The organism is Variovorax sp. 10L426 (assembly GCF_056395305.1).
The window spans coordinates 1-54,495 of record NZ_JBFTJF010000027.1 but is presented as its reverse complement, the minus strand read 5'-3'; the positions used below and the strand labels follow the sequence as shown (position 1 = coordinate 54,495).

General features: G+C 63.6%; 48 protein-coding genes and 2 tRNA genes. 28 read left to right on the top strand and 22 right to left on the bottom strand.

From position 1 onward, the window contains the following. From AC1DHL_RS27470 to AC1DHL_RS27375, 20 genes are all read left to right on the top strand, one after another. Positions 1 to 279 (top strand): EF-Tu C-terminal domain-related protein (locus tag AC1DHL_RS27470; protein ID WP_478163363.1); only part of this gene is annotated, 279 nt, incomplete at its 5' end. Between the two features lie 14 nt (positions 280 to 293). Continuing rightward, positions 294 to 369, top strand: a tRNA-Trp gene (locus AC1DHL_RS27465). 103 nt (positions 370 to 472) lie between these two features. Next, on the top strand, positions 473 to 856 hold the full coding sequence (gene secE, locus AC1DHL_RS27460; RefSeq protein WP_478105087.1) for a preprotein translocase subunit SecE: 384 nt from the start codon (positions 473 to 475) through the stop codon (positions 854 to 856). Then, complete coding sequence (gene nusG, locus AC1DHL_RS27455) at positions 857 to 1,453, top strand: transcription termination/antitermination protein NusG (RefSeq protein ID WP_478105085.1); 597 nt, start codon at positions 857 to 859, stop codon at positions 1,451 to 1,453. It begins immediately after the preceding gene. 147 nt (positions 1,454 to 1,600) lie between these two features. Continuing rightward, positions 1,601 to 2,032: a 50S ribosomal protein L11 gene (rplK, locus tag AC1DHL_RS27450; RefSeq protein WP_028252759.1), complete on the top strand. Its 432-nt coding sequence runs from the start codon at positions 1,601 to 1,603 to the stop codon at positions 2,030 to 2,032. Next, entirely contained in the window at positions 2,033 to 2,731 is a 699-nt protein-coding gene (rplA, locus tag AC1DHL_RS27445; protein ID WP_478105084.1) for a 50S ribosomal protein L1, read from the top strand. It abuts the gene before it with no gap. 249 nt (positions 2,732 to 2,980) lie between these two features. Next, the gene (gene rplJ / locus AC1DHL_RS27440; protein ID WP_478105082.1) at positions 2,981 to 3,511 is read left to right on the top strand and encodes a 50S ribosomal protein L10; all 531 of its coding nucleotides are present in this window, start codon (positions 2,981 to 2,983) and stop codon (positions 3,509 to 3,511) included. Positions 3,512 to 3,554: 43 nt separating this feature from the next. Beyond that, a complete protein-coding gene (gene rplL, locus AC1DHL_RS27435; protein WP_262076740.1) occupies positions 3,555 to 3,929 on the top strand; it encodes a 50S ribosomal protein L7/L12 in 375 nt (124 codons plus the stop codon). Between the two features lie 249 nt (positions 3,930 to 4,178). Further along, on the top strand, positions 4,179 to 8,303 hold the full coding sequence (gene rpoB / locus AC1DHL_RS27430; protein ID WP_478105081.1) for a DNA-directed RNA polymerase subunit beta: 4,125 nt from the start codon (positions 4,179 to 4,181) through the stop codon (positions 8,301 to 8,303). Between the two features lie 21 nt (positions 8,304 to 8,324). Then, positions 8,325 to 12,563, top strand: a complete 4,239-nt coding sequence (gene rpoC, locus AC1DHL_RS27425; RefSeq protein WP_478105079.1) for a DNA-directed RNA polymerase subunit beta' — start codon at positions 8,325 to 8,327, stop codon at positions 12,561 to 12,563. A 105-nt stretch (positions 12,564 to 12,668) separates the two neighbouring features. Then, positions 12,669 to 13,250 carry a LemA family protein gene (locus tag AC1DHL_RS27420; RefSeq protein ID WP_478105077.1) on the top strand — a complete coding sequence of 194 codons (582 nt, stop codon included), beginning with the start codon at positions 12,669 to 12,671 and terminating at the stop codon, positions 13,248 to 13,250. A gap of 48 nt (positions 13,251 to 13,298) precedes the next feature. Then, complete coding sequence (gene rsmB, locus AC1DHL_RS27415; RefSeq protein WP_478164047.1) at positions 13,299 to 14,648, top strand: 16S rRNA (cytosine(967)-C(5))-methyltransferase RsmB; 1,350 nt, start codon at positions 13,299 to 13,301, stop codon at positions 14,646 to 14,648. Positions 14,649 to 14,676: 28 nt separating this feature from the next. Then, entirely contained in the window at positions 14,677 to 15,258 is a 582-nt protein-coding gene (locus AC1DHL_RS27410; protein ID WP_478164046.1) for a DUF4390 domain-containing protein, read from the top strand. Next, a complete protein-coding gene (locus tag AC1DHL_RS27405; protein ID WP_478164045.1) occupies positions 15,255 to 17,579 on the top strand; it encodes a sensor histidine kinase in 2,325 nt (774 codons plus the stop codon). Before AC1DHL_RS27410 ends, AC1DHL_RS27405 begins: the two co-directional genes overlap by 4 nt. 79 nt (positions 17,580 to 17,658) lie before the next feature. After that, positions 17,659 to 18,354, top strand: coding sequence for a response regulator (locus tag AC1DHL_RS27400; protein ID WP_478164044.1), 696 nt, complete (start codon positions 17,659 to 17,661; stop codon positions 18,352 to 18,354). Positions 18,355 to 18,372: 18 nt separating this feature from the next. After that, positions 18,373 to 18,448: transfer RNA gene (locus AC1DHL_RS27395), tRNA-Phe, on the top strand. 198 nt (positions 18,449 to 18,646) lie between these two features. Continuing rightward, positions 18,647 to 19,720, top strand: a complete 1,074-nt coding sequence (locus tag AC1DHL_RS27390; RefSeq protein WP_478105069.1) for a glycosyltransferase — start codon at positions 18,647 to 18,649, stop codon at positions 19,718 to 19,720. 176 nt (positions 19,721 to 19,896) lie between these two features. Continuing rightward, complete coding sequence (locus AC1DHL_RS27385; protein WP_478105067.1) at positions 19,897 to 21,099, top strand: ammonium transporter; 1,203 nt, start codon at positions 19,897 to 19,899, stop codon at positions 21,097 to 21,099. Positions 21,100 to 21,167: 68 nt separating this feature from the next. Then, positions 21,168 to 21,638 (top strand): MarR family winged helix-turn-helix transcriptional regulator, encoded by a 471-nt coding sequence (locus tag AC1DHL_RS27380; RefSeq protein ID WP_478105065.1) that lies wholly within the window; start codon positions 21,168 to 21,170, stop codon positions 21,636 to 21,638. Beyond that, a complete protein-coding gene (locus AC1DHL_RS27375) occupies positions 21,635 to 23,170 on the top strand; it encodes a DHA2 family efflux MFS transporter permease subunit (protein ID WP_478105063.1) in 1,536 nt (511 codons plus the stop codon). Before AC1DHL_RS27380 ends, AC1DHL_RS27375 begins: the two co-directional genes overlap by 4 nt. Positions 23,171 to 23,186: 16 nt before the next feature. On the opposite strand, the gene AC1DHL_RS27370 is transcribed toward AC1DHL_RS27375, so the two are convergent. The 3 genes from AC1DHL_RS27370 to AC1DHL_RS27360 are packed head-to-tail and all read right to left on the bottom strand — an operon-like array spanning position 23,187 to position 26,895. After that, positions 23,187 to 24,329, bottom strand: coding sequence for a phospholipase A (locus tag AC1DHL_RS27370; protein ID WP_478105062.1), 1,143 nt, complete (start codon positions 24,327 to 24,329; stop codon positions 23,187 to 23,189). Then, positions 24,326 to 24,799 (bottom strand): hypothetical protein, encoded by a 474-nt coding sequence (locus AC1DHL_RS27365; protein WP_478105061.1) that lies wholly within the window; start codon positions 24,797 to 24,799, stop codon positions 24,326 to 24,328. The genes AC1DHL_RS27370 and AC1DHL_RS27365 overlap by 4 nt, the downstream gene beginning before the upstream one ends. Then, complete coding sequence (locus AC1DHL_RS27360) at positions 24,796 to 26,895, bottom strand: ATP-dependent helicase (protein WP_478105059.1); 2,100 nt, start codon at positions 26,893 to 26,895, stop codon at positions 24,796 to 24,798. Before AC1DHL_RS27360 ends, AC1DHL_RS27365 begins: the two co-directional genes overlap by 4 nt. Positions 26,896 to 27,024: 129 nt before the next feature. On the opposite strand from AC1DHL_RS27360, the gene AC1DHL_RS27355 reads away from it, so the two are divergent. After that, on the top strand, positions 27,025 to 28,035 hold the full coding sequence (locus AC1DHL_RS27355) for an AEC family transporter (RefSeq protein ID WP_478105057.1): 1,011 nt from the start codon (positions 27,025 to 27,027) through the stop codon (positions 28,033 to 28,035). A 20-nt stretch (positions 28,036 to 28,055) separates the two neighbouring features. Here AC1DHL_RS27355 and AC1DHL_RS27350 read toward each other — a convergent pair whose 3' ends face one another. After that, positions 28,056 to 28,640 (bottom strand): hypothetical protein, encoded by a 585-nt coding sequence (locus AC1DHL_RS27350; RefSeq protein ID WP_478164043.1) that lies wholly within the window; start codon positions 28,638 to 28,640, stop codon positions 28,056 to 28,058. Positions 28,641 to 28,951: 311 nt separating this feature from the next. Here AC1DHL_RS27350 and AC1DHL_RS27345 point away from each other — a divergent pair, with 311 nt between their 5' ends. Continuing rightward, on the top strand, positions 28,952 to 29,161 hold the full coding sequence (locus AC1DHL_RS27345; protein ID WP_478105053.1) for a hypothetical protein: 210 nt from the start codon (positions 28,952 to 28,954) through the stop codon (positions 29,159 to 29,161). Positions 29,162 to 29,180: 19 nt separating this feature from the next. Here AC1DHL_RS27345 and AC1DHL_RS27340 read toward each other — a convergent pair whose 3' ends face one another. From AC1DHL_RS27340 to AC1DHL_RS27320, 5 genes are all read right to left on the bottom strand, one after another. After that, on the bottom strand, positions 29,181 to 31,295 hold the full coding sequence (locus AC1DHL_RS27340) for a primosomal protein N' (RefSeq protein WP_478105052.1): 2,115 nt from the start codon (positions 31,293 to 31,295) through the stop codon (positions 29,181 to 29,183). Between the two features lie 371 nt (positions 31,296 to 31,666). Next, positions 31,667 to 32,770, bottom strand: a complete 1,104-nt coding sequence (gene hemE / locus AC1DHL_RS27335) for a uroporphyrinogen decarboxylase (RefSeq protein ID WP_478105050.1) — start codon at positions 32,768 to 32,770, stop codon at positions 31,667 to 31,669. Between the two features lie 51 nt (positions 32,771 to 32,821). Further along, the gene (locus AC1DHL_RS27330; protein ID WP_478105049.1) at positions 32,822 to 33,511 is read right to left on the bottom strand and encodes a thioredoxin family protein; all 690 of its coding nucleotides are present in this window, start codon (positions 33,509 to 33,511) and stop codon (positions 32,822 to 32,824) included. 96 nt (positions 33,512 to 33,607) lie between these two features. Beyond that, positions 33,608 to 35,737, bottom strand: coding sequence for a protein-disulfide reductase DsbD family protein (locus tag AC1DHL_RS27325; RefSeq protein ID WP_478164048.1), 2,130 nt, complete (start codon positions 35,735 to 35,737; stop codon positions 33,608 to 33,610). 115 nt (positions 35,738 to 35,852) lie between these two features. Beyond that, the gene (locus tag AC1DHL_RS27320) at positions 35,853 to 36,596 is read right to left on the bottom strand and encodes an alanyl-tRNA editing protein (RefSeq protein WP_478164042.1); all 744 of its coding nucleotides are present in this window, start codon (positions 36,594 to 36,596) and stop codon (positions 35,853 to 35,855) included. A gap of 97 nt (positions 36,597 to 36,693) precedes the next feature. On the opposite strand from AC1DHL_RS27320, the gene AC1DHL_RS27315 reads away from it, so the two are divergent. After that, positions 36,694 to 38,046, top strand: coding sequence for a PQQ-dependent sugar dehydrogenase (locus tag AC1DHL_RS27315; protein ID WP_478164041.1), 1,353 nt, complete (start codon positions 36,694 to 36,696; stop codon positions 38,044 to 38,046). 24 nt (positions 38,047 to 38,070) lie between these two features. Continuing rightward, positions 38,071 to 38,889, top strand: coding sequence for a creatininase family protein (locus AC1DHL_RS27310; protein ID WP_478164040.1), 819 nt, complete (start codon positions 38,071 to 38,073; stop codon positions 38,887 to 38,889). A 20-nt stretch (positions 38,890 to 38,909) separates the two neighbouring features. Here the strand turns inward: AC1DHL_RS27310 and AC1DHL_RS27305 are convergent, their stop codons facing one another. Further along, positions 38,910 to 39,539 (bottom strand): YbhB/YbcL family Raf kinase inhibitor-like protein, encoded by a 630-nt coding sequence (locus AC1DHL_RS27305; protein ID WP_478105043.1) that lies wholly within the window; start codon positions 39,537 to 39,539, stop codon positions 38,910 to 38,912. 126 nt (positions 39,540 to 39,665) lie between these two features. Here AC1DHL_RS27305 and AC1DHL_RS27300 point away from each other — a divergent pair, with 126 nt between their 5' ends. From AC1DHL_RS27300 to cutA, 3 genes are read left to right on the top strand one after another with little or no spacing between them, the layout of a single operon-like run. Further along, positions 39,666 to 39,911 carry a GlsB/YeaQ/YmgE family stress response membrane protein gene (locus AC1DHL_RS27300; RefSeq protein WP_478105042.1) on the top strand — a complete coding sequence of 82 codons (246 nt, stop codon included), beginning with the start codon at positions 39,666 to 39,668 and terminating at the stop codon, positions 39,909 to 39,911. A gap of 37 nt (positions 39,912 to 39,948) precedes the next feature. Further along, a complete protein-coding gene (locus AC1DHL_RS27295; RefSeq protein WP_478164039.1) occupies positions 39,949 to 40,290 on the top strand; it encodes a hypothetical protein in 342 nt (113 codons plus the stop codon). Between the two features lie 24 nt (positions 40,291 to 40,314). Beyond that, entirely contained in the window at positions 40,315 to 40,647 is a 333-nt protein-coding gene (gene cutA / locus AC1DHL_RS27290) for a divalent-cation tolerance protein CutA (protein ID WP_478164038.1), read from the top strand. On the opposite strand, the gene AC1DHL_RS27285 is transcribed toward cutA, so the two are convergent. From AC1DHL_RS27285 to AC1DHL_RS27240, 10 genes are all read right to left on the bottom strand, one after another. Then, positions 40,638 to 41,312 carry a histidine phosphatase family protein gene (locus tag AC1DHL_RS27285; RefSeq protein WP_478164037.1) on the bottom strand — a complete coding sequence of 225 codons (675 nt, stop codon included), beginning with the start codon at positions 41,310 to 41,312 and terminating at the stop codon, positions 40,638 to 40,640. The two genes, cutA and AC1DHL_RS27285, sit on opposite strands and share 10 nt — an antisense overlap. 69 nt (positions 41,313 to 41,381) lie before the next feature. Continuing rightward, positions 41,382 to 42,023 (bottom strand): response regulator, encoded by a 642-nt coding sequence (locus tag AC1DHL_RS27280; protein WP_478105036.1) that lies wholly within the window; start codon positions 42,021 to 42,023, stop codon positions 41,382 to 41,384. A gap of 91 nt (positions 42,024 to 42,114) precedes the next feature. Next, positions 42,115 to 43,080 (bottom strand): threonine dehydratase, encoded by a 966-nt coding sequence (locus tag AC1DHL_RS27275; RefSeq protein WP_478164036.1) that lies wholly within the window; start codon positions 43,078 to 43,080, stop codon positions 42,115 to 42,117. After that, positions 43,080 to 43,712 carry a LysE family translocator gene (locus tag AC1DHL_RS27270; protein WP_478164035.1) on the bottom strand — a complete coding sequence of 211 codons (633 nt, stop codon included), beginning with the start codon at positions 43,710 to 43,712 and terminating at the stop codon, positions 43,080 to 43,082. The genes AC1DHL_RS27275 and AC1DHL_RS27270 overlap by 1 nt, the downstream gene beginning before the upstream one ends. 2 nt (positions 43,713 to 43,714) lie before the next feature. Further along, the gene (locus AC1DHL_RS27265) at positions 43,715 to 44,401 is read right to left on the bottom strand and encodes a VOC family protein (RefSeq protein ID WP_478164034.1); all 687 of its coding nucleotides are present in this window, start codon (positions 44,399 to 44,401) and stop codon (positions 43,715 to 43,717) included. A 9-nt stretch (positions 44,402 to 44,410) separates the two neighbouring features. Further along, positions 44,411 to 45,313 (bottom strand): PhzF family phenazine biosynthesis protein, encoded by a 903-nt coding sequence (locus AC1DHL_RS27260; protein WP_478105032.1) that lies wholly within the window; start codon positions 45,311 to 45,313, stop codon positions 44,411 to 44,413. A gap of 5 nt (positions 45,314 to 45,318) precedes the next feature. Then, positions 45,319 to 45,960, bottom strand: coding sequence for a glutathione S-transferase family protein (locus AC1DHL_RS27255; RefSeq protein ID WP_478105031.1), 642 nt, complete (start codon positions 45,958 to 45,960; stop codon positions 45,319 to 45,321). 25 nt (positions 45,961 to 45,985) lie between these two features. Beyond that, positions 45,986 to 47,200 (bottom strand): aminotransferase-like domain-containing protein, encoded by a 1,215-nt coding sequence (locus tag AC1DHL_RS27250; RefSeq protein ID WP_478164033.1) that lies wholly within the window; start codon positions 47,198 to 47,200, stop codon positions 45,986 to 45,988. A 27-nt stretch (positions 47,201 to 47,227) separates the two neighbouring features. Next, positions 47,228 to 48,160 carry a DMT family transporter gene (locus AC1DHL_RS27245; protein WP_478105028.1) on the bottom strand — a complete coding sequence of 311 codons (933 nt, stop codon included), beginning with the start codon at positions 48,158 to 48,160 and terminating at the stop codon, positions 47,228 to 47,230. After that, positions 48,157 to 48,756 carry a LysE family translocator gene (locus tag AC1DHL_RS27240; RefSeq protein ID WP_478105026.1) on the bottom strand — a complete coding sequence of 200 codons (600 nt, stop codon included), beginning with the start codon at positions 48,754 to 48,756 and terminating at the stop codon, positions 48,157 to 48,159. Before AC1DHL_RS27240 ends, AC1DHL_RS27245 begins: the two co-directional genes overlap by 4 nt. A 101-nt stretch (positions 48,757 to 48,857) precedes the next feature. On the opposite strand from AC1DHL_RS27240, the gene AC1DHL_RS27235 reads away from it, so the two are divergent. Continuing rightward, on the top strand, positions 48,858 to 50,285 hold the full coding sequence (locus AC1DHL_RS27235; RefSeq protein ID WP_478164032.1) for an aminotransferase-like domain-containing protein: 1,428 nt from the start codon (positions 48,858 to 48,860) through the stop codon (positions 50,283 to 50,285). A gap of 16 nt (positions 50,286 to 50,301) precedes the next feature. On the opposite strand, the gene AC1DHL_RS27230 is transcribed toward AC1DHL_RS27235, so the two are convergent. Together AC1DHL_RS27230 and AC1DHL_RS27225 are read right to left on the bottom strand one after the other, a co-directional pair. Continuing rightward, positions 50,302 to 52,050, bottom strand: a complete 1,749-nt coding sequence (locus AC1DHL_RS27230; RefSeq protein WP_478164031.1) for a phospholipase D family protein — start codon at positions 52,048 to 52,050, stop codon at positions 50,302 to 50,304. 73 nt (positions 52,051 to 52,123) lie between these two features. Beyond that, positions 52,124 to 54,019, bottom strand: a complete 1,896-nt coding sequence (locus AC1DHL_RS27225; RefSeq protein WP_478105022.1) for an ATP-binding cassette domain-containing protein — start codon at positions 54,017 to 54,019, stop codon at positions 52,124 to 52,126. Between the last annotated feature and the right edge of the window lie 476 nt (positions 54,020 to 54,495).

The window sequence follows — 54,495 nt, the reverse complement described above, 5'->3', positions numbered from 1 at the left end:
CACTTCACCGCCGAGGTGTACGTTCTGTCGAAGGACGAGGGCGGCCGTCACACGCCGTTCTTCAACAACTACCGTCCGCAGTTCTACTTCCGCACGACGGACGTGACTGGGGCGATCGAGTTGCCCAAGGACAAGGAGATGGTCATGCCTGGCGACAACGTGTCGATCACGGTGAAGCTGATCAACCCGATTGCCATGGAAGAAGGTCTGCGCTTCGCGATCCGCGAAGGTGGTCGCACCGTGGGCTCGGGCGTCGTGGCAAAGATCCTCGACATCTGATTTAAGGATCGCGAAGGGGTATAGCTCAATTGGCAGAGCGTCGGTCTCCAAAACCGAAGGTTGTAGGTTCGATTCCTACTGCCCCTGCCACCTGAGGGTGGCCTCCAAAAAAAGCCCGTCATGCCCTGACGGGCTTCGGCGTCTCAGAAGGCGCTTTGAATGAAGGCCGAAAGGCCCAGGAATATTGCCCAAGATGGCTTCTTCTCAAATCGAAACTGTGAGCACCAACGCGGACAAAGCCAAGTTGGCGATGGCCGTCGTGCTGGCGGTAGGCGCCATCGTGGCGTTCTATTTGCTCGCCCGCCAGGGCGCAGTCGTGCAGTGGATCGCTTTGCTCGTTGGTCTTGCTGCCGCCGTGGGAGCGTTCGCGAGTTCGGAGAGTGGTCGGCAGTTGTGGGCCTTTGGTCGTGATGCCTGGCGAGAGGTCAAGAAAGTTGTTTGGCCGACGCGTAAGGAAGCAATCCAGATGACGGCGTATGTGTTTGCCTTCGTCGCAATCATGTCCATCTTCCTTTGGCTCACCGACAAGACGCTCGAATGGGTGTTTTTCGACCTCATTCTGGGCTGGAGAAAATAAATGACTGACGATGTCGTCGAAGCAGCGCCGGAAGGCGCGCCCGTGCTGGCCGCTGCCACCAACCCCGACTTTCGCTGGTACGTGGTGCACGCGTATTCGGGCATGGAGAAGGCTGTTGAGCGCAACATCATCGAGCGCATCACGCGCGCCGGCATGCAGGACAAGTTCGGCCGAATCTTGGTTCCGACTGAGGAAGTGGTCGAGATCAAGAATGGCCAGAAGCGTACGACTGAGCGTCGCTTCTTCCCGGGCTACGTCTTGGTCGAAATGATCATGGATGATGAGAGTTGGCATCTGGTGAAGCACACCAATAAGGTGACCGGCTTCGTCGGCGGGGCAAAGAATCGACCTGCGCCGATTTCGCAGAAGGAAGTCGAAGACATCGTCAGCCAGATGCAGCAGGGCACCGAGAAGCCGCGTCACAAGGTGGAGTTCGTCGTTGGCGAATTCGTGCGCGTCAAGGAAGGTCCATTCACTGATTTCAACGGCACGGTCGAAGAAGTCAACTACGAGAAGAGCAAGGTGCGTGTGTCCGTCATGATTTTTGGCCGCGCCACGCCCGTTGAGCTCGAGTTCGCGCAGGTCGAAAAGACCTAATCGGACAAGCGCGCCCCGCATGTGCCGGGTCGCGAGTTTTTGGTTTCTTGCTCCTCCGGCTCGGCAAGAAACGTCAACAGAGAGTCGTTAACCCCGGGGAGCTGAGGCTGAGGCAGCCAAGGCGTTATCACCCGCAAGGAGAAAAGCATGGCGAAAAAAATCGTCGGCTTCATCAAGCTGCAAGTGCCAGCTGGTAAAGCCAATCCGTCGCCGCCGATTGGTCCCGCACTGGGCCAACGCGGTTTGAACATTATGGAATTCTGCAAGGCGTTCAACGCGCAGACCCAGGGCGTCGAGCCGGGTTTGCCGCTGCCGGTGGTCATCACCGCGTTCGCCGACAAGAGCTTCACCTTCATCATCAAGACGCCCCCGGCGATCACCTTGATCAAGAAGGCCATCAAGCTCGAAAAGGGTTCTGCACGTCCGCATACTGACAAGGTCGGCAAGATCACGCGCGCACAGCTCGAAGAAATCGCCAAGACCAAGATGAAGGATCTGACTGCTGCAGACCTCGACGCCGCAGTTCGTACCATCGCCGGTTCGGCTCGCTCGATGGGCGTGAATGTGGAGGGCGTGTAAATGGCCAAGATCACCAAGAAGCAAAAGGCCCTCGAGAGCAAGGTCGACAGCGGCAAGCTGTATGCGCTCGCTGACGCGCTCGGTCTCGTGAAGGAAGCCGCCACGGCGAAGTTCGACGAATCCATCGACGTTGCGGTGCAACTCGGCATCGATGCGAAGAAGTCTGACCAGGTCGTGCGCGGCGCCGTGGTGATGCCCAACGGTACCGGCAAGACCAAGCGCGTGGCCGTGTTCGCCCAGGGCGCCAAGGCTGAGGAAGCCAAGGCCGCTGGCGCCGACATCGTCGGCATGGACGACCTGGCCGCGATGGTGAAGGCTGGCGACATGCCTTTCGACGTCGTGATCGCCGCGCCGGACGCGATGCGCGTGGTCGGTACGCTGGGCCAGATCCTCGGCCCGCGCGGCCTGATGCCGAACCCGAAGGTCGGCACGGTGACGCCCGACGTCGCGACCGCCGTCAAGAACGCCAAGGCTGGCCAGGTCCAGTTCCGCGTCGACAAGGCCGGGATCGTGCATGGCACGATCGGCCGCCGTTCGTTCGACAACGACAAGCTGCAGGGCAACCTGGCTGCGCTGATCGACGCCCTGGTCAAGGCCAAGCCGGCGACCAGCAAGGGTGTTTACCTGCGCAAGGTGGCTGTGTCTTCGACGATGGGTGTGGGTGTGCGTGTGGACACGCAGACCATCGCTCAAGGCTGATGTATTTGCCCGGCGGCCGGTCAAACGGCAGTCGGGCAATGTGGTGGGTCGGGGTCGCGTCAACGCAATCTCGGGCCATCCAAGACCGCTGGTGTGCAGGGATGCCTGTACTTAATCGCTTCACCATCGTGTGGCGGCCAGCGCAGATGGCGATCCCACTGCAAAGGAATTCGTTTCCCGAACGGTTGGTCGCTGCATGAAGCGCGTCCTGAGGCCCCGGCCGAGGGATGCATTGAAAAGGAGTAGACCTTGAGTCTGAATCGCAGTGAGAAAGAAGCGGTCATCAGTGATGTGACCAGCCTCGCCGCAAAAGCTCAAACGCTCGTGATGGCGGAATACCGTGGCATCACGGTTGCCGATATGACCAAACTGCGCAACGACGCGCGCAGCAAGGGTGTGAGCCTCAGCGTGTTGAAGAACACGCTGGCACGCCGTGCTGTCGCTGGTAGCGCGTTTGAGGTCGTCGGCGACCAGATGACCGGTCCGCTGATCTATGGCTTCTCCGAAGACGCTGTGGCCGCCGCAAAGGTGGTGGCCGATTTCGCGAAGACCAACGACAAGTTGGTGATTCGCGGCGGCGCATTCGGCGGCAAGGCCCTGGACGTCGACGGCGTGAAGCAACTGGCCAACATTCCTTCGAAGGAAGTGTTGCTGGCACAGTTGCTGGGCTTGATGCAATCCCCGATCTCGCGCACGGCCCGTGTACTGGCCGCGCTCGCCGAGAAGCGTGGTGGTGGCGACGCACAAACCGATGCACCGGCGGAAGCGCAGGCCGCTTGAGCCTTGCGTTTAAAAAATTCAACCCAATTGTTAGGAAACAAAAATGGCATTCGATAAAGACGCATTTCTGACCGCGCTCGACAGCATGACGGTCCTGGAACTCAACGACCTGGTGAAAGCCATCGAAGAGAAGTTCGGCGTGAGCGCCGCAGCCATGTCGGCCCCGGCCGCCGGTGGTGGCGCTGCCGCCGCTGTCGTCGAGGAAAAGACCGAGTTCAACGTCATGCTGATGGACGCAGGCGCGAACAAGGTTTCGGCGATCAAGGCAGTGCGCGAAATCACCGGCCTGGGCCTCAAGGAAGCCAAGGATCTGGTTGAAGCCGCTCCGAAGGCTGTCAAGGAAGGCCTGTCCAAGGCTGATGCTGAAGCCGCCAAGAAGAAGCTGGAAGACGCTGGCGCCAAGGTGGAACTGAAGTAATTCGGTCTCCCCGGAGGGCTGGAGTGTGCCGAAAGGCCCTCCAGCCTTTGCCGCTTTCAGAGCGCACCCAAAAGCCGATGTTTCCGCACGGTTTTTGAGTGTCTTCTGACCCCGACTGCAGAAGACCCCTTGGTTCGGGTGATGTGCAACGCATCACTGTCCGCCAACGGCTGGTAGTGGCCAGCCGCCAAGCAGTGGTGCGAAAGCATTGCTGACAAGTCGCTGAAGATCTCAAGCTCCGGAGCTCTCATGGCCCAAACGTCCACGTACAGTTACACCGAACGCAAGCGCATCCGAAAGAATTTCGGCAATCGCGACAGCGTCGTCGAAATCCCCTACCTGCTGCAGATGCAAAAAGACGCGTACACCGCGTTCCTGCAAGCGGGCGTCCCGCCCCAGAAACGGACGGTGGAAGGTCTGCAGGCTGCGTTCGACGCGGCGTTCCCCATCGTCTCGCACAACGGTTTCGTCGAGATGAAGTTCCTCGAGTACAACCTCGCAAAGCCCGCATTTGACGTGCGCGAGTGCCAAACCCGCGGACTCACCTTCGCTTCGGCCGTGCGTGCCAAGGTCCAGTTGATCATCTATGACCGCGAATCGTCGACCTCTCAGTCGAAGGTGGTGAAGGAAGTCAAGGAGCAAGAGGTCTACATGGGCGAAGTGCCGCTCATGACGGACAAAGGCTCGTTCATCATCAACGGTACCGAGCGCGTCATCGTGTCTCAGCTCCACCGGTCGCCGGGCGTGTTCTTCGAACACGACAAGGGCAAGACGCACAGCTCAGGCAAGCTCCTGTTCTCGGCTCGCGTGATTCCCTACCGCGGCTCGTGGCTCGACTTCGAGTTCGATCCGAAGGACATGCTGTACTTCCGCGTCGACCGTCGCCGCAAGATGCCGGTCACGATCCTGTTGAAGGCCATCGGCCTGAACCCGGAATCGATCCTCGCGAACTTCTTCGTGAACGACAACTTCCGCCTCATGGACAGCGGCGCGCAGATGGAGTTCGTCTCCGAGCGCCTGCGTGGCGAAGTCGCGCGCTTCGACATCACTGACAAGTCGGGCAAGGTCGTGGTCGCCAAGGACAAGCGCGTCACCGCTCGCCACACGCGTGAACTCGAGCAATCGGGCACCACGCACATCAGCGTGCCGGAAGACTTCCTCGTCGGCCGCGTCGTGGCCCGCAACATCGTGGACCCCGATTCCGGTGAAATCCTGGCGAAGGCCAACGACGAGTTGACCGAAGCGTTGCTGAAGAAGCTTCGTGCCGCCGGCGTGCAGGACGTGCAAGCAATCTATACGAACGAACTCGACCAGGGCGCCTACATCTCGCAAACGCTTCGCATCGACGAAACGGTGGACGAATTCGCCGCGCGCGTGGCCATCTATCGCATGATGCGCCCCGGCGAGCCGCCGACGGAAGACGCGGTGCAGGCCCTGTTCCAGCGCCTGTTCTACAACCCGGACACGTACGACCTGTCGCGCGTCGGCCGCATGAAGTTCAATGCCAAGGTCGGCCGCGACGAATCGACCGGCCCGATGGTGCTGACCAACGAGGACATCCTCGCCGTGGTCAAGATCCTCGTGGACCTGCGCAATGGCCGAGGCGAAGTCGACGATATCGACCACCTCGGCAATCGCCGCGTTCGTTGCGTTGGTGAATTGGCCGAGAACCAATACCGCACCGGCCTCGCCCGCATCGAGAAGGCTGTGAAGGAACGTCTGGGTCAGGCGGAGCAAGAGCCGCTGATGCCGCACGACCTGATCAACAGCAAGCCGATCTCGGCCGCGCTGAAGGAGTTCTTCGGCGCCTCGCAGTTGTCGCAGTTCATGGATCAGACCAACCCGCTGTCCGAGATCACCCACAAGCGTCGCGTCTCGGCCCTTGGCCCGGGCGGCCTGACCCGCGAGCGCGCAGGCTTTGAAGTGCGCGACGTGCACGTGACCCACTATGGCCGCGTGTGCCCGATCGAAACGCCTGAAGGCCCGAACATCGGTCTGATCAACTCGCTGGCTCTGTACGCCCGCCTGAACGAGTACGGCTTCATCGAGACGCCGTACCGTCGCGTGGTGGACGGCAAGGTGACGAACGAGATCGACTATCTCTCCGCCATCGAAGAAGGCAAGTATGTGATCGCGCAGGCGAACGCTGCCCTCGACAAGGACGGCAAGCTGACCGGTGATCTCGTTTCGGCTCGCGAAACCGGCGAATCGATCCTGGTGAGCGCCGAACGCGTCCAGTACATGGACGTGTCGCCCGCGCAGATCGTGTCGGTGGCTGCTTCGCTCGTGCCCTTCCTGGAGCACGACGATGCGAACCGCGCATTGATGGGCGCCAACATGCAGCGTCAGGCCGTGCCGGTACTGCGTCCCGAGAAGCCGTTCGTCGGTACTGGCATCGAGCGCGTCTCCGCGGTCGACTCCGGCACCGTGGTGACCGCCACCCGCGGTGGAACCGTCGACTATGTCGACGCGACCCGCATCGTGGTGCGCGTGAACGACGCCGAAGCGGCGGCCGGTGAAGTCGGCGTGGATATCTACAACCTGATCAAGTATCAGCGTTCGAACCAGAACACCAACATCCACCAGCGTCCGATCGTCAAGCGCGGCGACAAGATCGCCAAGGGTGACGTGGTGGCTGATGGCGCATCGACCGACCTCGGTGAACTGGCCCTTGGCCAGAACATGCTGATCGCGTTCATGCCGTGGAACGGCTACAACTTCGAAGACTCGATTTTGATCAGCGAACGCGTGGTCGCCGAAGATCGCTATACCTCGATCCACATCGAGGAACTGGTGGTGATGGCTCGCGACACCAAGCTGGGTGCCGAGGAAATCACGCGCGACATCCCGAACCTGGCCGAGCAACAGCTCAACCGCCTGGACGAATCCGGGATCATCTACGTCGGCGCCGAAGTGCAACCGGGCGACACGCTTGTCGGCAAGGTCACGCCCAAGGGCGAGACCACGCTGACGCCTGAAGAGAAGCTTCTGCGCGCGATCTTCGGCGAGAAGGCTTCCGACGTGAAGGACACCTCGCTGCGTGTTGACCAGGGCTCGCAGGGCACGGTCATCGACGTGCAAGTGTTCACTCGCGAAGGCATCACGCGCGACAAGCGCGCCCAGCAGATCATCGACGACGAGCTGAAGCGCTTCCGGCTCGACCTCAACGACCAACTGCGTATCGTCGAAGCCGACGCTTTCGATCGTATCGAGAAGCTGCTGACCGGCAGGGTCGCCAACGGCGGTCCGAACAAGCTGGCGAAGGGCACGAAGCTCGACAAGGCCTACCTCTCGTCGATCGAGAAGTTCCACTGGTTCGACATCCGCCCGGCGGAAGACGAAGTCGCTGCACAACTCGAGTCGATCAAGAACTCGCTCGAGCAGACGCGCCACAGCTTCGACCTCGCTTTCGAGGAAAAGCGCAAGAAACTCACGCAAGGCGACGAACTGCCTGCAGGCGTGCTGAAGATGGTCAAGGTCTACCTGGCCGTCAAGCGCCGCTTGCAACCCGGCGACAAGATGGCTGGCCGTCACGGCAACAAGGGTGTGGTGTCCAAGATCGTTCCGGTCGAAGACATGCCCCACATGGCCGACGGCACGCCGTGCGACATCTGCCTGAACCCGCTGGGCGTGCCCTCTCGGATGAACGTGGGTCAGGTGCTGGAAGTGCACCTGGGCTGGGCCGGCAAGGGCATTGGCCAGCGCATCGGCGACATGCTGCAGGCAGAGGCCAAGGTGGCTGAACTGCGCAAGTTCATGGACCAGCTTTACAACGGCTCGGGCCGCAAGGAAGACCTCAGCAAGCTGAGCGACGACGACGTGCTCGAAATGGCGAACAACCTGTCGCAGGGCGTGCCTTTCGCGACGCCGGTGTTCGACGGCGCTTCGGAAGAGGAAATCCGCGGCATGCTGAAGCTTGCCTACCCTGACGACATCTCCAAGCTCAAGGGACTGACCGAGACCCGCACGCAGGCGTACCTGTACGACGGACGTACCGGCGACCAGTTCGAGCGCCCCGTCACTGTCGGCTACATGCACTTCTTGAAGCTGCACCATCTGGTGGACGACAAGATGCACGCCCGCTCGACCGGCCCGTACTCGCTGGTCACGCAACAGCCGCTGGGCGGCAAGGCACAGTTCGGCGGCCAGCGTTTCGGGGAAATGGAAGTGTGGGCGCTCGAAGCCTACGGTGCTTCCTACGTCCTCCAGGAAATGCTGACCGTGAAGTCCGACGACGTGCAGGGCCGTACCAAGGTGTACGAAAGCATCGTCAAGGGCGAACACTCGATCGAAGCCGGCATGCCGGAATCGTTCAACGTGCTGGTCAAGGAAATCCGTTCGCTGGGGCTCGACATCGAGCTCGAGCGTTCTTAATTTGAAAAGGGAAAGAGTCTTATGAAATCGCTACTCGACCTGTTCAAGCAATTCACTCCGGATGAGCATTTCGATGCCATCAAGATCGGCATGGCTTCGCCCGAGAAGATCCGTTCGTGGTCTTTCGGCGAAGTGAAGAAGCCCGAGACCATCAACTACCGGACCTTCAAGCCCGAGCGCGACGGCCTGTTCTGCGCCAAGATCTTCGGCCCGATCAAAGATTACGAGTGCCTGTGCGGCAAGTACAAGCGCCTCAAGCACCGCGGCGTGATCTGCGAGAAGTGCGGCGTTGAAGTCACGCAGACCAAGGTACGTCGCGAGCGCATGGGTCACATCGACCTGGCAGCTCCCTGCGCGCACATCTGGTTCCTGAAGTCCCTGCCGTCGCGTCTGGGCCTCGTGCTCGACATGACGCTGCGCGACATCGAACGCGTGCTGTACTTCGAAGCCTATGTGATCACCGACCCCGGCATGACCCCGCTGAAGAAGTTCGGCATCATGTCCGAGGACGACTACGACGCGAAGCGCAAGGAATACGGCGACGAGTTCATCGCCAAGATGGGCGCAGAAGGCATCAAGGACCTGCTGATGGGCATCGAGCTCGACAGCGAGATCGAGAAGCTGCGTGGCGACCTCACGGGTTCCGAAGTCAAGGTCAAGAAGAACTCCAAGCGCCTCAAGGTGCTGGAAGCCTTCCGCAAGTCGGGCATCAAGCCCGAGTGGATGGTGCTGGACGTGCTGCCGGTGCTGCCGCCGGACCTGCGTCCGCTAGTGCCGCTGGACGGTGGCCGCTTCGCGACCTCCGACCTGAACGACCTGTATCGCCGTGTCATTAACCGCAACAGCCGCTTGCGCCGCCTGCTCGAGCTCAAGGCGCCGGAAATCATTGCGCGCAACGAAAAGCGGATGCTTCAGGAAGCGGTCGACTCGCTGCTGGACAACGGCCGCCGCGGCAAGGCCATGACGGGTGCCAACAAGCGCGCACTCAAGTCGCTGGCCGACATGATCAAGGGCAAGAGCGGTCGTTTCCGCCAGAACCTGCTGGGCAAGCGCGTCGACTACTCGGGCCGTTCGGTCATCGTGGTGGGCCCGACGCTCAAGCTGCATCAGTGCGGCCTGCCGAAGCTGATGGCGCTCGAGCTGTTCAAACCTTTCATCTTCTCGCGCCTGGAAGCCATGGGCATCGCGACCACGATCAAGGCGGCGAAGAAGGAAGTTGAATCCGGTACGCCAGTGGTGTGGGACATCCTTGAAGAAGTGATCAAGGAGCACCCGGTGATGCTGAACCGCGCACCGACGCTGCACCGCCTTGGCATCCAGGCCTTCGAGCCCATCCTGATCGAAGGCAAGGCAATTCAGCTGCATCCGCTGGTCTGCGCGGCCTTCAACGCCGACTTCGACGGTGACCAGATGGCCGTCCACGTTCCGCTGTCGGTGGAAGCGCAGATGGAAGCCCGCACGCTGATGCTGGCCTCCAACAACGTGCTGTTCCCGGCCAACGGCGAACCGTCGATCGTGCCATCGCAGGACGTGGTGCTGGGTCTGTACTACACGACCCGCGATCGCATCAACGGCAAGGGCGAAGGCCTGATGTTCTCGGACATCGGCGAAGTCCAGCGCGCGCTCGACGCCAACGTGGTCGAGCTTACCGCCAAGGTCAGCGTGCGCATCACCGAGTTCACGAAGGACAAGGATACGGGCGAATTCACGCCCTCGACCTCGCTCGTCGACACCACGGTGGGTCGTGCGCTCCTGTCCGAGATCCTGCCGAAGGGCTTGGCGTTCTCGAACATCAACAAGGCGCTGAAGAAGAAGGAAATCTCCAAGCTCATCAACGCTTCGTTCCGCAAGTGCGGCCTGAAGGAGACCGTCGTGTTCGCCGACAAGCTGTTGCAGAACGGCTTCCGCCTGGCGACGAAGGCCGGTATCTCGATCGCGATCGACGACATGCTGGTGCCTGCAGAGAAGCACGGGATCATCGACCGCTCCGCCAAGGAAGTGAAGGAGATCGAGCAGCAGTATGTCTCCGGTCTCGTCACTTCCGGCGAGCGCTACAACAAGGTGGTCGACATCTGGGGCAAGGCCGGCGACGAAGTGTCGAAGGTCATGATGGCCAAGCTGTCGAAGGAGAAGGTCATCGATCGCCACGGCAAGGAAGTCGAGCAGGAGTCCTTCAACTCCATCTACATGATGGCCGACTCGGGCGCTCGCGGTTCCGCGGCGCAGATTCGCCAGGTGGCCGGCATGCGGGGCCTGATGGCCAAGCCGGACGGCTCGATCATCGAGACGCCCATCACCGCGAACTTCCGCGAAGGCCTGAACGTGTTGGAGTACTTCATCTCCACCCACGGTGCCCGTAAGGGTCTGGCCGATACCGCGCTGAAGACCGCGAACTCCGGTTACCTGACGCGTCGCCTGGTGGACGTGACGCAGGATCTGGTCGTGATCGAACAGGACTGCGGCACGCAGGACGGCGCAGTGATGCGCGCGATCGTTGAAGGCGGTGAAGTCATCGAATCCCTGCGCGAGCGCATCCTGGGCCGTACCGCGGCCGAGGACATCCTGCATCCGGAAACGCGTGCAGTGCTGGCCAAGGCCGGCGACATGCTCGACGAAGATGTGATCGAGGCGCTCGAAGCCGAGGGCGTGGACGAAGTCAAGGTTCGCACGGCGCTGACCTGCGCGACCCGCTTCGGCCTGTGCGCCAAGTGCTACGGACGCGACCTCGGCCGCGGTGGCCTGGTCAACAACGGCGAAGCAGTCGGTGTGATTGCTGCCCAGTCGATCGGCGAACCCGGCACGCAGCTCACGATGCGGACCTTCCACATCGGTGGTGCGGCATCGCGTGCGGCCGTTGCCTCGAGCGTCGAAGCCAAGTCCACCGGCGTGATCGGCTTCAACGCCACGATGCGCTACGTGACCAACAGCAAGAACGAGCTGGTCGTGATTGCGCGTTCGGGCGAGATCGTCATCCATGACGAGCATGGTCGTGAGCGTGAACGCCACAAGGTGCCGTACGGCGCCACGCTGGCGGTGAAGGCCGACCAGCAGATCAAGGCTGGCCACGTGCTGGCCAACTGGGATCCACTGACGCGCCCGATCATCACGGAATTCGCCGGTACGTCGAAGTTCGAGAACGTCGAGGAAGGCCTCACGGTCGCCAAGCAGGTGGACGAGGTCACCGGCCTGTCGACGCTGGTCGTGATCGATCCGAAGCGCCGTGGCGCAGCCAAGGTCGTTCGCCCGCAAGTGAAGCTGATTGACGCCTCCGGCGCCGAGGTCAAGATCCCCGGTACCGACCATTCGGTGACCATCGGCTTCCCGATCGGTGCGCTGGTCCAGGTGCGCGACGGTCAGGACGTGGGCCCCGGCGAAGTGCTGGCGCGTATTCCGGTCGAAGGCCAGAAGACTCGCGACATCACCGGCGGTCTGCCGCGCGTGGCTGAGCTGTTCGAGGCGCGTTCGCCGAAGGACAAGGGCATGCTGGCCGAGATGACTGGTACCGTGTCGTTCGGCAAGGAGACCAAGGGCAAGGTCCGCCTGCAGATCACTGACCCGGAAGGCAAAGTCTGGGAAGAACTCGTGCCGAAGGAAAAGAACATCCTGGTGCACGAAGGCCAGGTCGTGAACAAGGGCGAGTCGATCGTCGACGGTCCGGCCGATCCGCAGGACATCCTGCGCCTGCTGGGCTCCGAGGAACTGGCGCGTTACATCGTCGACGAAGTGCAGGACGTGTATCGCTTGCAGGGTGTGAAGATCAACGACAAGCACATCGAGGTGATCGTTCGCCAGATGCTGCGCCGCGTCGTGGTCGAGAACCCGGGCGACACCACCTACATCGCCGGTGAACAGGTCGAACGCAGCGAGATGCTCAACACCAATGACGCCCTGCGCGCCGACGGAAAGATCCCCGCGACGTTCACGAACCTGCTGCTTGGTATCACGAAGGCATCGCTCTCGACCGACAGCTTCATCAGTGCCGCATCGTTCCAGGAAACGACGCGCGTGCTGACCGAAGCCGCGATCATGGGCAAGCGCGACGAGTTGCGCGGACTGAAGGAAAACGTCATCGTCGGCCGCCTGATCCCTGCAGGCACCGGCATGGCGTACCACCAGGCACGCAAGGTGAAGGACGCGATGGACGAAGCCGAGCGTCGTGCGATCGCCGAAGCCGAAGCGGCGGAGCTGTCCGGCTCCTCGGCCGCGGCCGACGAAGCCACGACGACGGTCGATGCCAGCGAAGGCGCTGCCACCGAATAGTTGGTTAGCATCGCCGGCCATGACCGGTAGCAAACGCCCCCTTTCCGCCTGCGGATCGGGGGCTTTTTCTTTTCCCTTATCGCGATGTTTACCTGGATGAATGGCATGCCCGATTCACTGCCGTACTGGATTGGCGGCGCGCTTGCGCTGTTCTGGTTCGTGGGCGCCTACAACCGCCTCATGCGACTGCGCTCGGCGGCGTTGAGTGCTTATGCGGTTCTCGACGCCGCAATGGCCCGTCAGCTCGATTTCGTCCTGGCGCGTGCGGCGCAGGATGATGTGCCCCCCGCCGCGGAGATGCCTCCCGGCGCGTCGCTGCAGGCCGCCGCGAATCAGCTGTCGACCCTCTTGGCCGCGACCCGCCTTCGACCGCTGGACCCGGCAGGTGTTGCTGCTATGAGTACGGCGATGCACGTGATGGTCGGCGCTTGGCAGCGCTTGTATCCGGATGCTGTGGTCAGCTTCGAGGCCGATGGCACGTTGTCGCGGCCAGCCAACCTCGAGGGCAAGGACGAGTTGCCTGAAGGTGCCGTCCCCATCGCGTGGCCCGAGCCGTCCGCCGCCGCCGAGATGGCCCGCAGCCAGTTCAATCTCGCCGTCGGCCGGTACAACGCTGCAATCACTCAGTTTCCTGCGCTCTTGGTGGCTTGGATCATGCAGCTCAAGCCTGCAGCTCCGCTACGCTGATCGACGCGCCGCGCTGCTGACGCATCACCCCATTACCATCGACCCAATTTGCCAGACCTTCCAGATTCCAATTTCGCATCGCCGCCGCTCTGGCGCCAGCTGCAACTGGTTGCCACGGCGCTCGCTTCGATCCGTGCCGGAGTTTCCGGTTCTGTCGCCTTCGCGGCGATCGAGCCAGCCCTGCGGCCGGGCGTGCAGGCGCTCGGCTTCCAGGTGCTGCGCTGGCTCGGCCGTGCCGAGGCGTTGCGCCGCCATCTGGCCAAGCGAACGCCTCCTCCAGCGGCGGACGCGCTGCTTTGCACTGCGCTCGCGCTGGCGTGGGATGCCGAGCGATCCCCCTACGAACCCTTTACCCTGGTCGACCAGGCCGTCGAGGCGGCGAAGCGCAATCCGGGTACGAGGGCGCAAGCGAGCTTCATCAACGCCTGCCTCCGGCGATTCCTGCGAGAACGCGACGACCTGGTCGCGGCCACCGAGCACGAGCCGGTTGCCCAATGGAATCACCCGCGCTGGTGGATCGAGCGCCTGAAGCGCGACCATCCGCGTGAATGGCAACGCGTCCTGACCGCGGACAACACGCAGGCGCCAATGACATTGCGCGTCAACGCCCGCAAGACCGATGTCGCGTCCTATCTGCGTGCACTGGAAGCCGCGGGGTTGCACGGCATTCCCGTCGGTGCCAGCGGCATCCAGCTCACGCGTGCGCGGCCGGTACAGCAGTTGCCGGGATTCGTTGAAGGCGAGTGCTCGGTGCAAGACGCCGCAGCTCAGATCGCTGCGCCCCTCCTGTTGAATGGCCTCGGCAAGAGGTCGACACCGCTGCGCGTGCTGGATGCATGTGCCGCGCCGGGTGGCAAGACGGCCCATCTGCTCGAGACCGGTACCCCCGGAAACCTTGACGTCGTCGCCCTCGAGGTGGACGCAGCGCGCAGCCGGCGCATCGACGAAACCCTCTCACGGCTTGGAATGAGTGCCAAAGTCGTCGTTGCGGACGCTTCGCGTCCGGCGGGATGGTGGGATGGTGTGCCCTTCGACGCCATCCTGCTCGACGCGCCGTGCACGGCTTCCGGCATCGTCCGGCGGCACCCGGACGTGCGCTGGTTGCGCCGCGAGAGCGACATCGGGCAGCTCGCGTTGCAGCAGGCGATGCTGCTCGCAGCCCTTTGGCCGCTGGTCCGGCCGGGTGGGCGCCTGTTGTATTGCACCTGTTCGGTGTTTCGCAAAGAGGGTTCGCACCAGATTGAGGCGTTCCTTGCGCACAACACCGACGCTCGTTTACTGCCCTCGCCGGGGCATTTGCTACCCCAAAGCGGGGTGAATGCGGGTGGCGTCCCGGACAATCCGTTGGGTGATCACGACGGTTTCTTCTACGCCCTGCTCGAGAAGCTGCAGCGCTGACAAACGTTCCCCGACCTGGCTGGCCGTGTTGCTGGTGCTCGTCTGGGTCCTGGCCTGGTTTCCCGGGCCGGCCGCTGCGGACACGCACAGCACATCCGTCACCCAGATGCGGCTCGAGGAGGCGGACGACGGCGTCTACCTCAGCGCCCAAGTTCAATTCGAACTCCCGCCGCTGGTCGAGGAAGTCCTCGACAAGGGTATCGCCGTCTATTTCGTGGCCGAGGCCGAGCTCTACCGGGAACGCTGGTATTGGACCGATCTCAAAGTTGCACAGGCTTCGCGGTACATGCGGCTGGCCTATCAGCCGCTTAGCCGCCGCTGGCGCCTCAACGTGTCACCCGTACCCATCACCAACGCTGGCTTCGGCGTTTCGCTGAACCAGAATTTCGAGACCCTGGCCGATGCCCTCGATGGCGTGCGCCGGGTGGGGCGCATGCGGCTGGGCGACGTTTCCGAGATCGGTGATGAGCCGACCCATCCGGTGATGTTCCGATTTCGCCTCGACACTTCACAGCTGCCGCGTCCCTTTCAAATCGGCGCCTTCGGTCAGTCGGACTGGAACATCTCCGTCGAAAAGAGCACGCGGCTCCCGCTGGAGAAGGCGAAGTGAGCACCGAAGCGCGCGGCCGCTCCCGGTCGCCGGCGGCGCGCCGCTCGCGTGCGGTTCGATGGGCCATTGGCGTCGGTGCGGCGATGGTGACAGCCATCGGCCTGGTGCTGATGTTCCTGCTGGCGCAGGCCACCAACAACCGCGCGTTCTACGAGCGCAATTACGCACGGCTTTTTTATATCAACGTCGTTGTGGCGGCGGTGCTGATCCTCGTGATCGGCTGGGTCGCATTCCGGCTTCTGAGCCGCTTGCGCCAGGGCAAGTTCGGCAGTCGCCTCCTGATCAAGCTGGCTGCCATCTTCGCGCTTGTCGGCGTCGTGCCGGGCATGCTCGTCTACGTCGTGTCCTATCAGTTCGTCGCGCGTTCGATCGAGAGCTGGTTCGACGTCAAGGTCGAGGGTGCGCTGGATGCGGGCCTGAACCTCGGCCGCGCCACGCTGGATTCGCTGTCCGACGACCTCATGAGCAAGACGAAGACCGCCAGCGGGCAATTGGCCAACGTGTCGGACGCAGGCGCCGGCCTCGTGCTGGAACGCATCCGCGACCAGTTGGGTGCCACAGACGTCGTGCTCTGGACCGGCAACGGCCAATTGGTGGCCGGGGCGGGCGCATCACGCTTTCAGCTCAACCCCGAGCGGCCCACGCAACAGCAACTGCGGCAGGTGCGTGCCGATCGAGCCATCGCCCACATCGAAGGTCTCGACGAGGCGCCGGCGCCGGGCGCGGCGGCGCCACCTCCGGCCAGCGTGCGGGCCATCGCGCTGGTGCAAAGGCAGGGCTTCGAATTCAACACAGAACCCCGCTTCCTGCAGGTCACCCAGCCGCTTCCGCCCGCAGTCGTCGCCAACGCGCTCGCCGTGCAGGAGGCGAACCGCGAATATCAGGAAAGGGCGCTCGCTCGCGAAGGTCTGCGCCGGATGTATATCGGCACCCTCACGCTGACATTGTTCCTTGCCGTGTTTGGTGCCGTGCTGCTCGCCGTGCTCTTCGGCAATCAGCTTGCGCGGCCGCTTCTGGTGCTGGCCGATGGCGTGCGGCAGGTGGCGGGCGGGGATCTGCGACCCACTGCCGTTCTGCAGGGCAAGGACGAACTCGGTGGCCTGACGCGCTCGTTCGCCGTCATGACGCAGCAACTCGCCGATGCACGAGGTGCGGTCGAGAAAACCATGGGCGAGCTGGATGCCGCACGTTCCAACCTTCAAACGATCCTGGACAACCTGACCTCGGGTGTGATCGTGCTTCACGCCGACGGCGTCATCGTCTCGACCAATCCCGGCGCCACACGCGTGCTGCGCGCGCCGCTGGCGGCCTACGAAGGTCAACACCTGTCCGACGTACCGGGCCTGTCCGAATTCGCGCAAAGTGTGCAGCAGCAGTTCGACGACTTCGATGTGGAACGCCTGCAGCACGGGCTCGATCATTGGCAGCACGCATTCGAACTTCACGCGGAGGGCGATGCGATGTCCGAGGACGCCATCAACATCGTGGCGCGCGGAGCGGAACTGCCAGGCGCGACAAGACTGCTGGTGTTCGACGACATCTCCGAGATCGTGTCGGCGCAGCGCGCCCAGGCTTGGGGCGAGGTCGCGCGCCGCCTGGCCCATGAAATCAAGAATCCGCTGACCCCGATCCAGCTTTCGGCGGAGCGGCTTGAAATGAAGCTCTCGGGCAAGGTGGCGCCTCCCGAGCAGGCGGTACTTGCGAAGTCGGTCAAGACCATCGTCGATCAGGTCGACGCGATGAAGCGCCTTGTCAATGAATTCCGAGACTACGCACGCCTGCCCGCGGCCGAGTTGAAACCCGTGGATCTCAATGCGTTGGTGGCAGACGTTTTGCATCTCTACCCCTCGGAAAGTTCTGCTGTCCCATTGCATCCCGAGCTGGATGACCGCTGCCCGCCCATTCGCGCCGACGCGCAGCAGATCCGGCAGGTCATTCACAACCTGTTGCAAAACGCCCAGGATGCGGCCGAAGTCAACTCCGCGCGGACGGGGCATGCGGGCGAAGTCACCATCCGGACCCGGCTCAGCGAATCGGGCCAGCGCGTGCGCTTGACTGTCCAGGACAACGGAGCAGGCTTTGCCGAACACATCCTCAAGCGCGCCTTCGAGCCCTACGTCACGACCAAGTCCAAGGGGACCGGGTTGGGTCTGGCCGTCGTCAAAAAAATTGCCGACGAGCACGGGGCGCGTGTCGAACTTTCGAATCGTATGGTTGATGGGGGTGTGGTTGGCGCGCAAGTCTCGTTATCATTCGCGCTTGCGGGAGGACCGCAGGGAGCGGTTGCTCACACCGAGGATTCGAGGTCGTCTGTCACCTGAGCACGCATGATGCTCGGTTCGGAACAGGCAGCGAAGACACCCCTAACTACACAAACATCGGCGCACATCTCAAGCACACATGGCAAACATCCTCGTGGTCGACGACGAGCTGGGTATCCGAGACCTGCTCTTCGAAATTCTCAATGACGAAGGCCACAACGTGGAACTCGCCGAGAACGCAGCTGAAGCGCGCGCCGCGCGACAGCGTGCACGTCCTGATCTGGTTCTCCTCGACATCTGGATGCCCGACACCGACGGCGTGACCTTGCTGAAGGAATGGTCCGCGGCCGGCCTTCTGAGTATGCCGGTCGTCATGATGAGCGGTCACGCCACGATCGATACGGCCGTCGACGCCACGCGCATCGGCGCTTTTGCGTTCCTCGAAAAGCCGATCACCCTGCAGAAGTTGCTCAAGGCCGTCGAGCAGGGCCTGGCCCGGGAAAACGCCCGTCGCGCAGCTGCCAGCGTCGTGCCGCCGGCGAGCAGCTTCTCGGCGGTGGTCACGACGGTAGGCGACAGTGCGCTGGTGCCTGCCGCGCCGCAGTTGTCACCTGCTGAACTGGGACCACAGGCCACGCAGAGCTTCGACCTCGATCGACCGTTGCGTGATGCGCGCGACGGCTTCGAAAAGGCGTACTTCGAGTTCCACCTCGCGATGGAAAACGGTTCGATGACGCGCGTGGCCGAAAAGACCGGCCTCGAACGAACCCATCTATACAGAAAACTGAAGCAACTCGGGGTCGATCTGTCGAGGGGGCGCCGCAGCACTGTATAATCGCGGGCTGCACACAATGGCCCGGTAGCTCAGTTGGTAGAGCAGCGGATTGAAAATCCGCGTGTCGGTGGTTCGATTCCGCCCCAGGCCACCAAATTCATGCGCCCCAGCGCCCGTTTCGGGTTCTGGGGCGTTTCTACGTGTATTGCACTCTTTGGCTGCGTTGGTGCCGAGTCCCAATCCTGGTGCCGATGAATTGGCTGACACGGCGGCGCCTTCGCGTCCGACGTTCGCGCCGCGCCGCAAACGCTAGGTTCGCTGCACATGAACCGCATGCGGGTCACGTGCACCTATGGAAATTCTTGTCGTCGTCGGTACCCTGTCCGGCCTGGGAGGCATCGAAGTCTGCGTGCGGTCGCTTGCGGAGGAGGCGCAGGCCAACGGTGATCGCGTTCGCGTGCTGGCGCTATGCCCCAGCGTTCGTGATGCCAAGTGGCACGAGGGGATCGCATATTCCGAAGTCGAGAACGGCTCGACATCTCTGAAAAGGCAGATGCTCCGCGGCTTGCCCGTTTTCATCCGCACGTGCAAGAAGCAACTGCCGGACGCAGTCGTGGTCATCTACAGCTCCACGCTTCTACTCGTGAAATTGGGACTGTGGATTGCGCGCCTCAAGCGGCCGGTGTTGGCGTGGTTGCACTTTTCGACGGCGCACCGGCAGCGAACCGAGCTCCTTAGGCTGGCGGATGGACATCTCTGCATCAGTCCTCAGATCGCGGACGCAACCAAACACGTCCCAGGCGTGCGGCCCGAGGCGGTGCATCTGGTCTACAACGGTACACGCATGGACTCGGTCACGCCGGTGCCTCGATCTGACCAAGGCCCACTGCGCCTGCTTCATGTCGGACGCCTCATGCGCGGCGACCAGAAGCGTACGGACGATCTGCTGCGTGCGCTGGCGCAGGTGCAGGCCGACTGGCAACTGGATCTCATCGGCTCCGGCAGCCCCGAGACTGAGATCGCGGAGCTTCGGTCGCTGGCGGAGCAGTTGGGCATCTCGAATCGATTGAATTGGCTCGGCCGCCAGACTGAGCCCTGGTGCGCGGTCCGGGAGGCCGACGCCCTCGTTCTCTGTTCATCCTATGAAGGCTTTCCGCTTGTCCTGATCGAGGCCATGGCGCGCGGCATTCCTTGCATCGCGAGCGATTGCCCGTCCGGACCTGGCGACATCGTCCGTCCGGGCGAGAACGGATGGCTGTTTGAGGTCGGCGATGTCCGAGGCTTGAGCGAACGCATCCAGCGCCTCGCCAGCGACCGCACTCTGCTGCCGTCGAGCGACGCCGTGCGTGAATCCGTTCAGAACTTCAGCAGCCCCAGGGTGTTCCGGCGCATTCGGGAAGCGATCGAGCATACGGTCGCTGACTGACAGGGCGTGTGCGTGTGTTGGCACAGTCGTGCCATTTCGGTGCGGCATGCTGTGATTTGGACCCATTCGGCACCATGGTCGCGCCGAGTCGGCACCACTTTTGCTTGCGGTCGTTGTGCATTCGCACAAAAGCGGCGAATTGCACCACTTCAAAGCCAAATCTCCCGCAAGTTTTCATGGACGCACTAACACAGGGCGCGAATGCGCTGTTCCTTCTCCTGGGCGCCGTCATGGTTCTCGCCATGCATGCCGGTTTCGCCTTTCTCGAACTCGGCACGGTCCGCAAGAAGAATCAGGTCAATGCGCTGGTGAAGATCCTCGTGGACTTCTCGGTGTCGACAGTCGTGTATTTCCTCGTGGGCTACGGCGTGGCTTACGGCACGCACTTCTTCGTCGGGGCCGAAGCGCTGGCTGCCAAGAGCGGCTTCGAACTGGTGCGGTTCTTCTTCCTGCTGACGTTCGCTGCCGCCATTCCTGCCATCATTTCCGGTGGGATCGCGGAGCGCGCCAAGTTCTGGCCGCAACTGATCGCAACGGCGGTCATCGTGGGCTTTGTTTATCCCCTTTACGAAGGTATCGCCTGGAACAAGGCCTTCGGCATCCAGGGCTGGATCGCGTCGCTGACCGGTAGTGAGTTCCACGATTTTGCGGGGTCGGTGGTTGTCCACGCGGTCGGCGGATGGCTGGCGCTGCCCGCGGTGCTCCTGCTGGGGGCGCGTCGCAATCGCTATCGAGGCGACGGCTCTCTCAGCGCGCATCCGCCATCGAACATCCCCTTTCTCGCGCTGGGCGCGTGGGTGCTGTGCATTGGCTGGTTCGGTTTCAACGTGATGAGCGCGCAGACGCTCGACAAGATCTCCGGCCTGGTCGCGGTGAACTCGTTGATGGCCATGGTGGGCGGCACGCTGGTGGCGCTGGCGCTGGGCAAGAACGATCCAGGGTTTGTCTACAACGGTCCATTGGCTGGCTTGGTGGCCGTGTGCGCCGGCTCCGACGTCATGCACCCGCTTGGGGCGCTGGTCGTCGGCGGCGCAGCGGGGGCGATCTTCGTGGTGATGTTCACGCTCACTCAGAACAAATGGCGGATCGACGACGTCCTTGGCGTCTGGCCCCTTCACGGCCTGTGCGGCACCTGGGGTGGTCTTGCGGCGGGCATCTTCGGCAGCAAGGCGCTGGGCGGCATCGGCGGCGTGAGCTTGACCGCCCAGGCGATCGGCGTCGCGATCGGTGTGGTCTGGGCTGCGCTGGCTGGCGCCGCCGTGTACGGCACGCTCAAGGCGACGCTCGGCTTGCGGCTGTCGCAGGAAGAGGAATACGACGGCGCCGATCTGTCGATTCATCACATCACGGCGACACCGGAACGCGAACCGACCTGGTAGTCCCGTTCGGGAGCCGTCCCCCTGTCGCCAGGACGGAATTCATAAGCATATTTATAATCACGGCGCTTATGAAAAGAGACTTTTCCCAGCGCTTCGGCTTCCTGGTCAACGACGTCGCCAAGCGATATGGCGAGCAGTTCGACCGCCTGTCGCGCGAGCGAATCGGCCTGTCACGTGCGCAGTGCCGTGTTCTCGGGGTCCTGGCCATGCACGGCGATGAGCGTCCGCTTTCGCAGGCCGAACTGGCGCAGCGCCTCGACCTGAGCGCGATGGCGGTGGGCGGCCTGTGCGACAGGCTCGAAGCCGCGGGATGGGTCTATCGCCAGCCGAGCGCCAGTGATCGGCGCATCAATGAAGTCCATCTGGCGCCCAGCGCCGAGGAGGCGCTCGATGCTGCGCTGACCATCAGCGACGCATTGCATGCCCGGGCGCTCGCGCATATGACTCCGGCGGAACGCGCTCAACTCCTCACCCTACTCGGCAAGGCGCGTGAAGGGCTGATCGCCCTGGACGCCGACGCCACGGCAGCCGGCAAATGACCACACCTTCCATGCAAGGCGCGATTGCGCACCGCGGATTGATCACGGTCTCGATCATGCTCGCGACCATCATGCAGGCGCTCGACACGACCATTGCGAACGTCGCGCTGCCGCACATGCAAGGCAGCCTGCAGGCGTCTCAGGATCAGATCACCTGGGTGCTCACCTCCTATATCGTTGCCTCGGCCATCGCGTTGCCGCTCACGGGTTGGTTGTGCGGGCACTGGGGGCGGCGCAAGGTCTTCATCGTCTCGGTCGTTGGCTTCACGATCGCGTCTGCCATGTGCGGGCTTGCGAATTCGCTCGTCGAGATCGTTGCAGCCCGACTGCTGCAAGGCGTCTTCGGCGCGGCGCTCGTGCCCCTGTCGCAGGCCGTGCTGCTCGACATCAACCCGCGAGAGAAGGTCGGCCAGGCCATGGCGATCTGGGGCGCGGGCATCATGGTCGGTCCCATCCTCGGCCCGTTGCTGGGCGGTTGGCTGACCGAGAACATCGATTGGCGATGGGTCTTCTTCATCAACCTGCCTGTCGGCATCTTCGCGCTCTGGGGCATCGTGCGCTATCTGCCGGAAAGCCGTCCACAGGGCGAGCGCCTCGACGTGTTCGGCTTCGTCACGCTCAGTATCGCGATCGGCATGCTGCAACTCTTCCTCGACCGCGGCGAGCAGATGGACTGGTTCGACTCCTGGGAAATCCGGCTCGAAGCCGTGACCGCACTGGTCGCTTTCGCGTTCTTCGTGATCCACACGTGGACCGTGCAAGGTGTCTCGTTCTTCAATCGCGATCTGCTCAAGGACCGCAATTTCGTCACCGGCCTGCTGTTCGCCTTCATCGTGGGAATGATCCTGTTCGGCACCATGGCACTGCTGCCGAGCTTCCTGCAGGGCCTGATGGACTACCCTGTGATCTACACCGGCCAGGTCACTGCGCCGCGCGGCATCGGGACCATGATTGCAATGATCGTGGTAGGCCGGCTGGTGCAGCGGATGGATGTGCGCGCGATCATGGCCGTCGGCTTCAGTCTGACCGCGTTCTCGCTTTGGCAGATGACCCGCCTGACGCTGCAGATGGACAGCACGCTGATCGTCACTTCAGGATTCATCCAAGGCCTGGGTATCGGATTCACCTTCGTGCCGTTATCGACGGCGACCTTTGCGACGCTCGCATCGCGCTTGCGCAACCAGGGCACGCCGATCTTCAGCCTGCTGCGCAACATCGGCAGCAGCGTCGGCATCTCGATCGTGCAGGCGCTACTGACCGAGGGTTCGAGCAAGGCCCACGCCACGCTGGCGGCGACGGTCGGCCCCGGCAATCAGGCTCTTGCCAACCTGCCTCAGATGCTGAACCCTGCCACGTCGGCCGGACTGGCAATGCTGAACAGCGAGGTCACACGGCAGGGGGTGCTGATCGGCTACCTCGACGATTTCGGGATCATGATGGTCATCACCCTGGCGGCGATCCCGTTGCTGCTGCTCATCCGCAGTCCGCGTCACGCGGCTACTGCGGGTGCGGCAGTCGAAGTGCCGCATTAGTGCTGCACCAGGTGCCTCAGAAGTCCACCAGCGCCAGTCCAACGCTGAACACCGTGCGCTTCCGGTTGTAGTCGACCAGCGTGTCGCCGTAGCCGTAGAAGAGCTGCGTCTGGAAGCGCAGGTTGCTCCGGACAGGGTCACCGATCGCCTTCAGCCATTCGAGCTTGATGGCGCCCTTGCCGCCATGAACCGAAACCCCGAGCTGGTTGCTTCGGTCGACCTGCCAGCCAACCCTGAGGTCGGCATTGCCCAGGTATTTCGTGATATCGGGGTTGTCGTCATTGGCTGCGTCTTCCTTGATGCGGTGCCAGACGCGTCCGGTAATGACGAACTGATCGCCAAGTTCTGCACCGGCCATCAGGTAGACACGGTTCCAGCTTCGCGAGTAGGGCAAGTCCTGGCCGTTCGACTGGTGCACCAAGCCCAGGCCGGTGTAGCGCAGACGCCAGCCGCCGGGTAGTTTGTAGTCGGACGGATAGGTGTACATGAACTCCGGTTCATGATCCGTGGTGCGGAACGGGCGTGAGAGCTCTTCGTTGAACACCTGCCAGGTCGATGCCTGCGAGTAGGCGAACCAGAGGCCGTCCTTCTTGACCGGATCATCTCCGGTGAGCAACCCTTGTGCGAGCTTGGTGCGCAGCGACAAGCCGATGCGCATGTCCTGCGCCTGGTAGGGTCGATCGGCGCCTGTATGGTCGGGTGCGGGCGAGGTCGGGATTTCCGGGTCCCGGGCCGCAACACCGATGCCCACACTGAGCGGTCGATAACCGCGGAAGCCGAGGGTGCCGCAGTTGCTGCCGGCTTCGAGTTCCCAGAATCGCGACAGCGGCGAGTACTGGCGGTCGCGGCAGCCGTCCTCGGTGGTCAGCGTGATCACTCGCGTGGCCGGCACCGTGGCGTCCACCGGCGGCAGGGTTTCTGCGAGCACTGGCGGCGCCGGGGGCACCGCGGCGGCCGGCAGGGTTTGCTGCTGAGCCCAGCGATCGAAACAGGCGAGCCGCGCCTCACTGTTGCCGGGCCCTGAGAGCCGTTGGCACTCCTGCCAGGTCAACTCCGCTTGGGCCAACGGGCTCGGCGGCTTGTCCACGGCTTGCGCCATCGCGCCCGTGGCGCCGATTCCGTTGAAGAGCGCGGCGATTAAGAGGATGCGTTGATTCATCGTTCTGTTCCCGAGTTGCCAACCTTGTTCAGCGTGAAGGGACGATTGCTGTCGTCTGCGGCGTTGCGCCAGACGCCCCTCCATTGCTTGCCGCAAGATCCGGGCGCCAGTTCGCCGAGCCAGACACCGCTGATGGCCCGGCCGTCCAGCGATTCGTCGAGGCTCAGCATGCCTTCGTCGTCGATGTCGCCTGCGAGTTGGGCGACCATGCCGGGGGAGACATCATTGCGCGTGATAGTGCCTCGCACACCCGCATAGTCGGGGTGCTTGGTGAGCTGCACCTTCGCAACGCCAGGGACGCCATCGAAGCGTGCCTCCCATTCGCCGAAGAGCACTTCGAGCGGCATCTCCGATCCGTTCGCAGGGCAATTCGCAGCTTGTGCGAGCGCAGGTGCTGGCGAGTTCTGGGCAGCGGCGTCGCCTGAAGCGAGGCAGAGGACTGCCAGCCAGACCCACATCGTGCGCTTCATGGTGCCGATGCGGCAGCCGCGGCTGCGGCTGCGTTGTCCTGGACTTTTCGAGCGAACTCCGCGCGCAATGCCTTGAGCTTTTCGCGCGGGTCTTCCTTGGCGGTCTTCTTGTCGAGTGCCATCTCCGCGATGAAACGGCTCGGCTGCGCCGCGACCATCTCGCGGCCCTGCTTGCGTCGCTTGGTCCAGCTCACAGCAAGACTGCGTTGCGCGCGCGTGATGCCCACGTACATGAGGCGGCGCTCTTCCTGCAGGCGTTCCAGCGTGCTCTCGCTGACCTTCTCCTGGCGGCCGCCATCGTCGTCGAGTTTGAAGGGCAGCAAACCTTCGGTCACGCCGATCAGCATTACATGCGGCCACTCCAACCCCTTGGACGCGTGCAGCGTGGAGAGCGTGACGACGTTCTGGTCCTGTTCGCGTTCGCTGATCGTGGACAGCAGCGAGATGGTCTGCGCCACTTCGAGCAGGCTCTTGCGCTCGCTCTCGACGGTCGCTCCGGAGGCATCGTCGATCTGCCCGCCGCAGCGCTGCGACATCCAGTCGCAGAACTCCAGCACGTTGGTCCAACGGCTGGCCGCGGCCTGTTCGCTGTCCTCGCCGTCGTAGAGATGCTTCTCGTAGTCGATTTCCTTGAGCCATTCGCCAAGGAATGCGCGCGAGTCCTCGGCGCCCATCGTGTGGCGCGCCTTGTATTCCAGGTCGTTGATGTAGCGGCCGAACTCGTGCAGGCCTTCCAGCGCGCGCTTGGGCATCACGCTCGGCAGCGAAGGGCTGAACAGCGCCTCGAACAGGCTCAACTTGTATTGGCTGGCGAAGGTGCCGAGACTCGCGAGCGTAGTGTGTCCGATGCCGCGCTTCGGCGTTGTCACCGCGCGCAGGAAGGCCGGATCGTCGTCGTTGTTGACCCACAGGCGGAACCAGCCGCACAGGTCCTTGATTTCGGCGCGATCGAAGAAGCTCTGCCCGCCAGAGACCTTGTACGGAATCTGGGCCTTGCGCAGCGCCTGCTCGATGACCCTGGCCTGGTGGTTGGCGCGATAGAGGATCGCGAAGTCGCGAAACTCCCTGTGCTGCTGGCCCTGCGTGGCTGCGTCGCCGGCACGCAGGCTCTGGATGCGGGCGACCGCGCGCTCGGCTTCGTGCGCCTCGTTGTCGGCATCGACGACGCGAACAGGTTCGCCTTCGCCGAGTTCGCTGAACAGCGTCTTCGGAAAGAGCTTGGGATTCGGACCGATGACGTTGTTGGCTGCGCGCAGGATCGCGCTCGTGCTGCGGTAGTTCTGCTCGAGCTTGATGACCTTGAGCGTGGGGTAGTCGACCGGCAGCTTCTTCAGGTTGTCGAGCGTGGCGCCGCGCCAGCCGTAGATCGACTGGTCGTCATCGCCCACGGCAGTGAAGCGCCCGCGTTCGCCGGCCAATGCCTTCAGGACCTCGTACTGCGTGGCGTTGGTGTCCTGGTATTCGTCGACCAGGATGTGGCCGAGCGCCGCCTGCCACTTGGCGCGCACTTCATCGAACTGCTGCAGCAACTTGAGCGGCATGCCGATCAGGTCGTCGAAGTCCACGCTCTGGTAGGCGACGAGCCGCTCTTCGTAGCGACCCATGATGCGAGCGGTGATGCGCTCGTTGTCGTCGGCGGCCTGCGCTTCGGCCTGCGCGGCGTTGAGGCCCATGTTCTTCCACTTGCTGATGGTCCACTGCCAGATGCGCGCGGTGGCGGCATCCGTGGTGCCGCCCGCATCCTTGAGGATCTTCGTCACGTCGTCGCTGTCGAGGATGCTGAAGGCAGGCTTCAAGCCCAGCACGGCGCCGTCTTCACGCATCATGCGCACGCCGAGCGCGTGGAAGGTGCAGACCACCACTTGTTTCGCATCGCGCCCGATGAGGCCCTTGGCGCGTTCGCGCATTTCGGCCGCAGCCTTGTTGGTAAAGGTAATGGCGGCGATGCGCTTGGGTTCCAGCCCCGCCTGGATCAACCGTGCGATCTTGTGGGTGATGACGCGTGTCTTGCCGGAACCCGCACCTGCGAGGACGAGACAGGGGCCATGCATGTAGTTGACCGCTTCTTGCTGCGCGAGATTGAGACCGGAAGACATGGAGGGGGACGGGAGAACGGGAAGCGCAAAGCGGGCAATGATACGGGGCGCCCGGCCGCCATCGGGCCCAGCAGATGTGCTAGACCGGCGTTGCTTTTTGCGTTAGGCCCGCGCAGGGACAATCGCCCCGTGCTTCAGATCTTCCTCGTCACCGTTCCCTTCTTTGCATTGATTGCAGCCGGCTATGCGGCCGCCCGCGGCGGTGCACTGCCCCTGGTGGCCATTCCGGGTCTGAATGTCTTTGTCCTGTATTTCGCGCTGCCGTGCTTGTTGTTTCGCTTCGGCGCCGGCGCGCCCATCGACCAGTTGCTCGATGTTGGCGTCGCACTGGTGTGGGGCGTGAGTGCCCTGATCGTGGTGGGCGCCACGGTAGCCGTGAGCCGCAATGAGCGCATCGGCTGGAACGATGCGGCCTTTGGTGCACTGGTCGCCGCGTTTCCGAACACCGGCTTCATGGGAGTACCGCTGCTGGTGGCGATTCTGGGCGCACAGGCGGCGACGCCGACGATCATCAGCATCGCATTCGACATGATCGTGACGTCGTCGCTGTGCATCGCCCTGTCGCGTCTCGACGGCGCGGACGAACACGGCGCCACCAAGGCCATCCGGCAGTCGCTGCGCGCCATTCTGCAGAACCCGATGCCATGGGCGATCCTGCTCGGCGTTCTGGCCTCCGCGACGCACTTGAATCTGCCGGGTCCGCTCGATCGGACCATCGCGATGCTGGCGGAGGCCGCATCGCCAGTCGCGCTGTTCACCATCGGTGCGGTGCTCGCACGCTCGGCGCTGCTGGCGCGCGAACATCAGGCCAGTGCGGCCGTTGCCGAAGCCATGGGGAGTGCGTCGATACCGCCGCACCCGGCACCGCTGCGCGACGTGTTGCCGGTGATCGCGATCAAGCTGGTCGCACACCCGCTGCTGGTCTACGGCGTCGCTCGCAGCGCGATGGCGCTCGGACTGCCGCTGGCGCGACCGGCCCTGGTCACGATCGTCCTCGTGGCGTCGCTGCCTAGCGCAAGCAACGTGTCGATGCTGGCCGAGCGATTCGGCGCCGACAACAACCGCATTGCCCGGATCATTTTCTGGACGACGGCAGCGGCCTTTTTCACCTTCCCGCTGGCGGTGGGCTGGTTGCGATAGGGAGGATTGGAGGATTCGCACTAAGGCGTCAGGACGCCCAGCTTGTAGGGATCGGCATCGGAGAGCAATTCGCAACGCGACATGTCGCGCCCCTGCGTGCCGTCGCAATAGAAGCTGTTGTAGACGCGGCCGAACAGCGTCGGCGTGGATACGAAAAGCACGCCCTGATTCGGTTGCCAGCGTTCCCTCGGCGCGGCGGCGGGGGACGCCGTGGCGGGAGCGGACGTCGCTGTGGCAGCGGCGGTGGGATCCTGTCCGGGTGCGGTGTGCTCGCCCATGAACTCGGACAACGTCCGGAAGCTGTCCTCCCCATTCCAGCGGCTTGTCAGATCGGCGGGACGCGGACGTCCTGAAATCGGAATGAGCAAGCCGTTGACCTGGAAGCCGCGCCCGAAACGGTGCTCCTTGCCCGCCAGGAATGCATAGGCGCAGGCGGCTTGGCACTGACCCTTGACTTCTGTATTGACACCGGTGGTCCGGATTGCGCGCGCATAATCGCTGGCGATTTCCGGCGTGCCGCCCAGGGAGTTTTCGAACACCACGGTCCGCACCCGGCCACTGACAAGGTGTTCTTCGAACGCCTTGATGGCGCTGCCGTCGAGCATGCCGCTGACCAGCAGTCGGTCGCCTTCCAGTTCCAAGTCAGCCGCTCGCGCCCCCCAGGCCAGACATGCGAGCGACAGAACCCACAGTACTCCGAACGGCGATTTCACGATTCCACCCCTTTGCAAGACTCGAAATGAGTCCCGCCATTTCCCTAGATTTGACATCGCCTCTGCGCATCGTCAAGCCCTGTTTGGGGGTATTTCTTACGCAGCATGTTCTGCAAGAAGGTGATAGTGCCAAATATTGCTTATGAATAATGCTTAGGTTCTCAAAGTCACTGTAAAGTGGATTCTTGATCGGGAGAGTTGAGATGACGACCTTGATGAGAGGGGTACTTTGTCTGGTCTTGCTCGCCGTTGTCACTTGGCTGTGGCATACGGGCGCGCTGGGCACAGGTGCGGCGCTCGCTACCTACCTGTTGAGCGTGGTGTTGCTGCTGTGGCCGGGTGCCGCGCATCGAAGGCGACGCTCCAGCCTGCAGTACGTTGAAATGGGCAAGGAGCCGGTCGGGCTGCTTTGAGCTCGGATGTTGCTGGCAATCAGATGCTGTGCGGGTCGACGTCGACCAGCCATCGGATGACCCCCTTGCCTTCGGGGGTGCGCCGCAATTCATGCAAGAGGGGTTGCCAGCCTGCGAGCAATCGCTGCAAGGCTGTGCGTGACTGGCTCTCGATCAACATCTGCGCCCTCTCCACATTGGCCACGCGCTGGATCGCCAGCGGAACGGCGGGGTAGCGCGTGACCCGATCTGCCCCGGGCAGGTCCTCTGCCGCCAAGCTCGCTGCACCTAGAAATGCCTGGGCGATCTCTTGGGTTCGGGCGTCAGCCCGCAGGAGCGCCTGAAAGGCGAACGGCGGCATGCCGGCGGCGGCCCGGTCCTCGAGTTCGCGTTGGGCAAAGGCGGAATAGTCATGGCGGCGCAATGCGGCGAAGAGCGGATGTTGCGGGTGATGGGTCTGGATCCACATTTCCGCGGTCGCACCTTGCGACGACAGGTAGGCCGCATCGCGACCCGCGCGTCCGGCCGATTGCATGAGCAGGCTGAACAGCCGCTCGGGCGCGCGGAAGTCGCTCGAAAACAGCGCTCCGTCGGGGTTGATTGCGGACACCAGCGTGATGCGCCTGAAGTCGTGTCCCTTGGCGATCATCTGTGTGCCCACCAGTACATCGACTTCACCCGCATGCACTGCAGCCAACTGTGATTCGAGGGCACCCTGCTTGCGCGTGCTATCGGCATCGATCCGGGCGATGCGCACCGCACTTCCGTCCGGCCGCCGGATCGGCGCGAAAAGTTCGCCCAAGTGTTCTTCGAGCCGTTCCGTGCCACGGCCCACCGGCGCGATGTCGGGGTTGCCGCAGGCCGGGCACGCACGCGGCACGCGCTCGGTGAAGCCGCAGTGATGGCAGCGCAGCGTGCGATCGATCTTGTGGAACACGCGGTAGGCGCTGCAGTGGGGGCACTCGCTCTTCCAGCCGCAGTCGCCGCATGCCAGCACCGGGGCATAGCCTCTGCGGTTGAGGAACACCATGCTCTGCTCGCCGCGCGCGATGCGCTGGCCGATGGCATCGAGCAATGCCCCGGACAGGACCGTCTTCGGCGGCTGAAGGTTCATGTCGACGAGCCGCACTGTAGGCAGCAAGCTGGAGCCGATGCGCGAGGGCATGGCCAGACGCGCGTAGCGTCCGCCCGTGTCTTCGCCCAAAGGCGGCCGGCTCTGGTGCCAGCTCTCCAGCGAAGGAGTGGCCGAGCCGAGTATCACCTTGATGTTCTCGCGGCGGCCGCGCCATACAGCCAGGTCGCGTGCGGAATAGCGCGCGCCTTCCTGCTGCTTGTAGCTGGGGTCGTGCTCTTCGTCGACCACGATGAGTCGCAGCGCGGGCATCGAGGCGAAGACCGCCATGCGCGTCCCGAGCACGATTCGAGCTGCGCCGCTGTGCGCTGCGAGCCAGCTCGCAAGACGTTGTGGATTCGTCATTCCGCTGTGCAACGAGACGACCGCGTCGACGCCGAAGCGGCTTGCGAAGCGCTCCTTGAAGCGTGCTTCGAGCTGCGGTGTGAGGTTGATCTCGGGCACCATGACCAGCGCCTGGGCCTCCGGTTCGCGTTCCAGCAGCGCCGCGACGGCGCGCAAATAGACCTCGGTCTTGCCGCTGCCGGTACTGCCGAAGAGCAAGAAGGGGCCGGTTTCAGCGTCGAATCTTGCGAGGGACTCGATCTGCTCGTCGCTGAGGGTCACCGGCGTTGGGGCTTGGGCCCTGGCGACCGTCGATGTCGATCCGCTCTTTCGCTTCAGGCGCCGAGCCAACTGCATGGCCGTCAGGTCTCGAAGCTGCGGCGGCAATGCGGCGAGCGCGATTTCGCCCAGAGAGCGCTGGTAATAGCGCGCCGCGAACGCCACCAGATCGCGCCAGGCGTCGCCCAGGGGCGGGAGCGCATCGAGTACCGCGCTCACGGGCTTCAGTTCAATGGTTGGCGCGCCGTCCCCGTTTTCTTTGGTATGCGTCGCCCAAGCGACCCCGAGCACCTCGCGGCGGCCCAGCGGCACGCGCACCAAGGCACCCGGCGTCACCGGCGCGCCACTTGCGTAACTAAGGACATCCCCTAGTGCGCTGTGCGCCGGAGTCTGCACAGCAACGTCGACGCGCCATTTCAAGGGCGGTCTCCGCTACGGGTGTTTGTTAAAGCGACTTTGAGCAAAACGACCTAAGTTGTTGATTTTGATGCGCTTTGCGGTCAGTCCAGATTTTCTGTGGATAACTTTGTTGATATCGGGCCTTGACACGCCGGCAGCCCTTGAAAATCAAGGCTTCGGCTGGAATGCTCGTAAAAAAAGCAAAGTTCAAAATCCATATGAATCAACGACTTAGCTTCGCTATCGCTTTAGGAGCACCGGCGATCGGACCTTAAATTTTTTTGCGCACCGCAACAGATGTTTTGTGCATAAGTCAGTCCCTCCTCACGCTTTTTGCCCCTTGACAAACGGCGGATCGTCCCTCTCACTGTTTACAACTGATAACAATCTGCTCAAGTGCGAAGCGCGCGGGACTGCGCGTGGACCGCATCGACGAGCGCGGCGACGTGGTCCGGGGGGGTGAACTGACTGATGCCATGACCCAGATTGAAGATGTGGGTCGGACCGGTGCCTTGAGCGTCGGCGTGTGGCCGGCCGAAGCTCTGCAGCACCTTTGCCACCTCAGATTCGATCTGCCGTGGCGGCGCGAACAGCACGTTCGGATCGATGTTCCCTTGCAACGCCTTGCCGCCGGGCCCTTCGCCGACCAGCGCGCGTGCCTTGCCGAGATTTGTCGTCCAGTCCAGGCCCAAAACCTCGCAGTCGAGGTCACGCATGTCTTCCAGCCAAGGCCCGCCGCCCTTGGTGAACACGATGCGCGGCACCGGCCGGCCGTCAGCGCCGTCGCGTTGAAGCTGGGCCAGGACCCGCGCGGTATAGGCCAGGCTGAATTCCTGGAACGCGCCATCGGCCAGCACGCCGCCCCAACTGTCGAACACCATGACGGCTTGAGCACCTGCAGCGATCTGTGCATTGAGATAGGCGGCGACAGCGTCAGCGTTCACGGCCAGCAGCCTGTGCATCAGGTCTGGGCGGCTGTATAGCAGCGTCTTGATCTGCCGGTAATCGCTCGAACCCGCGCCTTCGACCATGTAGCAGGCCAAGGTCCACGGGCTGCCCGAGAACCCGATCAGCGGCACGCGTCCGGCCAGCGCCCGGCGGATCGAGGTGACCGCATCGAAGACGTAGCGCAGCTTGTCCAGATCCGGCACGGCGAGCGCGGAAATTGACGCCTCGTCGCGCACAGGACGCGCGAAGCGTGGCCCCTCGCCAGCCTCGAACGAAAGACCGAGCCCCATCGCATCGGGCACCGTGAGGATGTCGGAGAAGAGAATGGCAGCGTCGAGCGGATAGCGCTCGAGCGGCTGCAGGGTGACTTCCGTCGCGTAGTCGACATTGGTCGCCAGCCCCATGAAGCTGCCCGCCTTGCCGCGGGTGGCGACGTACTCCGGCAGATACCGCCCGGCCTGGCGCATGAGCCAGACGGGCGTGTGGTCGGTGGCCTGTCGCCAGCAGGCGCGCAGGAAGGTGTCGTTCTTCAGGGGGGCGAAAGGCATCCTGCGATTGTCGCAGGGGGACGGCCGCAGGCCCCTGGACTCAGGACGACCTCAGGTCTTGTACTTGATCGAGCAGCCGTAGGGACGCGTCGTCGCGGCACTGATCGTCTTGCCGTCGAAGACTTCGCCCAGCGCCTGGTTCACGTAGTTGGTGGCCGTCTTGATGTCGTCCGGTCGCGCCGAAGCGATGCTGTCGATGCCGCCCGCGTAGACGAGCGTCCCCTTGGGATCGACGATGAAGATGTGCGGCGTCGTGCGCGCACCGTAGGCCCGACCGATCACCCCGTCTTCGTCCATTAGAACGGCGGTCGGTGCGGCCGCGTGTTCGTGCATCCAGGCATCAAGTGCCAGCGGTTTCAGGTAGTCGCTCGCGGCGCGCTCTGTCGAGTTGATGGCCAGCCAGACCACGCCGTTGGACGTTGCCGCCTTCTGGGTGGCCGGCATGTTCCCGCTGCCATAGTGCTTGCGGACGAAGGGGCAGCCGGGGTTGGTCCATTCGAGCACCACATACTTGCCGGCAAATTCGGAGAGGCGGTGCTGCTTGCCGGCGGTGTCGACGGCGATGAAATCGGGAGCTTGCTGGCCGACAGCGGGGGCCGCGATGGCCTGGGTCATGAGGAAAGTGGCGCCGAGCGCGACAGCGGCGGTCATGACCGCACGGCGCGAAGCGCGGTTCAAGGCGGCTCTGGCCTGGCGTGCGGCACGATAGGAGCGGGACTCTGAAGATGACGATGGCGACATGGTCAGCTTTGACCTCCAATGGATAAATACTTAACAACCACCACAGCTTAGAACGGATTCTTCAACCGCTTGTGACAACCCGTACGGCCGTAGTGGTCAAAGCGCCGCCAGCGCCGCCCGCACCTCATTCTTGCTCAGGATTTCAGTCAACACGACCGGTGCCTTGCCGGGCGCCTGGAGCACATAAACGGGCACGCCGCTGCGTCCCAGGGCCATCAGCGCGGCGGTGATGGCCGGGTCGCGGCGCGTCCAGTCGGCGCGGAGCATCGCGACGTTCTTCGTTTCGAAGTCTGCGAGCACGGCGTCGTCGGATAGCGTGCTTCTCTTGTTGTATTGGCAGGTCACGCACCAGGCTGCGGTGAAATCCACGAACACCGGGCGACCGGCTGCGTTGATTTCCGCCACCCGCTCGACGGACCAGGGCTGCCACCGTTCGCCTGCGGCTGCGGTGGTGGTGGCGGGTTCGGCGGTCCTGACGACATTTCCGCCGATTGCGACGGTCAGCGCGGCAGTCGCTGCGACGACGACACTGGTCAACACGACTCGCGTGCGGCCTTGCAGCGTCAGCGCCCACACGATGGCGGCCAGGCACACCAGCAGGCCGAGCAGCGCGCCCGCGCCGTCGATGCCGCTTTGCTGCCCCAGCACCCAGACCAGCCATGCGACGGTGGCGAACATCGGGAACGCGAGCAGGCGCCGCAGCGTGTCCATCCACGCGCCCGGCTTCGGCAACAGGCGCGCGACGGCCGGAACGAAACCGGCGGCGAGATAGGGCAGTGCCAGACCGAAGCCGAGCACGCCGAACATCAGCAACGCCTCCCCTGCGGGCAGTCCGATCGCGAAACCCAGTGACGCGCCCATGAAAGGCGCCGTGCAAGGCGATGCGATCACCACCGCAAGCACGCCGGAAAGGAAATCGTTGACCATGGGATGCCGCGCCTGCACCGCGCCGAGCGAGGGCGGCGCGATGTTGCCGAATTCGAACAGGCCGGCGAGGTTGAGGCCAATCAGCGTGAACAGCGCCGCTAGCGCCGCCACGACTGCGGGCGACTGCAACTGGAAACCCCAGCCGAGCTGAGTTCCCGCCGCGCGCAGCGCCAGCATCGCGCCGCCCAATGCGAGGCAGGACAGGATCACGCCGCCGGCATAAGCGAGCGCGGCCATGCGGTGGCCTCGCTGATCTTCTGCATGCCGGGTGAAGCTGAGAACCTTGATGGCCAGCACGGGAAAGACGCAGGGCATGAGGTTCAGGAGCAAGCCTCCCAGCAAGGCGCCGATCAGCGCAATGACGAGCGATCCGGAAGGGCGCGTCGGTGACGGCGCGCTGGTGTTGGCATCGAGGGCCGCCTGAAGGGCCGGTGAAACCTGTGCCTTGGCGACGCCTGTGGGCCAATTGCCGCTGACCGGGGCCTCGGCGCGCCACGCTATAGGCTGGCCGGGTTGCCGGTCGGCTTCGGAGAGCGCGACCACGACCGGCATCACTGTGGGGCTGGCGCTGCGTTGCTCGGCGAGCGGCACGGTCGCGGTCCAGGTCCCGCCCTCCCACGATTGCGTCCAGTCCTTTCCGAGAACCGCCGACGTGCGGATGACCTCGCCGGTTTCAGGGAAGAATTCCAGCGTCTTGCCGTGAGCGGATGCCGGCAGGCCTTCGAGGCGAACTTGCAGCTTGTCGCCATCAACGGCGATCTCGCCCGGCTTGGCGAGAGGGGCGGGCTGCGCTGCCCATGCCGCTTCGAATTCGCTCTTGTGAAGGGCGGTCGAACTTTGAAGCGGCAACTTGAGCTGGAACTCGCCCTCTTCGGGGATGCACTCCTTGCGGCAGACAAGCCAGGATGCCTTGAGCCGGACGTCGAGTTCGCCCGAGCCGGTGAGCGTGGCTGAAGGCTTGAAATCCGGGGCCACCGTGAGCGGCACGGGCAGCAGCACCGTGCCCTCGTAGCCGTAGTTGGCGAGATTGCCGATCGGAATTTTTCTCGGCACCGGCCAGGCGATATCGCCGTTTGAAACGCCCGGCGGAAGCGACCACGCGAGCTCCGTAGGGAGACCGGAGTCACCTGCGTTTTTCCAGTAGGTGTGCCATTCGGGCTGGTGCGTGATCTGCAGCCCGACCCAGACCGGTGCCCCGGCCGAGACGCCGTCGGGCGCATGAGCGACCAGTTCGGCGCGCACATGGGGTGTCGTGACGAACGAACCGACCTTGGAAGCCAACTGCGCCGTCGCCGGCATGCTGACGGCGAGCGCTGAAAGCGCTGTGAACCCAAGGGCCGCGAGACGTGGAGAGTAGAAAAATGCCATGCCGGTCAGTCCGAGCGGGTGTTCAGGGCGAAGTTCCGGGAGGAAATCAGGTCGCCCATCCGAGCACCACGCGCCGGCTGTTGGCGCTTTTCTTCTCGATCTTGGTCACGACGACGGCGCCGATTTCGCGCGTATTGGCGACGTGCGTTCCACCGCAGGGCTGGAAGTCGATCTGCTCGGCTTCGCCGATCCGGATCGTCCGGACGGTGCCGGTTCCGCGCGGTGGTTGCACGCTCATGCTCTTGACCAGGGCTGGGTTGGCATCCAGTTCGGCGTCGGTGATCGCGCCTACCGCGAGTGGATGTCCGGCGGCGACCAGGCGCGCCAGCCCGGCCGTGAGCGCCTCCTTGTCCAGCGGCTCGGTCATGTGGAAATCCAGCCGCGCGTACTCGGGCGTGATCGAGCAGCCGTTGACTGGCTGCGGCACCAGGTGGCACAGCAGATGGGTCGCGGTGTGGAAGCGCATCAGCTTGTGGCGGCGTTCCCAGTCGATCTGTGCTGCCACCGTGTCGCCGGGCTTCAACATGTCCAGGATTTCGGACTGTTCGGTCGACGGCACATGCAGGATGTCGTCGGTCGGCTTGCCCTCGGCATCCTTGGCCTTGCGCGTGTCGGCGATTGCGAGTCGGCGTCCGTCGCCGAGTGCCAGCCAGCCGCTGTCGCCGGCCTGGCCGCCGCCTTGCGGATAGAACACGGTACGGTCGAGCACGATGCCACCATCCTCGATGCGCAGGACGCGGGCTTCGCACTCGCGCAGATAGGCATCTGCGCGGAAAAGATCGTCGGTCATCGCCCGATGGTAGCGGCGCCGCCACGACGGGGTGTGCCCACGGCCAAAAGCGCCCGTCGCCGACAGTCGGATGCGCGGAATGCATCAAGATACAACCATGAACGCCATGCTCCGTATTTCCGCCCGCGCCACCCTCATCCCGCTGGCTGCCGCGATCTTGCTGAGTGCCTGCGGCGAAGCCGCAAAACTGCCGCCCGACGCCGGTATTGGCCCAAAACCGGAATTGCCGGCGCCCGTCACGACGCTGATTCCCACGCTCAAGATCGCGCCGGCCATCGGCTGGACGGACACCGCGGGCCCGACTGCTCCCGAAGGCTTTGCGGTGACAGCGCTGGCCCGAGGGCTCGACCACCCCCGCATGGTCTACACGTTGCCCAATGGCGACGTCCTGGTCGTCGAGAGCAACAAACCGCCTGCGCCGGAGGGCAGCCATGACGGTGGAGACGGAGTGATTGCGCGCATCAGGGCGAAGGTGCAGCACGTGGTCCAGAACCGCGCCGGCGCCGGCGTGCCGAGCGCCAATCGGATCACGCTGCTGCGAGACACCAACGGCGACGGCGTGGCCGACGTGCGGCAGGTCTTCATTGAAAACCTCAACTCGCCGTTCGGCGTGGTCCTGGTCGGCAACGAACTGTTCATCGCAAATGCGGATGCGCTGGTGAAGGTGCCGTATGCCGATGGCCAGACGAGCATTGCGGCCACACCGACGCGGGTGACCGATCTGCCGGCAGGCATCAATCATCATTGGACGAAAGACGTCGTCTCCAACGGGGACGGCTCGAAGCTCTATGTCACCGTCGGCTCTAACAGCAACATCGGTGAAAACGGGATTCCGGCCGAGGAAGGGCGTGCCGCGGTCTGGGAAGTCGATGTGAAGACCGGCCAGAAGCGCCTCTTTGCCGGCGGCCTGCGCAACCCCGTGGCGGCGGCGTGGGAGCCAGATTCCCAGACTCTGTGGGTGGTCGTCAACGAGCGAGACGAGCTCGGCAGCGATCTGGTGCCGGATTACCTCACTTCGGTGAAGGATGGCGCGTTTTATGGCTGGCCGTGGAGCTATTACGGCGGCCACGTCGATGCTCGCGTGATTCCGCAGCGGCCGGACATGGTCGCCAAAGCCATCGCCCCGGACTACGCCCTCGGCTCGCACCGGGCACCTCTGGGAATCGCCTTCTCGAGCCCGCGCGGGATGCCCGCGCAGTTCGCCAGCGGGGCGTTTGTCGGCGAGCATGGGTCCTGGAATCGCAAACCACTTGCCGGTTACAAGGTTGTGTTCGTGCCCTTCACTGGCGGTCGTCCCAGCGGGCCGCCGGTCGACTTCCTCACCGGCTTTCTGAATGCCGACGAGAAAGCCCAGGGGCGGCCGGTCGGCGTCGCGCTGGACCAGAGCGGCGCGCTTCTGGTGGCAGACGACGTCGGCAACGCGGTGTGGCGGGTCGCCAGGAAGAAATGACTCCGGGGCACTAAGATCGCCCGGATGAAAGCCCCCGCCAGCCGCTTCTGGTCTCGACTCACGACGCGCGACTTTCGCGCGCTCGATCCGGCGACGACCGTCGCGGTGCTGCCGCTCGGGGCAACGGAACAGCATGGTCCGCATCTGCCGCTCTGCGTGGACTCGACCCTGGTGGATGGCATCGTGGCGGCTGCGCTTCCGCTGCTGCCCGCCGACCTGCCGGTGCTTTTCCTGCCGACCCAGCAGGTTGGCCTGAGCCCGGAGCATGCGCGCTTTGCCGGCACCCTGACCTTGTCGTCCGAGACGCTGATCCGGCTCTGGAGCGAGATCGGCGCGGGCGTGGCGCGTGCCGGCGTCAGAAAGCTGGTGCTCTTCAATGCCCACGGGGGGCACGTCGGCGCCATGGACATCGTTGCGCGCGAACTGCGGGCGACGCACGGTCTCATTGTCTACAGCGCGAGCTGGTTCAACTTGCCGCTCGGCGATGCCGGCGCGCAGTTCAGCGCCGACGAGCACCGCTTCGGCGTCCATGCCGGGGAGATGGAGACCTCGATGATGCTGGCCCTCGCGCCCGATCACGTCGCCATGGAAGCAGCCCGCGATTTCGACTCAACCTCGCGCCAGCGCGCTGCCGACTATTCGATCCTCGGCAACGGCCGGAGCGCCAAGCTGGGTTGGGCGATGGAGGACTACAACCCCGAAGGCGCCGCCGGCAACGCCGCCGCGGCGACCGCGGAAAAGGGCCAGGCGCTGATCGATGCGGCCGCCGGGCAACTCGCCGCCCTGTTGGCCGAAGTGGCGCGTCTGCCGTTGACGACGGCAAACACCGAGCCGTTGCCTTGAAGGCGTAAAGTCAACGAATTTCAGCCTGCGGCCAAAGGGCCTGTCGGCGCGAAATCCTTGATCTTGATGGAGCCGTCGGGCCGCTCGCAGGTGCCGATGAGCAAGCCGCTCGCGATTGCATGCGCTTTCAGCGCGTCGAAGATTTCGTCACGGCCCGGTGTTGCCGAAAACTCATGCGCGGCCCCCAGCGCGAAGATCTGGAACGCGTAGCGATGCACACCATGGCCCGGCGGCGGATCGGGTGGCAACCACGTCGCCTGAAGATAGGAGTTGAGGCCCGCATGGACCACCGTGCCTTCGTCATCGTCACGCGAAAGCGCGCCTTCAGGCAACCCCCCATCGGCACCCGGCAGATCGACCGCGATGGCATGGACCAGGGGATGGGGCGTCGGCGAGTCCGCGTCCTCCACCAGCAGCACCAGCGAGACTGAAGCCGTCGGAACGTCGAGCCAGTGCAGCGGAGGCGACTCGCCCTCGCCGTCGGCCGTATAGCGCGACGGCAACGGTGCGTGGTCGGCGAAGGCAAGGCTCGCGACCTTGATCGACGCCATGCCCTGGCGCAGGCCCAGCGTATTGAACGCGACCTGGTCGAGGCCGGCCCGCACGTCGTGCAGTGCGTGCCCGATCGCATCGGGGAGTTTTTCGAGCATCCGTCTATATAGCGCTCGTGCGATGAAACGTGTGTAGGACGCCGCGGGACACGGGCGCTATCATGAAAACCCCACCGTCACTTTCGTCGGCGGGCGCCACTTCAGCCACTCCAGCCAAGGAATCCTATGAGCATCGTTTGGACCATTCTGATTGGCTTTGTCGCGGGCCTTGTGGCGCGCGCCATCAAACCCGGCGACGACTCGGCCGGCTTCATCGTGACCACGCTGATCGGCATCGCCGGCTCGCTGATCGCAACCTATGTGGGGCAGGCCATGGGGTGGTACACGGCGGGGCAGGGGGCGGGATTCATCGCCTCGGTACTCGGCGCGATCGTGCTGTTGTTCCTCTACGGCCTGATCAAACGCAAGTGAGTTGGCGCGGCGGCGACACCGCCATTGGACTCAGGACATGCCGGTTCGCAAGACACGAAGTCGCCATCACCACCATGTGTACGTGGTCGAGCTTGACGACCGAGTCTGGAACGCGGCGCGGTTTCGACGCGCCAATCCCGATTACAAGCTCGGCATGCCCTTCGTTTATGTCGGAATGACAGGTCTCGATCCGGACGTACGCTTCGACAAGCACAAGGCAGGCATCCAGGCCAATGGCTTCGTTCGCGATCACGGATTGCGTTTGCTGCCGGCCCTCTATGCGATGTACAACCCCATGCCCTACGAGGCTGTGCGTGACATGGAGGTCGAACTCGGCATTGCACTGCGCGAGGCCGGATACGGCGTTTGGCAGGGGTAGGGATGGGGGCCCATGGAGGTGCGCATGAATACCGCCTTTTGCATCGTGATGACGAGCCTCGGCACCGAAGACGAAGCCGAAACATTGGCGGCGGAAATCGTCGAGGCGCGCCTGGCGGCCTGCGTTCAGATCCAACGTGTTCGAAGCCTCTACATCTGGCAGGACGCGCTGCATCGCGAACCCGAATGGGTGCTCCACATCAAGACGGTCGACGCGCGCTACGCGGCGCTCGAGGCCTTCATCCGTGAACGTCACAGCTACGAGACGCCGGAGATCATCCGAGTACCGATCGCTGGCGGATCGGCCGACTATCTGGGCTGGGTCGAAGCGGGCTGCGTCCTGCCCGCTCAGGAGTAGGTCACCCAGTCTTCGTAGGTCGGCCCGTCGAGGTGCGGTAGAGTGTTGTAGGTCACCAGCATGTGGCGCTTGGGCGTGAACGCGAACTCCGTGACGGAAGAGTTGCGCATGCGCAGGTTCAGCTCGATCGTCGTTGCGGAACTCGTCCCCAGCACGTGACCGACCGCAGTGCTGATCGGGCCGCCGCTCGACACCACCAGCACCTTCGTGCCGTGGTGGTGGTTGCGAATGTGGTCCAACGCGCTGGTGACGCCGGCCAGGAAGTCGACATAACTCGGCATGCCCACTGGCGCGGTCCGGCCTTGCATCCAGCTGTCCAGTCCCTGGCGCAACAGGCGGAAATGGTGCCGGTACATCTCAGGCGTGTCGGCTCGCTCCAGCTTGCCCGGATGGATGGTCGCGATCACCGCCTCGCTGTCGTATTCGTTCAAGCCGGGCCAGGGCAGGACGTCGTCGCGCTTCAATCCCAATCCCTCGGCGATGCCTTCCCAGGTTTGCCGATGGCGCTTCAAGGTGCCGGTGATGACGGCGTCGAACTGCATGCCGCGCTCACGCCAGTATTCGCCGAGGCGAACCGACTGCTTCTTGCCCAGTTCGCTCAGGTTGTCGTAGTCGGCCGCGCCGAAGCTGGCTTGTCCATGGCGCACGAGATAAAGGGTTCCCATGCGGCTGATTCTGACAAGGGGCGCCGAATCTTCGCGTCACCGGGGTGACCGCCGAGGGGCTGATCCGGCTCAGGAGATCAGGTTGTGCTCGCGCGCAAAGACGTAGATTTCAAGATCACTCTTGAGGCCGAGCTTGGCCATGGCATCGGACTTTTGGCGGCTGACTGTCTTCACGCTGCGTGAAAGGCGCTCTGCGATGGCAGACACCGTCAGGCCGGAAGCGAAGAGTCGAAGAACCTCGCCCTCGCGTGGCGAAAGACGCGCCGATGCGCCCGCTTCGGAATTGAATTGGCTTTGCAGAAGGCTTTGCCGAAATGTGGTGCTGACGTAGTCCCGGCCTTGCCCTACGGCCTGGACTGCAATGGATATCTCGTTCATCCCCGCGGACTTGTCGATCAGGCCGCGCACGCCGGTGGCAAGGATGGCCCCGAGCACGCCTACGTTGCTCATCATGGTGAGCACGATGATCGGCAGGTCGGGATACAGGCGGCGGATGCGTTGAACGAGCCCGAGGCCGTCGGCCTCCTCGGCGCTCGGCATCGAAAAATCGGTGATCAGCAAATCGGCGGGTGTCTCGCTCAGCACCGCCAACAGCGCCTCAGGCGAATCAGCTTCCGCGATGACATTGACGTCCAGGGCGTCCTTCAACACCATTCGCACGCCGGCCCTGATGATTGGATGGTCGTCAGCGACGATGACGCGCTTCTTCATGGCGATCCAATGTTGGTTGAAGGTTGGAGCGGAAATTGTAGTACCGCTGTCAGTCAGAGGAAGTATGCCCGAGTGCGGGCACAGCGCCTGATCAGGACCCGGCGATGACGTCCGCGAACACGGATGCATCGACGTTGCCGCCTGACAACGCGATGCCGACCGTCTTGCCGCGCCAACGCTCGTGCTGCTGCATCGCGGCAGCCAGGGCCGCTGCGCCTGCGCCCTCCGCCACGTTGTGGGTGTCGGTAAAAAGAGTTCGCATCGCCACGGCGATTTCGTCATCGCTGACAGAGACGATGTCGTCGGCCTCGCGCCGCAGCACGTCCAGCGCCTCCGGGACCGGCGTGCGGCACGCCATGCCGTCTGCCAGAAGGGTGCTGACGGGCGCCTCGAGCACCGTTCCGGCTCGAAACGAGTCGAGATAAGCCGTCGCGTGAGACGAGACGACGCCAATCAGCCGGGTGGAGACGCCGCAATGCGCACGGGCGGCCGCGGCACCGGCGAATCCGGAACCCAGGCCGATCGGCAAGAAGAGAACATCCGGCGGTGCAGGCGCCAGCGCCTCGAAGAATTCGACCCAGCTGGTTGCCACGCCACGCACGAGTTCACGATGAAAGGACGGGATGCGGTACATCCCGTCGCGTTCGGCCAGGAGGGCGGCGTGTTCGCTCGCTGTCTGGAATTCGTCGCCGTGCTCAACGAGCGTCACGCCCAGCGCTCGCATTGCGGCGTTTTTCTCGACCGAGTTCCCATGGGGCACCACGATGGTGGCGGCGATGCCGTAACGCTGAGCGGCGAAGCCGACCGATTGCCCGTGGTTCCCGCGCGTGGCGCTGACGACGTGCCGTACTTCGGGGTGTTCGCGCGCCAGTGTCTCGAAAAAGGTGAGCCCGCCACGAAGCTTGAAAGCGCCGGTGGGCGTGTGGTTCTCGTGCTTCGTCCAGACCGTGCACTCCAGGCGCTGCGCGAGCAGCGGCCAGGCGTACTGTGGCGTCGGCGGCATCGCCGCATGGACGGTATGCAACGCGGATTCGATCTCTTCGCGGCTGAACCTCATCACTTGCGATCCATCAGTGCGATGCGAACCGCGAGCGCACCGAGAACGCTGCCCATCACGTACCGTTGCGCGAGGAGCCAGCCCTTGCTCTTCGAAAGAAAGGCCGTGATGCTCGCCGCACCCAAAACCAAAAGCGCGTTGATCCCGCCGCTCACGAGGATCTGCACGGCACCCAGCGCCAGGCTCTGCAGCAGCACCGAACCGCGGTCCGGATGCAGAAACTGCGGGAAAAAGGACAGGTAGAACATCGCCACCTTGGGGTTCAGCACGTTGGTCAGAAAGCCCATGCTGAAGAGCTTTGCCGGCCGATCGTGCGGCAGCAGCCGCGCCTCGAAGGGCGCAGTGCCGTTGGGCTTCAACGCTTGCCAGGCGAGCCACAGAAGGTAGGCGGCACCGAGCAGGCGGATCGTATCGAATGCGAAGGGGACGGCGATCAACAGCGCGGTGAGGCCAAGCGCCGCCGCCATCAGGTGCACCAGGAATCCGAGCAGCACGCCGGCTAGCGAAATCAGCCCGGCAGCACGGCCTTGGCAAAGGGCGCGCGAGACGCAGTAGATCATGTTGGGGCCGGGCGTCAGCACCAGCAAGAGCGCGGCGACGGTGAACCAGGCGAGTTCGGAGCCAGTCAGCATGATCAAATTCCTCGGGAGTGAAGCGTGACGGTGCCGTGCGGTGTGTCGAACACGGCATGAAGATCGGGAGGGCCGTTGACCAGCGACACGCCGGAAAGGCCGATTGCGCGAAGGGCGGTGCCGAGATCCATTGAACGCGGATGCGCAAGACTCAGCGAACGCAGCGTGACGCCGGATTCAGTCATGCTGTCGCTGGGGTGAACGGGGCCCCACTGGATCAGTGTCGGCAATGCGCCGTAGAAAAGTCGCTGACCATCGTCGCGGACGGTGATTTGCCACGACAGGCGACCGGCCACCGTATCGCGCGACGCCTCGATCACGTGGCCGCGGTCGAGCCGCTCTTGATTCAGGGCCTGGACGGCGGCATCGATGTCTTGAACTTCCGCCACGAAGTGCACCAGTCGGGGCCCATCACGCGCCAGCGTCGCTTGCAATGCCGCGTCGTCGAGGTCGAACCATCGCTGTTGGCCAGTGGGCCGCGTCGATCGTGCAGCGGGATCGATCGCGATGATTTCCAGATAGATGCGCGGCGAATCCGCCGTTGCGATCTTCATCAAGCGGTTGTGCGTGCCCATTTGGGGGTGCGCGCCGCCGGGGCCGGGCGCGACACCGAAGGTTGCCTCGCACCACCGCACACCCTCTTCGAGGGCGTGGGCCGCGATCACCAAATGGTCGATTCGCGCTTTCATGGTGGAAACCTAGAGCGTCACGCTCCCGTCGATGCAAGTGACCGAGTCGCCGCCGACCCACACCTGGCCGTCGCTGTCGCGCATCACATGGACACGCCCGTCGCGGCCCAGGACCTGGCCTTGGGTCGCAACGTAGCGTTCGGGCATGTGGCCGTCAGCGATCAACCATTGGGCGAGACTGGCGTTGAAGCTTCCGGTGACCGGGTCTTCCTCGATGCCTACCGGCGCCGCAAAACCGCGTACTTCAATGCCGGCGGCCGACTCTTCGGACCGCGAGAAGGCACGTGCTTCGCGATTCGAGCGCGTGATCAACTGGGGCGATTCACTGGCAGAGATGCCGGCGACGCCGATCTTGTGGCCGAGTTCGTGCAGCGCGCGATGGTCGGGCTTCAACGCGAGCACGGTGTCTGCATCGTTCAACAAAAGGCCAAGCCAGACGGTGCCGTTGTCCAGCAGCTGCGACGAGACGATCTGTGGGGCTCGGATGCCGAGCGCTCCTGCCACCTTCGCCAGCATCGTCGGGCTGGGCGCGCTGCGCCGCATCGGTGGCGCGGCGAAGGTCAGGCGATCACCGTCGCGATGGATAGGCACCAGTCCGCTTTCGCACTGCTGCACGATGCGGTTGCCGGCTTTGGGTTTTCCACCGGCCTGCAGCCACGCGTGACAGCTACCGAGTGTTGGATGACCCGCGAAGAGCAACTCGCCACCCGGCGTGAAGATGCGCACACGGTAGTCGGCCGTGGGCTCGGTGGGGGGCAGCAGAAAAGTGGTTTCGGAAAGATGCGTCCACGCCGCGAAGCGTTGCATCGTCTCGTCGTCGAGTCCGGTGCCGTCGAGCACGACCGCGAGGGGATTGCCGAAGTAGGGCGCCGACGTGAAGACGTCGACTTGTTTGAACGGGCGGGTTTTCATCGGTGTCATTCAAGCGGAAGGTCGAGCACGCCGCGTGCGCCCGTCCGGCTGCGCAGATCGGCAAACCATCGCTCGACATGGGGCCAGGACGGACGCGTGTATTCGGTTTGCGGCAGACCGAACCAGCGGTGCGCTTCGCAGCCGACCGGGATGTCGGCCATCGTGAACTGATCGCCGAGCATGTAGGCGCGCGTGGCGAGATGGGCATCCAGCAGCGCGAACAGGGGCTCCGTCGCACGAACCGAATACTCGATCACCTCGGGCTGTCGCTGGGATGCCGACGTCCGGATCCATTGCTTGAACGCGCCGCCGCTCACCGGATTCAACGTGGTCTGCTGCCAGTCCATCCACCGCTCGGCATCGAAACGCTGAGCAAGAGGTTCGGGATAAAGCTTCCCCATGGAGTGCCTGGCGCAGAGGTAGCGCACGATCACGTTCGATTCCCAGAGGATGACGCGGTCCTCGCCCTCGCCGTCGTCGATGGCCGGTACCAGCGCATTCGGATTCAGCCGGAGGTATTCGGGCGTCTGGACCACGCCGAATTTCCCGCCGGCCTCGGTGCGCTGGAAGTCGAGGCCGAGTTCCTGCGCGCACCAGACCACCTTGCGTACATTGATGGAGCTGATGCGTCCCCAGATGTTGAGCATGTCGGAGTACCTTTGCGAGGCTATCTCAGGTGGGGCTGCCGGCCAACTGACGCTGGACCTCAGCCGCCGCGTTGTGCGCAAGCTGCTCGCGAACTGCTTCGGCCAGCGCTGTGATGGCCGTGTCGATTTCGTCGACGCTCGCCGTCACGAAAGACAGACGCATCGTGCGCGGATCGCCTTCGCCGGCGTAGAAGGGCAGGCCCGGAACGAATGCCACGCCGCGTTCGACCGCCTTGGGCAGCAGCTCGACGCTGTTCATGCCTTCGGGCAGACGCAGCCACAGGAACATGCCGCCGGCCGGTTTGTTGAATTCGACCTGCAAGCCCTTCATTTCGCGCGTGAGTGCGGCGAGCATGGCATCGCGCTGGCCCTTGTAGAGCGCGCGAATTGTCGGCACGTGGCGACTCAGGAAGCCTTCCCGCATCACTTCCGACACCATGCGCTGGTTGAAGCTCGGCGTGTGCAGATCGGCAGCCTGCTTGGCCTGCAGCAACTTTGGATAGATGGCCTTGGGCGCCACCAGAAAGCCGAGTCGCAGGCCGGGTGCCAGCACCTTCGAGAACGAACCGAGATAGATGCAGCCGTCGGGGTTGCGCGCTGTGAGCGGCAATGGCGGCGCTTCGTCGAACCAGAGTTCGCCGTAGGGGTTGTCCTCGACGATGGGCAGGCCGACCTTTGCCGCAGCGGCCGAAACCGCCGCGCGGCGTTCCTCGGTCATCGTGCGGCCGGTGGGATTCTGGAAATTGGGCAGCAGGTAGACGAATCGTGCGTCCTTCGACTTGGCGACCAGGTCGTCGACCACCACGCCGTCGTCGTCGCTCGCGACACTGACCGGTTCGGGCTCCATCGGCGAGAAGGCCTGCAGCGCGCCGAGGTAGGTCGGCGTCTCGACCAGCACACGGCTGCCGGGATCGAGCAGCACCTTGGCGATCAGATCCAGCCCTTGTTGCGATCCGGTCGTGATCAGCACCTGCGCGGGGTCCACGCTCCAGGGCAGCATTTCGGCGACCGCTTCGCGCAGGGGGCCGTAACCTTCGCTGGCCGCGTATTGCAGGGCAGCCTGACCGTCCTTGTGCAGAACTTCGGCACAGGCCTCGGCGAAGGCGCTGATCGGAAAAGTCTTCGGCGACGGCAGGCCGCCGGCGAGACTGATGATGCCGGGGCGTTCGGTCACCTTGAGAATTTCGCGAATCACCGAAGGATTCATCTTTTCGGCGCGGGCGGCGAGTTTCCAGTTCATGTCATGACTCCGTGAATGTATGAATCGCTATCGCGAAGCAGCAGCGGCGAGAGCAGCAGGGGCCCGCGGTTGCGAAAGCTTCTTCCCCGCGACCACGGTGGCGACCACCGCGGCAGCAAAGCCGAGCGTAACGATATCGAGCGGCTCGCCCAACAGGGGAATGGCGGCGAGGATGGAAAGAAAAGGTTGCAGCAATTGCGTCTGGCTGACGCGCAACGCGCCACCCATCGCCAAGCCGCGGTACCAGGCGAAGAAGCCGACCCACATCGAGAACACCCCGACGTAGACAAAGCCGACCCAAGCGGACGCAGCCACCGGCTGTTGCGGCCAGAGCAACAGCGTTCCGGGCAGCGTCACCGGCAATGCCAGCACGCAGACCCAGCAGATGACCCGTTCGGCACCCAGTGCGGGCGTGACCTGCGCCCCGTAGATGTAGCCTAGCGAGGCTGCGAACACGGCTCCGACCAGAAGCACATCGGCCCATTCGAACCCAAAGCTGGCGCCCTGGTTGTTCGCGCGCAGCAGTGAAAAGACCACCACCAGACCACTGCCTGCGATGGCGCAAAGCCAGAAGCCCAGCCTGGCTCGCTGGTGCAGCACCCAGGCCGCACACGCCGCCGTCACGAGCGGCAAGAGCGCCGTGACTACGGCTGCGTGGCTTGCGGTGACCACGCGCAGTGCATAGGCCAACAGCAGCGGAAAGCCGATCGCATTGCCCATGACCGCTATTGCCAGTGCCTTCCACTGATGCGGCCGCGGCAAGGGAGCCCGGGTACTCAGGAGGAAGATCACAGACAGGACGCCGGCCAGAGCGGCGCGGCCCAGCGTCAAGAACCAGGGCGAAAGCTGCGGTGCCGCCTGCGTACCCGTGGCGAGCCGCGTCATTGGCAATGTCACCGCGAAGAACGCGACGCCCAGCACGCCGAGCCACATGCCAAGTGCTTCGTCCTTGATCTTCATACGCCGACCATCCACCAGGCGGTGAGCACGAGCACAGCCGCCATGCCGCGGTTGAACCACAGCAGTCGTCGGCCCTGCGCCAGCCAGTTGCGCAGCAACGCGCCAGCCAGTGCATAGCTGAAGTTGCTGGCGAAGGCGTAGACCAGCATGACCGGTGCCACGATGGCGAAGCGGTGCAGCGCATCGGGCTGACCGGCGATCCAGCCTGCGACCAGCGTCAACGCCAGCAGCCACGCCTTGATGTTGAGGAATTGAAGCAGAACCCCCTGCTTGAAGCCGACGCTGAGTTGCTCGCCATTCGACTGAGCGAGCGAGGCGCTGCCGCTGAGCTTCCACGCAAGCCATAGCAGATAGACGATGCCGAGCGCCTTGATGACCCATCGCAGCGACGGCGCGGCCACCACGAGTGCCCCGACGCCTGCCGCACAGAGCATCAGAAGAAGCGTCCAGCCCACAGGGACGGCAATCACGAAGCGCATGGCGCGCGGCAGGCCGCCGTTGGCTGCCAGTGCCGTAGAGAGCGTGGTGTTAGGGCCGGGCGAGAAACTCATCGCCGTGGCCAGTACCAGCAGCGCGGTGAATTCTTGCCAGTTCATGGGCCACACTTTAAACTGATGACCATTACAGTTCCGGTACAGATTTTCGAACATGTTTTAAATCTGTATTGGTCTCAGGATCGACACAGAACCCGGATCGCATGCTGACACGAACCTCCACCCAGTCGCTGACTGGCCAACTCGCCGACCGATTTGCCGAACGCATCCGGAACCGGTTGCTGGCGCCGGGAGCGCGCCTGCCGTCCGTGCGTGAATGCGCGCGCCAGCAGGGCGTGAGTCCGCACACGGTGGTTGCGGCCTATGACCAGCTCCTTGCGCAGGGACTTGTCGAGGCGCGCCGCCAAAAGGGTTTCTATGTCCGTGATTCGGCTGCGGCGACTACCGGGGCCGCATCACTGAGCATGACCTTCGTCGCTCAGCAACCGCCGGCGCAGACGGTGGCGGCCGATGCCAGCATGCTGATCCGTGGCATGTTCCATCGGCCCAGCGACAAACCGCAGCCGGGCATGGGCGTCTTTCCGCCCGATTGGCTGGAGTCGACATTCATGCCTGCCGCAGTGCGCCGCGTGACGAATACCAAGGCGCTGCAGGAGTTCTCGCTGCAATACGGCGAGCCCGCCGGGGACAGTGGTTTGCGGCGCAGCCTGGCCACCAAGCTCGCGCGCATCAATGTGCCTGCGGGACCCGAGCAGATTGTGACAACGGTCGGCGCCACGCATGCACTCGACATCGTCAGCCGGACCTTGTTGCGGCCGGGCGATCCCGTGATGGTCGAGGAGCCGGGCTGGGCGCTCGAGTTCGCGAGACTGGAAGCGCTAGGCATGCGTATCCTGCCTGTCCCACGCCATGCCGACGGCCCGGATCTGGACGTCATGGAGCGCTATTGCAGCGCTGGCGAAGGCCATAGGCCGAAGCTGTTCGTGAGTGTCAGCGTGCTGCACAACCCGACGGGGTACAGCCTGTCGCCGGGCAGCGCCCACCGCGTGCTTCAGCTGGCGAACAAGCATGATTTCCATATCGTCGAGGACGACACGTACAGCCATCTCGCGCCCGAGCACGCGACTCGTCTCTGCGCGCTCGACGGCTTGCAGCGAACCATTTATGTCAGCGGGTTCGCGAAGATTCTCGCGCCCAACTGGCGCATTGGTTTCCTTGCGGCTTCATCAGAAATGGTCGGGCGTCTTCTCGAAACCAAGCTGATCGCGACCTTGACCACGCCCTCTTTGTTCGAGCGCGCGTTGGCGTGGTGTATCGATCAAGGCCAACTGCGCCGACACGCGGAGCGCATTCGACTGCGCCTCGACGGGGCGCGCGGCCGTACCGTCAAGCTTGCGCTGGGTGCGGGATGCACGCTGGCGTCGGAGCCGGCAGGACTATTCGGGTGGCTCGACACGGGTGTCGATACCGATGTATTGACGCAGCGCATGCTCGACGAGGGCTATCTGATCGCGCCCGGTTCGCTGTTTCATGCGAGGCGCCCTCCGACCACCCTGATGAGAATCAATTTCGCCACCGGCCAGGATGCAGGGTTCTGGAGGGTGTTCACGCGAGTGAGGGACCAGGTCTAGACGCCGGGGTCGGCGGTCAGAGCAGTTTGTCCGGCGCGAGCGGCCCGAATATCCTGAGCAGCAGACGAAGGCCGGCGCTGGTATCGGGCTCGGAAGTGACGTCGGCCAGTCCACTACCTTGCGGCGCCCGCCAGACAAGCTGGCCGTCGCGCCGCTCGACATGCCACGCGCCCTCGTGCAACACCGCCTCGATCTTGTCAGTCGCGATCTGCGAAAGCGCGTTGCTGCGAATCAGCACTGCGATTTCGGTGTTCTGCAATTGCGAGCGCAGATCGAGATTCATCGAGCCGACCACCAGAAGCTGGCCATCCATGACCAGCACCTTCGAATGGAGCATCGAACGTGATTCACCGGAGACGTTGCTTCCCGCCCCGAAGGCGCTGCTCAGACCTGCTTGCTCGCTGCGCAGTTCGTAGAGTTCGACGCCCAACGCGAGTAGCTCCTCGCGATGCCGCGCGTAGCCCACATGAGCGACGGGCGCGTCGTTCGATGCGAGGGAGTTCGTGAGCACCCGGATGCTGACGCCGCGCGCTCGCGCAGCGGCGAAGGCTCGAATCATGTCGGGGCCAGGGACGAAGTAGGGGGAAATGATCAGCAGGTCGCGTCGGGCGAGGCCGATCAGTTGCAGAAGCCCTTCGACGACGGTGTCGCCATCTTGGGCCGCATGGGCTGCAGCATCGATCGAATTGTTCGCGCGCACCTGAGGGGATCGTCCCGCCTTGCCGATCACCACGAGGCCGGGAGCCTTGTTCGGAGCGCCCGCGTTCCCAGCACTGGCTCCGTCCAAAGGGATCTTGCCCGGCTTGTCGACCAGCACGACCGCGGGGGCCCACACAAAGGTCGCATCGCGAAACTCCATGGGCTTCTCGTCCCAGGCATGGGCGCGCTGTTCGGCCGTCGGGGCAGGGCCACTGGCTTTTTCAGGCGGTGCGGCGCCGGACGCCGCGCGTTCGCGCTCTGCCTTGTCGGCCGCCCGTGCCTGATCGCGAATCTTGTTGAGTTCGTCCCGCGAGACGAGTGATTGCACCGGATAGGCGCGATCGTTGTTCCAGTAGGCGTCGAAGCTGCGCGACAAGTCCTGCACGATGCGTCCTGCCACCAACACGTCGAGATCGATGAAATTTGCGCTCTTGTCGTTGCCGAAGTAGGCATCTCCAAGGTTGCGGCCGCCGGTAACGGCAATGACGTTGTCCGCGATGAAGAGCTTGTTGTGCATCCGCTGCTGGACGCGCGATGCATCATCGAGCGAACTCACAAGGCGTCCCAGAGTCGATGCTCTCGCGCCGGTCAGCGGATTGAACATCCGCATTTCGATGTTGGGCTCGAAGGCAAGCCGCATCACACGAGCATCGCGACCGGTACTGTGGAAGTCGTCGAGCAGGATGCGAACACGCACGCCACGCCGCGCTGCATCGCGCACCCCCAGGAGCAAGCGGGCGGTGCTGGCGTCGGCGTGGATCGCGTAGTACTGGAGGTCCAGCGTCTTTTGCGCGCCCTGGACCAGGGCCAGTCTGCTTCCATACGCGGCCTGAGGTCCATCGATCAGCAGGAAGCCGGAGTCGAAGCGGGTTGCCGCAGCATCCCGGCGTTGCTTCACGAGCACCGCCAAAGGCGTCTCCGTCGGTGATGCCAGGGCGGTCGAGACCGGCCGTTGAACGTCTTGCGGCAACTCGGCGCAGGCGGACAAGCAGTAGGCAAGGCCGCATGCGACGCAAAAGCGAAGGGCCGTCGCGGCAGATCGTCGAAGCGTTACGAATGAGGGCATGCAGCATCAGGAGAGCCTAGACGGCGCATCCTAAGCGCGGCCGCCGGCTGCCACGCGTCAGACAAGAACGCCGTTAACCCGGGCCCAAAGCGCCGAGTTCTTCCCAGCGTTCGAGCGCCGCCAGCAACTCCTCGTCGATGCGGGCGTGGCGTTCGCCAAGTTCGGCTGCCCGCGATGAATCGTTCGCGTAGATGGCGCCCCCGTCCAACTCCAGCATCTCGGTGATGCGTTTCTGCTCCTCCTCCAGGGAGGCGATTTGCGTTGGGAGCAATTCGAGTTCGCGCTGTTCCTTGTAGCTGAGCTTCTTCCTTGCTCCGGTACGTTGAGGTGCGGCAGAGGCGGGCGGCGGTGCTGCAGGTGCCGGCGCAACCGCGGCGGCGCGTTGTTCGGCAATCTCTCGTGCGCGCTTCGATTGGGTCAGCCAATCCTGCACGCTGCCTTCATATTCGCGCCAGCGGCCGTCGCCTTCGAACGCGATCGTGCTCGTGACTACGTTATCGAGGAAGGTTCGGTCGTGACTGACGAGGAATACGGTCCCGTCGTAGTTCTGGAGCAAATCTTCGAGGAGCTCGAGCGTGTCGATGTCGAGGTCATTGGTCGGCTCGTCCAGAACCAGCACATTGGCCGGGCGCGCGAACAAGCGTGCCAGCAGCAGCCGATTGCGTTCTCCGCCACTGAGCGAACGCACGGGTGAATGGGCACGTGCAGGCGAAAACAGGAAGTCGGCAAGGTAGCTCTTGACGTGCTTGCGCTGACTGCCGATCTCGATCCATTCGCTGCCGGGGCTGATGAAGTCCTCCAGTGTCGCGTCGAGGTTGAGTGCATTGCGCATCTGGTCGAAGTAGGCCACCTGCACGTTGGTTCCACGGCGGATCTTCCCGCTGTCGGGCTCCAGTTCGCCGAGGATCAGCTTCAGCAGTGTCGTCTTGCCGGCGCCATTGGGACCGAGGATGCCGACCTTGTCACCGCGCAGGATCGTGCCGGTGAATCCGCGGATCACCTTCTTGTCGCCGAAAGCCTTGGATGCGTCGGTCAATTCGGCAACGATCTTCCCGCTGTTTTGGCCCGATGAGACGTCCATGTTGACGCTCCCCAGTACCTCCCGCCTGGCAGCGCGATTGGCGCGGAGTGCTTCGAGCCGGCCGATTCGGCTCTGGCTCCGTGTTCGGCGGGCCTCGACGCCTTTGCGGATCCATATTTCTTCCTGGGCGAGCAGTTTGTCGGCCTTGGCGTTGATCACCGCTTCCTGCGCGAGTTGCTCCTCTTTCTGAATCAGATACTGCTCGAAGTTGCCGGGATAAGAACTCAGTTTGCCTCGGTCCAGTTCCACGATGCGCGTGGCGACTCGGTTGAGAAAGCTCCGGTCGTGCGTGATGGTCACCACGCTTCCCTTGAAGTCGATCAACAGTTGTTCGAGCCATTCAATCGAGTCGAGGTCAAGGTGATTGGTCGGCTCGTCGAGAAGCAATACGGCAGGCGCCGCAACGAGTGCCTGCGCGAGCGCCACGCGTTTACGTGTGCCGCCGGAAAGCGAGCCGACCTGTGCCGCCCCGTCCAGATGCAGCCGGTGCAGCGTCTCGTTGACGCGCTGCTCCCAGTTCCAAGCGTCGAATGCCTCGATCTGTGACTGGAGCGCGTCGAGATCGACGCCGGGCGCACCGGACAAGTATTGATCCCGAATGGCGATCACGTTGGCGAGGCCCGCACTCGCGGCCGTGAAGACATTGGCCTCCATGTCGAGTGATGGCTCTTGCGCGACGTAAGTGACTCGCAGTCCTTGTTGAACCTGAAGCGTCCCATCGTCGGGTCTCTCCAGTCCGCCGAGAATCTTGAGAAGCGAAGACTTGCCGGCACCATTGCGGCCGATCAGCCCGATGCGTTCAGATTCAATGAGAGAGAAGTCCGCATGATCCAACAGCGGGACGTGGCCGAATGCCAGTTGGGCATCGAGAAGAGTGATGAGTGCCATGTGGAGTGGATTATCGGATTGGGGAACTCGCTCTATCCCTGTGCCAGCAGTGAAGTGACGATGCGCAAGTCTGGATGGCCTTCCGCTAGGCGACGAAGGATGGCATATACTCGTGGGCTCGGCTGAAAGCGCGAAGGCGGTTCAGGTGATTTCCCTCTTACATGGGGAAGAGCCAAGTAGGTCGAAAAATGCGCAGTCGATGTGAAGGTTGTTTGAAAAAACACTGCATAATCGAAAGCTCAGCTGAATTGACTGACTGCCTCACTTCGGAGCGGATTGAGAGTAGTGGTCGAAGAAGCAAAAACCCTAGGGTTTGACTGGTTTTAAAAAACCGTGTCATAATCGCAGGCTCCGCTAAACACGGATCTCGAAGGAGTTCTTCGGAGCGAGGTTGAGGTGAGCGGAGGGGGGAAAAGAAAAGCTTAAAAAGTTTTTCAGATCTTCTGAAAAGCGTGTAATAATAGAGGGCTTCGCTG

What these genes read in the sequence shown, in the direction of transcription:
- secE (WP_478105087.1), top strand. Translation starts at nt 473, where the DNA reads ATGGCTTCTTCTCAAATCGAAACTGTGAGCACCAACGCGGACAAAGCC.
- nusG (WP_478105085.1), top strand. Translation starts at nt 857, where the DNA reads ATGACTGACGATGTCGTCGAAGCAGCGCCGGAAGGCGCGCCCGTGCTG.
- rplK (WP_028252759.1), top strand. Translation starts at nt 1,601, where the DNA reads ATGGCGAAAAAAATCGTCGGCTTCATCAAGCTGCAAGTGCCAGCTGGT.
- rplA (WP_478105084.1), top strand. Translation starts at nt 2,033, where the DNA reads ATGGCCAAGATCACCAAGAAGCAAAAGGCCCTCGAGAGCAAGGTCGAC.
- rplL (WP_262076740.1), top strand. Translation starts at nt 3,555, where the DNA reads ATGGCATTCGATAAAGACGCATTTCTGACCGCGCTCGACAGCATGACG.
- rpoB (WP_478105081.1), top strand. Translation starts at nt 4,179, where the DNA reads ATGGCCCAAACGTCCACGTACAGTTACACCGAACGCAAGCGCATCCGA.
- rpoC (WP_478105079.1), top strand. Translation starts at nt 8,325, where the DNA reads ATGAAATCGCTACTCGACCTGTTCAAGCAATTCACTCCGGATGAGCAT.
- AC1DHL_RS27420 (WP_478105077.1), top strand. Translation starts at nt 12,669, where the DNA reads ATGCCCGATTCACTGCCGTACTGGATTGGCGGCGCGCTTGCGCTGTTC.
- AC1DHL_RS27400 (WP_478164044.1), top strand. Translation starts at nt 17,659, where the DNA reads ATGGCAAACATCCTCGTGGTCGACGACGAGCTGGGTATCCGAGACCTG.
- AC1DHL_RS27390 (WP_478105069.1), top strand. Translation starts at nt 18,647, where the DNA reads ATGGAAATTCTTGTCGTCGTCGGTACCCTGTCCGGCCTGGGAGGCATC.
- AC1DHL_RS27385 (WP_478105067.1), top strand. Translation starts at nt 19,897, where the DNA reads ATGGACGCACTAACACAGGGCGCGAATGCGCTGTTCCTTCTCCTGGGC.
- AC1DHL_RS27380 (WP_478105065.1), top strand. Translation starts at nt 21,168, where the DNA reads ATGAAAAGAGACTTTTCCCAGCGCTTCGGCTTCCTGGTCAACGACGTC.
- AC1DHL_RS27375 (WP_478105063.1), top strand. Translation starts at nt 21,635, where the DNA reads ATGACCACACCTTCCATGCAAGGCGCGATTGCGCACCGCGGATTGATC.
- AC1DHL_RS27370 (WP_478105062.1), bottom strand. Translation starts at nt 24,329, where the DNA reads ATGAATCAACGCATCCTCTTAATCGCCGCGCTCTTCAACGGAATCGGC.
- AC1DHL_RS27365 (WP_478105061.1), bottom strand. Translation starts at nt 24,799, where the DNA reads ATGAAGCGCACGATGTGGGTCTGGCTGGCAGTCCTCTGCCTCGCTTCA.
- AC1DHL_RS27360 (WP_478105059.1), bottom strand. Translation starts at nt 26,895, where the DNA reads ATGTCTTCCGGTCTCAATCTCGCGCAGCAAGAAGCGGTCAACTACATG.
- AC1DHL_RS27350 (WP_478164043.1), bottom strand. Translation starts at nt 28,640, where the DNA reads ATGCTCGACGGCAGCGCCATCAAGGCGTTCGAAGAACACCTTGTCAGT.
- AC1DHL_RS27345 (WP_478105053.1), top strand. Translation starts at nt 28,952, where the DNA reads ATGACGACCTTGATGAGAGGGGTACTTTGTCTGGTCTTGCTCGCCGTT.
- hemE (WP_478105050.1), bottom strand. Translation starts at nt 32,770, where the DNA reads ATGCCTTTCGCCCCCCTGAAGAACGACACCTTCCTGCGCGCCTGCTGG.
- AC1DHL_RS27330 (WP_478105049.1), bottom strand. Translation starts at nt 33,511, where the DNA reads ATGTCGCCATCGTCATCTTCAGAGTCCCGCTCCTATCGTGCCGCACGC.
- AC1DHL_RS27325 (WP_478164048.1), bottom strand. Translation starts at nt 35,737, where the DNA reads ATGCCGGCGACGGCGCAGTTGGCTTCCAAGGTCGGTTCGTTCGTCACG.
- AC1DHL_RS27320 (WP_478164042.1), bottom strand. Translation starts at nt 36,596, where the DNA reads ATGACCGACGATCTTTTCCGCGCAGATGCCTATCTGCGCGAGTGCGAA.
- AC1DHL_RS27315 (WP_478164041.1), top strand. Translation starts at nt 36,694, where the DNA reads ATGAACGCCATGCTCCGTATTTCCGCCCGCGCCACCCTCATCCCGCTG.
- AC1DHL_RS27310 (WP_478164040.1), top strand. Translation starts at nt 38,071, where the DNA reads ATGAAAGCCCCCGCCAGCCGCTTCTGGTCTCGACTCACGACGCGCGAC.
- AC1DHL_RS27305 (WP_478105043.1), bottom strand. Translation starts at nt 39,539, where the DNA reads ATGCTCGAAAAACTCCCCGATGCGATCGGGCACGCACTGCACGACGTG.
- AC1DHL_RS27300 (WP_478105042.1), top strand. Translation starts at nt 39,666, where the DNA reads ATGAGCATCGTTTGGACCATTCTGATTGGCTTTGTCGCGGGCCTTGTG.
- AC1DHL_RS27295 (WP_478164039.1), top strand. Translation starts at nt 39,949, where the DNA reads ATGCCGGTTCGCAAGACACGAAGTCGCCATCACCACCATGTGTACGTG.
- cutA (WP_478164038.1), top strand. Translation starts at nt 40,315, where the DNA reads ATGAATACCGCCTTTTGCATCGTGATGACGAGCCTCGGCACCGAAGAC.
- AC1DHL_RS27285 (WP_478164037.1), bottom strand. Translation starts at nt 41,312, where the DNA reads ATGGGAACCCTTTATCTCGTGCGCCATGGACAAGCCAGCTTCGGCGCG.
- AC1DHL_RS27280 (WP_478105036.1), bottom strand. Translation starts at nt 42,023, where the DNA reads ATGAAGAAGCGCGTCATCGTCGCTGACGACCATCCAATCATCAGGGCC.
- AC1DHL_RS27275 (WP_478164036.1), bottom strand. Translation starts at nt 43,080, where the DNA reads ATGAGGTTCAGCCGCGAAGAGATCGAATCCGCGTTGCATACCGTCCAT.
- AC1DHL_RS27270 (WP_478164035.1), bottom strand. Translation starts at nt 43,712, where the DNA reads ATGCTGACTGGCTCCGAACTCGCCTGGTTCACCGTCGCCGCGCTCTTG.
- AC1DHL_RS27265 (WP_478164034.1), bottom strand. Translation starts at nt 44,401, where the DNA reads ATGAAAGCGCGAATCGACCATTTGGTGATCGCGGCCCACGCCCTCGAA.
- AC1DHL_RS27260 (WP_478105032.1), bottom strand. Translation starts at nt 45,313, where the DNA reads ATGAAAACCCGCCCGTTCAAACAAGTCGACGTCTTCACGTCGGCGCCC.
- AC1DHL_RS27255 (WP_478105031.1), bottom strand. Translation starts at nt 45,960, where the DNA reads ATGCTCAACATCTGGGGACGCATCAGCTCCATCAATGTACGCAAGGTG.
- AC1DHL_RS27250 (WP_478164033.1), bottom strand. Translation starts at nt 47,200, where the DNA reads ATGAACTGGAAACTCGCCGCCCGCGCCGAAAAGATGAATCCTTCGGTG.
- AC1DHL_RS27245 (WP_478105028.1), bottom strand. Translation starts at nt 48,160, where the DNA reads ATGAAGATCAAGGACGAAGCACTTGGCATGTGGCTCGGCGTGCTGGGC.
- AC1DHL_RS27240 (WP_478105026.1), bottom strand. Translation starts at nt 48,756, where the DNA reads ATGAACTGGCAAGAATTCACCGCGCTGCTGGTACTGGCCACGGCGATG.
- AC1DHL_RS27235 (WP_478164032.1), top strand. Translation starts at nt 48,858, where the DNA reads ATGCTGACACGAACCTCCACCCAGTCGCTGACTGGCCAACTCGCCGAC.
- AC1DHL_RS27230 (WP_478164031.1), bottom strand. Translation starts at nt 52,050, where the DNA reads ATGCCCTCATTCGTAACGCTTCGACGATCTGCCGCGACGGCCCTTCGC.
- AC1DHL_RS27225 (WP_478105022.1), bottom strand. Translation starts at nt 54,019, where the DNA reads ATGGCACTCATCACTCTTCTCGATGCCCAACTGGCATTCGGCCACGTC.